A 56,657-nucleotide genomic window follows, 5' to 3' on the forward strand; every position below is an offset into this window, starting at 1 on the left:
ATACTGTTGTTTCATCACAACAGTATTAAATATAATAGAAAAAAGTGATTAAAAATACAGTTGAATCGTTTTCACTGCATCTTCCTGCATGATCACTTTTCCGTATTCTTTTAACCGGTGAATGGTTAATGTCGTCGGTGAACCGAACTCCGCTAAAATAGAAATGACCGTATCTGCAGACAGTTCTTCGAAATCATCTAGGCTGAGAAAATATTGACCTTCATAATGGTAAACTGTACCCCCTAAAAGTCCAATACGACTTAAACTATGGGACAGTTGAATCACATCTTCAAACGAGGCAAATTGATAAAGCACATGCTTGCTCTCGTCGAGCTTGACTTGCATCTCAATGTAATCTTCATCAAACTCATCATCAGCATCTTCCTGCTGACTCTTTGTCACAATGACGACCATCCCCTGCGCCTGAAGAGAAAATACTTCAACAGCAATCGGTCCATTCGCTTCAAAACCGAGCTCCTGATTCGCTTCGTTCATCATGTCTTTAAACAGCTGATGAACTTTGAACGAATCTTTCCAAAGGTCTTCTTTCGTAAGACCTCGGTCTGTCAGATCATCTAGTGTGAGAAAAATTTTGATTTTATTATAATTCAGACGCTCTAGCCGCATAACGTTCCCTCCTGCCTCTTCTAACACACATCATACTGTAGTATATGAGATGATGAGTCATAGGTTCTTAATTTTGTATTCAGTTTACACTGTGTCAAGACGGAAGACAAGCATGAAGCTATGCTTACGGTGACTTTTATGGAAAATATTGATGGGGCATCAACTTAGCGCGTTTTTAGCGGCATTAAATAGATCAGATGGGTTTCTGGTTCTGCTCCAAGACGCATCGGAATCTTTGTTGTTCCGTAACCATTACTAATCAGAAAGAAAGCACCTTTGACTTGGCCTGTTCTTCCTTTTTCATACGGACCAAATTTCCCAATACGAATTTGACCCCCATGGGTATGACCACTCAAAACAAGATCAATTCCCTCTTCTTCACTCATCAAGTGATGCACATCTGGGTTGTGTGATAAAAGGATATTCACATCTTCTTTGACAAACTCCGGCCGTATCGCTTCATAATCTGCTTTTTCAAGCCGGATATCATCGATTCCGCCTATTTTAATGGGCTGTCCTTCAAAATCCCACACAGCCGTCTCATTTTGCAATGTCGTCACCTGATAGGTATGGAGGATGTCTTTAAGTTTTTGCTGATGCAGCTCATGGTCATTATTCCCCCATACAAAATACACCGGGGCAATCCTTGCTAAACGTTTCACATTTTCTTCGACTCTTGCATAAGGGACTCCCTTTTCAGCTAAGTCCCCGCCGATCATAATGACATCAGGCTGCTGCTCTTCTACTTCTGTTAATAAAGTATCACTAATTAGACGGCGATGTGTATCAGAAATAAAGAAAATGACAGCAGGTCGATCTGACTGCAGTCCTTCTATTGTAAAGTAATGCTTTTTGATGTTGTTTTGTTTTGCCGTTTTCACCATTTTCGCTGTTACACACACACCTGTTGTCACAGCTGCTATGGCAGCAGTAAATCCGATGGCATATTTCATTATGAATGACTCCCTTGTATCAGCTTTCTTTTATAGGACGCTTGAATGAAAAAAGACGTTTCAACTGTTTAAACGTCTTTTGCTCATTTATTTACTTTCATAATAGAGGTTGATGTCATATTGCGTCTGCATGAAGTGAAAAACGGCCTCGCGCTCTTCCCACTGATTTGATTGAGGCCATAAATCTGTGCTTTTCTGTATAATTTCACATCTGAGCTTATGATATTCATCCTCAGCCTTTTCTTCTTTTTTCTTATAATAATACGATGCGTAAAAAGCAAACACTTCAGCCATGATCCAAAACAGAAACACTTCATGGCCAAGCAATGTGGCAATCATCGCTTCCGGCTGCAGGGAGCCCCCGCTATTAGCTGTTATCACAAAATAAAACAGAAGAATCGCAAGTGATAAAAGGGCTGTCCATTGCCACCTTTTGCATTGTTTTGCAAATCCCTCGTATTTGCGTTTCCTTTTGATCAATGTTTCAATCATTTTCTGTGTAGGCTGATCCATATAGCGGCTGATTGCGTGCAATGTCATCACATACACCCTTGTCCCTTTTTTCTACATATGTATGTGCTTTTCGATTCATTCATGTCAAATATTAATTTTCTAATGGGATATTCAATACTTGTCCGCTGTACACGCTATTTCCTTTTAAATGATTGTAAGCTCGAATTTTCTCTTCCCCTGATCGGTTTTGATAATACTTCATGGAAATTCGATACAAGTTTTCCTCTGGTCCAACAGTATGCTGCACGACACGAACAGGCTTTTCTTCCTGCTTCTTCTTCTCTTCTGCTTCTTTTCGCTTTTTCTCTTCTTGCTGTTTTTGAAGAGCGAGCTGCTGCTGCTCACGCTTTTTTGCAGCTTCGGCCTTTTCACGCTCAGCCTTCTCTTTAGCGGCTTGTTCTTTTTTCTTTTGCTCTGCTTTTTCTTTTGAACGCTGCTTTTCTTTATCAGCATCTTTCTTTTTCTTCTCGTCATCAGATGCATCCGCTTTGTCAGCGCTTGAATCATTTTTTGTTTCAACAAGTGCTGACGGGACTGGATCTGTGTCAGCACTCGATGTTTTATCAATATATACACCTTGATTGTTATTATCGTTAATTTCCTTTGATGTGTAATAAATCAACAGGAAGAAAACCGTGACGACAATAATAGGAAAGATAATAGCCAGTGTCGTAAACAATGGATTACGCACCTTTTTGGTTCGCTGCTTTTTATATTCATGAAAATCTTCTCGTGTAGGAAAGTGAGAGTCATCTGAAGGATGCACTTTTTCTTCTTCAAGATTTTCCTCTACATCATCATCATGGATGTTTGTCAGCTGCTGCTTTTTTCTCTTCATTCTCGACATTTCTTCCATGTTCATCCCTCCCCCAATATTTAAAACGAATTTGACATGCAAAGACTAAGTCAATGACAAAGTGTGTCATGACAGGAACGAATAAATTCCCTGTCCACTCGTATAAAAGTCCTAAAAAAATACTAATAGAAACCACAAGGATAAACAAGAGTATTTTTGACAAGTAGCGAAAGTGAAGAAGTGCAAACACAATGCTTGCAATCTCCAGTCCAAATTGCTGCTGAACGATCCCGCGAAATAAAATTTCTTCTGAAAAGGCAATGAGCAGCGTTAACCAAACAATATGCGGGATGCTGCGGTTTTTGAACATTTTTTCATTTAATCCGCCATCATCATACATATGAGCCGGAAACACCTTCATGACAATAGCGTCGACAATAATCACAAGCAAAGCGCCGCCAATTCCATAAGTCAGGATACGCATATCTCGGATCTGCCATAGGGCTGTAAAATCAGTCCAATGATCAAACATAAACATCCCTAGTAAAAAAGAGACAATCAGCATGAGCAGCTGTGTGAAATACAACTGTTCTACTACTTGTCGATCGGTTAATTTTTCAATAATACGGCGATGTTGTTCAATCAATGCTGCGCCTCTTTTGTCAGGTGAAACAGACGATCCAGCTCGGTCTTCCAGTGTTTCATTTCATTCAGCTCCAATGGTTGATCTTTTTTTTCGTAATCTGATAGGTCAAGTCCGCATGAAGAGCAGCAGTTCCCAAATGAAGCGTCCTCCGTTAGATCAAGCTGCTCATCAAAGTATGATAACAGAGATTGCCTAAAGCAGGGATGACCAGTGATATGCTCTTTAAACTGCCACACTTTTTTTAGCTTCTCTGTTTGTCTATCCTGCAGCTTTTCTTTCAGCTTCTTCATGAGCAAACGGGGCTGTTCAGTTTGGTACATCATGTAATAATGCGAGAGCATTCGCGCACGCGTCTCCTGAAGCCCTGCTTCCATCAATTGTTCACGTAATTTCTTTTCATCATTTATCGGCATTTGTGATACTCTGGCTAAGAAAAAATCAATTTCTGGATCATCAAAACCTTCTGCTTGAATCAAATGACTTTGAATATCCGCATCCTCTTCTGTATATAAAAGAACGCTCACACTATTTTTCCCGTCCCGTCCAGCTCTTCCAATTTCCTGCATAAATGCTTCAATTGACTGAGGCGGACTCATATGAATCACAAAGCGTATATTTGCTTTATCAATTCCCATTCCAAAAGCACTTGTACAGCAAATGAGATCAATTTGACCACTGATAAATTGCTGCTGGATCAGCATGCGGTCTCCTGACTCCATTCCGCCATGATAAAACTCTACACGTTGATGCGTTTTTTGTTTCACCAAACGTGAGATATCTTCTGTCATTTGCCGGGTCGGACAATAAATCAGCCCAGGCCCTTGAAGGGTTTCCACAAGCTCAAGTGCTCGTTTCTCTTTTGCTTCTTTCGTTTCATGCGCCTCTTTTAATAGTGCAATATTCGGCCGGTTGACTGAATGAATATGAACATCTGGATGCTCTAGCCGCAACGTTTGCACAGTATCTTTTAAGGTTTGTTTCGTCGCAGTTGCCGTTAGTGCTAAGGCGACAGGATTACCGAGCGCTTCCCTCCATTCCCCAAGCTTGGAATATTCCGGGCGGAAATCATGTCCCCATTCCGATATACAGTGAGCTTCATCTACAACGAATAGACCAACATGCATCGCTTTGAGCTGCTCTACCAATACCTCTGACATAAGCGCCTCAGGTGCGACAAATAAAAATTTATATGATGGCAAATGCCGAATAATATGTCTTCTTTCCTGAAAGGACAGTGTACTGTTAAGCGCAGCCACTCGCTTTTCACCGCGCATTTTCATGCGTTCTACTTGATCTTCCATGAGTGATAAAAGAGGTGAAATGATCAGCACTAACCCGTCTGTCAAATAGCCCGGAATTTGATAACAAAGTGACTTCCCGCCACCAGTAGGAAGCATGGCAACCGTATCTTTTTGTTGAAGTACACTTCGAATAATGTCCTCCTGACCTGTTTTGAAGGCATCATAACCAAAGTATCGCATCAGCGTCTGATGAAGCTTATCCACTTGCTTTCACCATCCTTGTCAATGCCAATCGTATTTGAAAATAAGTAAATGAATGCTCGAGACTTTCTTTGATCAGCTTCATCTTGTTGGTTTGGAGCTGACCGGCTACCTCATGTATCGCCTTTTGAGCTTCACTGCTGACATATGGTTCGATCGAGAAGCTCGGCTCATGTATCGAGAGCTCCACAATATGATCTTCAATTGTCGCTTTTTTTAATGAACGAATATGAGCAATCTGATCAATACTGAACCCTTTTTGTACAAGCTCAAGCGTTTTATGGGTAGAGGTGGTCAGCACACGTTTGAATTGAAGATCATCTATCATTCGCTGGATGATCGGTGCCTCACCTTTTTGCGCACATTGAATAAAATAATGGAGCACATTCCAAAAAAGCAAGTAAACATACCATACATCTTCTTTCATCCATTCCGCCATTTGCTGGTACGTCCGTCCGATTCTTTCATTGGAAGTCAATGAATAAACAAAAAGCAGTGCCTCTTGATCAGTTAAATGAGCCAGAAGTGTTTCAAGCTCATGATGGATATCTTCAGAAAGCTTTTTCTTCTGGTGATATTGCGAGAAAAAGGATTTCGTCCAGTTTTGAACCGATATATCTCTTTGAATCGGCACATAGTGTTGTGATCTCGCTGCATGATGTGAAAGGACCTGCACAAGTAAAGACAGCCTCATCCATAACACCTTTGCTTTATCATGATACTTGGCACCATCAAAATAAACTGGCATCGGTTTTTCAGCAAAACGCTGACTTAGCATACTTATTCCTTCATCTGTGGCAATGAATGTATCCTCTGTCTTTCTGCTGATTAAGTGCTGCTCTAGCAGCCTTTTTACAGAGCGGTTCAGCTGATCCCTCGTAAAAGCTGGATAGCAGCCGAAGTAGCTAGAGAGCTGAAACAAACTTGCATCCTGTATCGTTTGAGATGATTTTTTTCCTTTAAAAAGATGGTAGACAGCACTAATGGAGCGTTCGCCGTTCAATTTATGTACGCTGTCCATCAACATGACATCCAAGTAATGAATCGTCATTGACCAAAGCACCTGTCTTCCTGACAAAATTCGAATATTTTCTCCCTTTATTTTAACAGATTTCATTGAAGAAGAAATGTTTAAACTCAATTAATGGGGGAAAGTTATGAACAAACCCTTATGTGATAAGCATTCTCAATCACTTTACAGTTGAAATGTGAATTTAAAATCATTACAATAAGGTTTGAGGAAATTGGTTTTTTATCGGTGAAACTAAAAAGGTTAAACCATTTGTTCCATCGAACAATCTGGGAGGTATTTTTTTAACATGGCAAAATATACAATTGTAGACAAAGACACATGTATTGCTTGCGGCGCATGCGGTGCAGCTGCTCCAGACATTTATGATTATGATGATGAAGGCATTGCATTTGTCACGCTTGATGACAATCAGGGGACTGTAGAAGTTCCAGAAGTACTTGAAGAAGATATGCTTGATGCATTTGAAGGTTGCCCAACTGACTCAATCAAAGTTGCGGACGAAACTTTCGATGGTGATCCACTTAAGCATGAATAGGATAAAAGCCCCTTTTAAAGGGGCTTTTTTTATATTAACTATTTTGAAGTCGGCGTTTATTTTCAAACCACGGACGCATTTTGACAAAAATGAAACTAAAGACGATGGTGATGATGATTCCTTTAATAAAGTTAAAAGGTAAGATTCCTGCTGTAATGGTTGTTTTAAGCGCATGATCTGATAGTTCAGGTGCGTTTAAAAACCATGTGTACGCTGGAAGGAACAAGAAGTAATTTAAAATGCTCATCATGACGGTCATAAGCACTGTACCGATGACCATTGACCACGCCATTCCTCTTGCTGATTTGATTTTTTTAAACATAAAAGCGACTGGCAAAATGAATAATGTGCCTGCAATGAAATTGGCTACTTGCCCAACAGGAACACCGGACATACTGCCCTGAATGAGGTAATGTAGTACATTTTTTAAAGCCTCAACGGCAATCCCTGCACCTGGCCCATAAATCAAAATCGCAATAATCGCCGGAATATCGCTAAAATCAATTTTTAAATACGCTGGAAGTCCCGGAAAAGGGAAATCTAATAAAATTAATACAAACGAAATACTGCTAAGCATACTGGTAACAACTAAACGTTTTACTCTACTTTGATTCAATATTCTCTCTCCTTTTCGATCAAATCTTTCGAAAAGAGGATTGTTCAATTTTAGCCACAAAAAAACCGCTCTGAATACATACACAGGAGCGGGAAATTTAGGCTACACAAATAAACGTATAAACAGACATGTTTTCAACGTTTACGAACCTCCATCTTCTCCCATCCAGACTATACTGTCGGCTTCGGAATCACACCGAATCCTGCCAAAAAAGGCTCGCGGGCTTAGAGACTATGTCTCATCACCGCCGGTAGGGAATTACACCCTGCCCCGAAGATTGATCATTATTCAATTCGACATCATTATATATGATATATGAGCATTTGTACAGATAAAAATCCTGAGCAAATTCATCAGTTTTAAGAAATCGTAAAAAACCTAAAATTTATAATGACAAATGCGTAAAAATTGGTTATCTTTTGTTTAAAGGTGTCCATTCTTGATCAAGACACTAAAAAATGTTCGTGTTTTCTTTTTCGCTTTACTGCTTTAATTTGATTGACACAGTGAAAAGGAATATGGTAAATTATCAGATATTTATGACGTTTATTTTAGGAGGAAATCTTACGATGTTTCGAGTATTAGTCTCAGATAAGATGAGCAATGATGGTCTTTTACCACTATTAGAATCAGATTTTGTTGAAATTGTTCAAAAAAATGTAACAGAAGCAGAAGATGAATTACACACGTTTGATGCCTTACTTGTCAGAAGTGCCACAAAAGTAACAAAAGAACTTTATGAAAAAATGACTTCATTAAAAATTGTTGGCCGTGCCGGTGTGGGAGTCGACAACATTGACATTGATGAAGCAACAAAACACGGTGTGATTGTCATCAATGCACCAAATGGAAATACGATTTCAACGGCAGAGCATACGTTTGCGATGATCTCATCTCTCATGCGTCATATTCCTCAAGCGAATATTTCTGTTAAATCAAAAGAATGGAACAGAGGCGCATATGTCGGTGCTGAGCTTTACGGAAAATCTCTTGGGATTGTTGGCTTAGGCAGAATTGGAAGTGAAATCGCCCAGCGTGCAAGAGCATTTGGCATGACGGTCAACGTATTTGACCCTTTCCTCACAAAAGAACGTGCCGAAAAAATTGGTGTCAATGCAAAATCACTTGATGAAGTGCTTGAAGTATCAGATATTATTACGGTACATACACCTTTAACAAAAGAAACTAGAGGACTTCTCAATAAAGAAACAATCGCAAAAACGAAAAAAGGTGTTCGTCTAGTGAACTGTGCACGCGGCGGCATCATTGACGAACGAGACCTTCTTGAAGCACTTGAAAATGGTCATGTCGCAGGGGCTGCACTCGATGTATTTGAAGTAGAACCACCTACTGAGAATCCACTTGTGGATCATCCAAACGTCATTGCCACTCCGCATCTTGGTGCATCTACAAAAGAAGCACAATTAAATGTGGCGGCACAAGTCTCTGAAGAAGTTCTTCAATTTGCAAAAGGACTCCCGGTCATGTCATCTATTAATCTACCAGCGATGACAAAAGACGAGTTCAAAAAAATCCAGCCTTATCATCAATTTGCAGGAAAACTTGGACGTCTTGTTTCTCAATCGATGAGAGAACCTGTAAAAGAAGTCAGCATTTCATATGAAGGATCTATCGCAAAACTCGAAACATCATTTATTACAAAAAGTCTGCTTTCTGGCTTTTTGAAAGAGCGTGTCGATTCGACTGTAAATGAAGTCAATGCTGGTATGGTGGCAAAAGAACGCGGCATTAGCTTTAGCGAGAAAATTTCTTCAAGCGAATCTGGCTATGAGAACAGCATTTCCATTGAAGTCAAAGGTGACCTTTCCACCTTTACATTAAAAGCAACGTATATCCCGCATCTAGGTGAACGTGTCGTTTCTATTAATGGTTTCAATATTGACTTTTACCCAGATGGGCACCTTGTCTATATTCAGCATACTGACGCACCTGGTGTGATCGGTCAAGTTGGAAAGATTTTAGGCGACCACGATGTGAACATTGCGACAATGCAAGTAGGCCGTAAAGAAAAAGGCGGCGAAGCCATCATGATGCTTTCTTTTGACAAGCACCTTGAAGATGAAATTGTCCAAACGTTAACTAAAGTGAGCGATATTCTTTCTGTACGTCTGATTGACCTATAAAAAAATGGTAAACCTCATGCTTTTGCATGAGGTTTATTTTGTTGAAACGATTAAACGTTCACCTGTACGTATGAGATTCTTTGTCAGTGCATTGATTTTCTTCAATTGATCAACGGTCATTTGATGTGCTTTAGCAATGGACCAGAGCGTGTCCCCTCGTTGTATGACATATGTATGTTTCTCATATCCATCTACATGAAGGGCTGGCTCTTGGAAACGATCTCTTGCAATGATTGTGAGCGGATCTACTGCATCTTCTTTACTAACTGACCAATTCCCCCTGTGCACCTCAAAATGCAAATGAGTGCCCCTAGAAGCGCCTGTGTTGCCTATGATGCCGATCGGCTGCCCTGTTTGTACATGGTCACCATTCTTTACAAAACGCGCATTTAAATGCGCATAGACGGTTTCATATCCATTTGGATGCCGAATAAATACAACTTCTCCATAAGTAGCAGATACATAGGAACGAGTAACCACACCTTCGCTTGCAGCAAAAATGGATTCTCCTTCTGGTGCAGCAATGTCTAACCCCTTATGCGAACCACCTCTTGTCCCAAACAAATCAGTGACTTCACCTTTGATTGGTTCCACCCACTCGGTTGTTTTCTCTGCATGGGCAAACGGTGATAAGGTCAAGAACAAGAAACAGCTAGCACATATGTAGCAATACCTTTTCATCAGTGACTTCCCTTCTTTGAAGTTCTTTTCATGACAGCTTAGTATACCTCAAGGAAGCCCTTTTCTATACATGAAAAAAGAACGCAATAAGTTGCGTCCTTCAGCGTTCTTTGATAACAACTGGGTTTGGCAGTGCCGGTACCTCTAGCGGTTCTTTTAATTCATATGGGCCTACTTGATCTGTTCCTGCATTTTGTATCGTGACATCTGTAAAACCGAAATCTTTCGCTGTGAGCAGCAGTCCTTCAATAAGTAAAATATGATCGATTGAGTCCGTTAATTGTGCTGATGCTCCAAACGTGATGGTTGCATGTTTTCCTTTTGATGTCACCTTTTGAATAGGCTCTTCTTTAATGAGTGGATCGAGTCCTGCATCATTCGCCCGCTTCATCGCCTCTACCGCATCTTTATAAGAAGGATAATCATCTTTTGAGGGCACCAAAAATGTCCCGCTCTTATTTTCTAAAACGTAGTAAGCGTGCTTTGTTTGTTTATTAATTGAAATGGTACCTAGACGGCCATTCGTCCCTAATTGAAGGTGCGAGCCATTGACAGACTTGACCTGTACTTGTTTATATTGGCTCCATTTTAACGTTTCTTTTACCATGTCTTTAAAACGGTTGGCTTCTTTTAATGTATCAAGAGACAAATCATTTTTCAGCTGAAAAATCAGTGTATCCCCTTTTTCACTCACATCCACCATATCCATATAGGCTTGAAGAGGTTTTGTCATTTCAGGCAGCTCCAGTTTTTCATATGTATCAAGAAGCGCCTGCACATCGTCATGCTTATTTTCTTTTTGAATACTGATTGGGACAACTTGAGAAGTCGATTCATCTATGTATGAAATCGTCATATACTTTTCTTTGTCAGATGCATAAGCAACATATGAAGGATCATTTGTGTTTTTTACCGCCTCTAATGTAGCATTCACCTGTCCTTTTTCAGCACTCGAGTCCATTTTCACTTTCTTTATATCTTGAGCAGCCGGCTGAAATAAATGAGGAGAAATCAAAAACGCCATAAATAAGACCACAACGGTTGCGACCGCTGGACCGATCCATCTGGCACTTTTCTTTTTCTTCCCGCTTGCCATCAGCATTTGCTGGTAAATCTGCTTAGATGAACGGTTGTCCTCCACCTTTGGAAGCTGACTGAGTAATACTTTAATTCGTTCTTCGCTCCAATTGGACCTGTTCGTTTTCATTCACTAGCTCCTCCTTCAAAAGCTCCATATGTTTTCGGAGCACTTTCAGGCCTCGGTGCTGCGTTGTTTTGACTTTGCTTTCCGAGAACTTTAGCGCCTTGGCCGTCTCCATGATTGAGTAGCCTTGGATAAACCTTAAAATGATGACGGCTCGTTGATCAATGGTGCAATGATCAAGTGCGGCATAAATTTCTTTGATATTTTCATCCTGTACAGCCAATTCATCTGGGAGCAGGTCTGGATCTTTTACATCCTGTTTATCCCAATCAAACGTGCCGAGCACCCGTTGTCTGATGGTTTGCTGTTTGCGAAACCAGTCAATTGCCACATGCCTTGCAATTGAAAACAGCCATGTTTTCTCGCTGCTTCTTCCTTCAAAAGTTTTATATGAGTGAAGTACCCGAATGTAAACCTCCTGCACGAGATCCTCTGCCTGATTTTTATCTTTTACCATATAAAATAAAAATTGGTACAAATCTTGATGGTACGAATCATATATTTTTTGAAAGGTTTCATGCATAGGAAACCCCTCCGTTCACTTATTTTTGTCGAGTGACTCTCACAAAACGTTACATTACAACTTTATGACAAATATATTACAAGATCGACAATTTGGAAAGGGCTTTTTGTTTAACTTCTCCTTAAAAATATGAAAATAGAAAAAACACTTCGTTTTCTTTCGAAAAGAAGTGTTTCTCATGTAACAAGATTCTTCGTCAAGATTAGACGAGTTCCTGCTTTTTTTTCGGAATATAGAAAGTGAAGTGAGTACCTGTTCCAGCTTTACTATGTGCATGAATGGAGCCTTGATGCGCTTCTACGATGTTCTTCACAATCGCAAGGCCCAGCCCCGTACCGGAACGTCCTCTTGTTCTTGCTTTATCTGCTTTATAGAACCGTTCAAAAATAAATGGGAGATCCTCTTCAGGAATGCCGCTTCCCGAATCTTTCACATCCATCTTGAGCCCATTTTCCACCGATTGAACTGAGAAGTGAACTTCTCCGCCTTCAGGTGTATGACGAATGGCATTATCGATGAGATTTGTAAAAACCTGTTCTATTTTATCTGGATCAAATACAAAATACGGTTCTTCTACTTGAATTTCATACGTCAGGTTGATTTGTTTTTCTTTCGCAATTCCAAGGAATTTACGGTAGATTTTTTCAGTCAGCTCTTCTGTATCAGTTGATTCAAGATTCAGTGTAATATGACCAGCTTCCATACGCGCGAGATCGAGAAGATCATTCACAAGACGCCCCATTCGAAGTGATTCGTCATAGATAATTTGGGCAATCTCTTTCTTTTCCTCTTCTGATCCGGCAATGTCATCGACAATCGCTTCACTGTAGCCCTGCAGCATAGCAATAGGTGTGCGGAGTTCATGGCTGACATTTGCAATGAAGTCTTTTCTTAGCTTATCCAGTCTTCTCTCTTCTGTCATATCGCGAAGCACCGCAACCGCCCCTCTGACATCTTGCTGGTTATAAAGCGGAGACATAAGAAGAACCCAAGTACGCCCTTGCAGCGTGACTTCGATCATTTGCTCTTTTTCCGTACTGACGGCAGTATGAAACAATTCACGCGCTTCTGGCGGCAGTTCATCCCCATCTTTGATCTTCATATTTTGCTCGTAATACCAAGCCTGCAAGAATCTTTCTGCAGGAGGGTTTGTCATGAGGATCGTTCCATCAATATTGATCGTGATGACACCGTCTGCCATACTGCTGAGAATGTTGGACAAATGTTCTTTTTCTTGATTTAAAGCGGTTATATGAAATTTAAGCTGCTTGCCCATTTGATTAAAGGCGATCGCCAGTTCCCCAATTTCGTCTTGCGTTAAAATAGGAATCTTTGTATCAAATTTTCCTTTCGCCAAATCTTGTGCTCCCTCTCTCATCTTTCTGAGAGGATAGGTGACACGAGTGGATAAGAAGAAAGCGAAAATTGTTGTCAGCACAATCGCAATTCCGGCTGCGAGGAAGATATAACGCGTCGTATGTTTTGTTGTCTGCTCTACAGCAAGAAGGGATTGAGAAAGAAAAACCATCCCTTTCTTTCCGTTCGCCTCGTAAGGAACACCTACTACAATGCGTTCATCCTTCTGATTGCCTGTATCAGATTCAGCTCGTTTACTGATTTTTTTTCGTTGTGTCAGTGCTTTGTTCAAATCTTTGTCTGCTTCAATTTGTTCTTTTGTGATCGCAGGAAGCTTCCCGCCTTTTTCAGACGAATACCATTCTAGTCCATCCTCTTGAACAATCGCGATACTTGTCAATTTATCAGCTAGTTCTGATGTAATCGATCTTGCAAGTGATTGATCCTCATGGCTTTCTAAAATGACTGCTACTTTGTTGGCCATTTGTGTTAAATCAGACTTTGCTTCTTCCACATGGTAATTCTCAATGAACTCTAAAAGAAGCACAGTTAAAATCGATAAAACAATGAGCACGAGGAAAAGAATGGTTAACCATAGCTTTCCTACGACACTTTTCCACAGCTTCATTCAGCGCCGACCTCAAATTTGTACCCGACACCCCATACTGTCACGATTTTTTTCGCTGCTTCTGGTGACACTTTATTTAGTTTTTCGCGAAGCCTTTTGACGTGGGTATCCACTGTTCTCAGATCCCCAAAGAATTCATACTGCCACACTTCTTTGAGAAGCTTTTCCCTGTCATAGACCTTATCCGGCGTTTTTGCCAAGAAGTACAAAAGTTCGTATTCTTTTGGCGTGAGGCTGACTTCTTTTCCATCTGCTGTGACCCGGTGTGCATCATGATCAATAGATAGATGAGAAAACACGAGAACATCTTTTGTGGTTGTTCCAGTATTAAGGTATGACGTTTGAGACGATCTTCTTAACAGTGCTTTCACACGAAGAACCACTTCACGCGGGCTGAAAGGTTTGACGATATAATCATCCGTTCCTGCCTCAAAGCCTTGCACACGGTTAGCTTCCTCACCTTTTGCTGTCAGCATAATAATTGGTGTGGCTTTTTTATCTCGGATTTGATTACACACTTCAATCCCATCTGTCCCAGGCATCATTAAATCAAGCAAAATGAGGTCATAATCGGTTTGAAGTCCTTTTTGAATGGCTTCATCCCCATTTTCCGCTTCATCAATTTCATAATTTTCCCGTTCTAAATACATTTTTAAAAGGCGACGAATTCTTGCCTCATCATCGACGACTAATATTTTCGTTTGAGTTGTGTGTTCCATTAGACAATCCTCCTGCTTTCTCCGTTGTTACATACATTTTAACAAAAAGCCGAATTGAATCATAAAAGTTGGCCTTTTTCATGCGATTACGCGTAAGAATGAAGCCCCGCAATCACTAGGTTGACAAAGATGAGGTTAAACATAATGATCGCAAATCCGATTACAGCAAGCCAAGCGGACTTTTCACCATGCCAGCCCCTTGATAACCGAAGGTGGAGATAGGCGGCGTAAAATAAAAATGTAATTAAAGCCCACACTTCCTTCGGGTCCCATCCCCAGAATCTCGTCCATGCAATTTGCGCCCAAATCATCGCAAAAATAAGGCCGCCTAACGCAAATACAGGGAAACCAATGGAAACAGCCCTGTATCCAATTTCATCGACTAAATCGAGATTCACCTGTCTTACGAGCGGCTGAAGCAGCGCACTTAGTCGTTTGCGAATGATCAATCTTAGCAGTCCATAAATAATCAGCCCAACGCCAAATGACCACAGCACTGTATTCACCTTTCTACCTGAAAAAACAGGCGGCAGATCAACTACAGGCTCTAAACGATCTTTTGTGATAAGTTCTCCTTTATGAGGTCCTACTAAAGCAGGCAGCTCATAGACCATGACGCTCTCTTCTTTATTTTTATCTACCCAATTAAATTTCGCTTCATACCCTGTCATTCTAAAAATGGACGTGACAGCGATAAATGCAAGGGTGACCACAATCATAAACATGACCAGCTCTAAGCCAAAGGTTTTCTTCCCCGGTTTTGTTTGATCGACATGCTTCAAAAGAAAAATCACACCTGCCACAAAACTGATCGCCAAAATGGCTTGACCAAGCGCTGCTGTCGTGACGTGAATATATAGCCAATTACTTTGAAGTGAAGGAATCAGCGGTGAAATATCCGATGGAAACATGCTTGCATAAGCAATGATTAATAAAGCGATTGGAAGTGTGAATAAACCTAGCACAGACACTTGATAGACAAAATATAAAATAATAAATGCGAGCACCAGCATCATGCCAAAGGCTGTGGTGAATTCAAACAGATTACTGACTGGTGCGTGACCAGACGCGATCCACCTTGAAATAAAATAGCCAAATTGACTCAAAAAACCGATGATGGTGAGCGTTATGCCGATAAGTGCCGCCTTGTTTTTGCGCGGACCCTCTTCTTTCTTTTTTCCTTTAATGGCCCCTCCAAAAAAAGGAACTGCCGCTAAATACAATAGAAAAGCTGCAAATAACAGGTTTTCACTGACTGCCGCCATCTAATCCTTCCCCCTTGCTTTTGCTGATACTTGTTGTATCAGGCAGTTCTTTTTGATCCACTGGCTGTTTGATGCCACTGCCGTGCAGTAACACCTTGAGATCAGACTTTAAGCCGAACCAGTTTTTGTTTGTATGTCCTGCCACAAACACTTTTCCATCCTTTACCGACAGCCAGATTCTTCTATGCTGCCAGTACATCCCTTGTACGACACCAATCATAAAGATCATTCCACCAACAATAAGTACCCAGAGTGTTAAGTCTTTTCGAACCGTTAAACCTGTCACGTTTTTTGTTTCAACCCGGTCAAATTTCATTTTATAAAGATTGTTATCAGAACCCTCTACTGTCTCTTGAATCGCGACAAAACTTTTTTCACCTTTTGGTTTTTCAGGAGAGATCATTTCAAATACGAACGCAGGATTATTCGGATTCCTCGTTTTCGTACTAGGTGTGCCATCTTCGTCAAAATAAAAATCAGGCAAATAACTCATCACCTTGACTTTGTAACCGCTACCAAGATCATATTCTGACTTAGGCTCCAGCAGATTAATCTTCACTGTTCCGAAAGATTTCTCAGTATCTTTTCGAATCAGCTGAAAGACCATTTGATCGAGTTCATTTTGTTTAAAATCCACTTGATATAATGAGAAATTGTCAAACTTAAGCGGTTCATTCACTTTAATATCGTGTTCTGTTACCTGCTTCAGTTTTGGCTTTTCACCAAAAACAACTTCCCCTTCACGTTTATATAAAACGGCATCGGTTTTATAACTTTTGACGACTTGACCATCGCCAGCCTTTTCAATCGCATTTTCAAAGACTTCTTTTTCTTTTTCAGATTCATAGCGATCAATTGAAAACGCATTATTCTTTAAGAAGTATTGGCCTCCCGTCCCTGGGATTGGTGCCGTTTCGCCTTCTCTTACCCATAATGTTTCATCCACGTACATTCCCGGGACAAACCGAAGCATGGAGCCAATGAGAAATATAATTAATCCAATATGATTGACGTAAGGTCCCCAGCGGGAAAAGCGGCCTTTTTCAGCTAAAATATGTCCATCTTCTTCTCTTACGCGGTAACGCTTTTGTTTCATTTTACTAACGATGCCTTCATATGTATGTTGATCTAATGTTTGGTTTGTTTCGCTGAAAAGACGCTGCCTTCTCATAAAACCTTCTTTTTTGACAACCCCTTGATTTTTGAGTGCGCGATAAAGTGGAATCACTCGATCAAGGCTGCAAATCACAAGGGAAATTCCGATAGATGCGACAAGGGCTAAAAACCACCAAGAATTATAAAGATCATGGAATCCAAGGATGTAATATAACTTGCCAAACGACCCATATTGCTCCTCATAATAAGTGGAAGCTGATGCACCTGGCGGAATAAACCGCTCCTGCGGAAAAATAGTTCCTAGCGAAGAAGCTAACAGTGTGATGACAATGAGCCACACACCCACTTTTACGGAAGAAAAAAAGTTCCATACTTTATCAACAATCGTTTTGTTGTATGTTTGCGAGCGTCTTGCACTGCCGTCATATCTCATATCAAGCAGCTTTGATGAATTTTTCTCTTTTGCTGCAATGGGATTCCCGCATGATTCACATAGAACAGTACCGATTGGATTAATATGTCCACACTCGCACTTTACCTCTTTCATTCTATGACCCCTTTGGTTTAATCAAATTCATATATTCATAGACATTACGTTCTGTCATCGTCCCCTTTATGACTTTGATTACTTTGCCTTCAGGATTAATTAAAAATGTGGTTGGCAGCGGCGTAATATCATATGCCTCTGTCACTTGACGATCTTTGTCCATGGCAACAGGAAAATTCACGCCATAAGCATCCATAAAGTTCTTCACAGCAATATTGGATTCCCCCACATTTACGGCAACAATTTCGACACCGCGATCCTTGAACACTTCATACTGATTTGCCATATAAGGGAATTCCTGCTTACATGGACCGCACCATGTACCCCAAAAATTGAGAAAGACGCCTTTGCCTTTTAAGTCCTTTAGTTCAATCCGTTCCCCATCTACCGATTGAAGGACAAAGTTAGGCGCAATAGATCCTTCTTTGATTTGATCCTGTTTGGCAAATACTGAGTTATACATCGTATAACATAGTGCAGCAAGCATCACGAGGAGAATGCCCGTCCGTATGAAAAATCGTCTTTTCTTCATCTGAAGTACCCCTTCCCCATAGACATTCAGGTAAATTATAGCATTCTCCTTCTTTTGATGCTTCTTCATTTTTTGAAGTTTATGTGAAAATTAAAAAGCGCTTTTCCCATGATCCGCAATCGCTCTCAGACGTTTTACTTCATGCGGCGTCAATTCTCTGCGATCTCCTGGTCTCATGCCTTCAATATGAAGGAAAGCATATTGCTCTCTTTTGAGTTTTAAAACGTCGTGGCCGATTGCTTCAAACATGCGGCGAACCTGTCTGTTTCTGCCTTCATGAATGGTTAATTGCACAATACAAGTTTGCTTTCGTTTATCAATCGAGAGCATTTTGGCACGGGCAGGTGCTGTTTTTTTATGGTCTAACATGATTCCTTTTTCTAACTTTCTAAGCAATTCTTTTGAAGGGATGCCTTTTAGTTTCGCTGCATACGTTTTATCAATTTCATATTTCGGATGCATGAGCTTATGGGCAAATTCGCCATCATTTGTAATCAAAATTAAACCGCTCGTATCATAATCCAACCTGCCGATTGGATACAGACGCTGCGGAACATCATCAAAGAAGTCTGTCACGACTTTGCGTCCTTTATCATCCTCGGCAGCTGAAATGACGCCGCGCGGTTTATAAAGCATAAAGTAAACCGGTTCTTCTCTTTCAAGCTTTAAGCCATTGACTTCAATTTTATCTGAAGAGCCCACCTTTACTCCGAGCTCTGTCACTGTTTCACCATTAACGGTAACTCGTCCTTCTTTAATTAATTCTTCAGCCTTTCGTCTAGAAGCGACGCCGGCATGGGCAATTACTTTCTGTAAACGTTCCATTTGTCTTTCACCTCATGTACTATCTTACTTGCTTGGCTTGAAACAAACAAGCATTCGTGGAAAAATAAGCGTTTCATCTGTCTAATTTCAACAAAAAAGCTGTTTTCCATCCACGAAATAAAAAAAGCACCTGATTAGGCGCCGCTAAATAACAAACTGACGATAATAATCGATGCAATGATCCCAATCAGGTCTGCAAGCAGCCCCACTTTCAGTGCATCTCCCATTTTTTTAATACCAACTGCTCCAAAATAGACGGTTAAAATATAAAGGGTCGTATCCGTTGACCCTTGCATAACGGCGGCAAGCTTGCCGATAAAAGAATCTGGACCATAAGTCGCAATTAAGTCTGATGTCATACCAAGCGCCGCTGTTCCTGATATAGGACGAATAAGCGCAAGCGGCACCACTTCTGTAGGAACACCAATCGCTGTAAACACAGGTTTTAATAACTCCATGACAAAGTCAAGTGCCCCTGATGCACGGAAAATCGTAATGGCGACTAGCATACCGACTAAATATGGAATGATTGAAAAGGCAATTTGAATGCCTTCTTTCCCGCCTTCTACAAATGTTTCGTACGTCGGTACTTTTTTAATCGTCCCTGCAATCAATATTCCTGCGATGATCAGTGGAATCAAAGCAAGTGACAGCCAGTTAATAAATGCCACAAGATCACCCCCGCCTGCTTCTGCGATAGTGGAAATAGCGATCAATTATAATCGCACCGATACCTGAAATAAGTGTCGCCAAAATGGTTGGGCCTACAATATCTGTTGGCTGATCTGCGCCATAGGTCATACGAATGGCAATGACAGTCGTTGGCACAAGTGTGATAGAAGATGTATTGACTGCTAAAAAAGTGATCATAGACCGGCTCGCCTCATTTTTTCCGCCATTTAATGCTTTCATCTGCTCCATCGCCTTAATCCCAAGTGGAGTGGCAGCATTGCCAAGGCCAAAGAAATTTGCCATGAGATTGGACAGAATATACCCCATCGCTGGATGATTCGCAGGAATCTCAGGAAATAGTTTTGAGATAAAGGGCCGGCATAATTTACTAAAGAAATGTAACAACCCCGCTTCTTCTGCGATCTTCATCAATCCTAGCCAGAATACAAGAACACTAATCAGCCCTATTGAAATGGTGACCGCTTCTTTTGATCCTTTAAAGACCGCTTCATTCACTTCATGCATCGTTCCGTTAAACATTGCATAGACAAGACCGATGACCGTGAGGAATACCCAGATCAGATTGACCATGAAGATCCGCCTATCGATGTCTGAAAGACAGACTTAAACATTTCTTGAAAGCTTTTTTGAGGCATTCGGTTGCGTTTGTTTTCATAAAAAATGGGGACTTGCTCAATCACCTGACCATCCAGTAAGAACGTCATTTTCCCTACTATATCTGGGATCGCTTCTTTGTTTTTCTCCCATTTCTTTTCAGGCGTCAGCATTTCCGTTTCGATTTCCACTAGTTTTTTCTCATCTTCATTTAAAAAATAGTCCACATCCCGCTTAATAAACGCTTTTTTTTCGTAAAAAGTCCCTTTTAACGAAGCGAGCCTGCCTTTTTCAGCAAGCACATACGTTTTATAGTGATCAAATGCATACTCAAACATTGAGATGTGATCCTTCCAATCATCCGGTGCATTAATCGTCACAGCAATGAGCGCAGCATCTCCTTTTGCAGCTGTGGAGACAAGCGTGCGTTTTGCAAGTTTTGTATATCCTGTCTTCCCTCCAGTCGAATATTGATATAAACCAGTGAGCAGCTTGTTTTTGTTTTTCCAATAACCTTCGATTGTTTTTGCTTTATAAAAGGTGGTACCGGCAATTTTTTGATATTGCTGATGCTTCATGGCGTATTTCGTTAAGATTGCCATATCATAAGCTGATGAATAATGGTTTTTATGATCATCGAGTCCATGCGGATTTTGAAAATTCGTATTCTCCATGCCTAGTTCAGAGGCCTTTTGGTTCATCATAAAAATAAAGCCTTCTAAGCTGCCACCAACATGTTCTGCAATGGCAACAGCTGCATCATTTCCAGAGCGCAGCATGAGCCCGTATGTCAAGTCTTCTAAGCTCACCTTCTGTCCTTCCTTTAAATAAATCGAAGAACCTTCCGCTTGAATCGCACGTTTTGACACTTTGACCATGTCGTTCATTTTTCCTGATTCAATGGCTAATACAGCCGTCATAATTTTTGTGATACTGGCGATTCTTCTTTTTTCGTGCTCGTCCTTTCCAAATAGGACTCTGCCTGACTGTCCATCTATTAAAATGGCGCTTCTCGCACTCACCGATAATGAAATGTCTGCTTGAGCGTGTGAGGAAAAAGGCAGTAAGAGTGTCAATAGAAGAAGGACTGCTGTTCCAATTTTTAAATAGGGCATGTTCATTCACGTCCTTGTCCGTTTTGTACAAGTGTATGCGCGGCTGAAAAAGTTATGATGCCTCGTCCATAAAAAAAAGCAACTCTCATGTGAGAGTTGCCTTGTCTTCTTTATACCATTTTCATTTGCTGATGAGATGTTGTATATTCCAGCTCTTCTCTCATCGTTAAAAACTCTTTTTCTAATGAAGAAAACAAACATTTGACTTCAGCCGATACTTCATGATGGAAAACAATGCAGCTTTTTCCTGTGTAGGCTGAACGGCTATCTTCATACCATGTATCCTTTTTTGGTGTAAAAAATTCTTCAATACATTGATGATAAATACGATGAAGCGTCTGCTGTGCGGCTTGCTGCGGGAATGTCTGCTGCTGCCCGATTTTCCTGCAAACCGCCGCGGCATCCTCGCTATAAACTGCAAGCTTCCGCAATGTACTTAATATGTCACAATAATAGGCTTCCGCTTCCGGGTTTAATCGTTTCAAGCTTGATAAGGTAGCTTCGTTCAGAAAACCATTCACTTCAACTGCAACCTTTGATAAAAAAACGCCTGCTTGATCAACTTGAGCCTTTACATTCATATGTGCCATTTGTTTCGTGTTTACCTTCCCCTCATGGCTTTGTCACCATTTTATCTTTCAAACAAAGGTTTTAGACCTAAAATCTTTGTTATATTTTATCATACATTTTTCCTTATTTTGAACTATTTTATCTCTTCAAATGTTTGATTGAAGTTTTCAAAAAAGAGATCAGCCTCTTCTTGTACCCCATCTGCTTCCACATTCTCTGGAAGTGGCGGTAATTCATCTAAGGCTTTTAAACCAAATTGCTCTAAAAAGGTAGGTGTTGTCCCATAAAGGATCGCTCGTCCCGGTCCATCGGCACGTCCTACTTCACAGAGCAGTGCTTTGGCCACTAAACTATGCAGCACTCGTTCTGATTTAACGCCTCTGATCTCCTCGACTTCGCTGCGTGTAATCGGTTGTTTATACGAGACAATGGCGAGCACTTCTAGCGCTGCCTGTGACAAACCTTTCGATGGTGTCTCTACTAATTTTTTTAAATATACGCTGTATTCTTTTTTCGTCAGCAGCATATATGAATCTGCATATTCAATAAGCTCAATCCCTCGTTCTTGTTTTTGATATTCTTCCTTTACGGCAGACATAATATCAAGCAACGCTGCCTCATCAACTTCAAGAACAGACATGAGCTGTTTTCTTGTTAAGCCTTCGTCACCTGCTGCATATAGCAGCGCTTCTAAGATGGCTTTCCAATTCACGATATCAAGCGTCATGAATCGTTTCACTCCCTATGATATAAATATCTTCAAAGTTTCCTTCCTGCTCCAGCATGATTTGATGGCTTTTCATCAATTCGAGAACAGCAAGAAATGTCACGACAAGGTGTTCCTTTTGATCATGTTGAAACAAAGTCATGAAATTGGTCCGCTTTTTTGTTTTTCTTAAATGGTTCATAATCTCATTCATTTTGTCTTCAATCGGGATTTCTTGTCTTGTAATCTTTGATGGTGCTGGTTTTGTTATTTTTTTGCGGTTCAATACCTTTTGGAACGCACCTAACATATCATACACCGTGACGTGTAAGTTTGTGTCCTTCGCTTCTGCTTCTTTTGCAAATTCACTTAAATCACTTGGTGGTTTTGTGAAGGCGTTTTGCCGCTCTTCTTCACGTTCTTTCAGTTCTTGCGCTGCATTTTTATACTTGCGGTATTCAATTAATTTGCCAATCAGCTCATCACGAGGGTCCTCTTCTTCTTCCATCAGGTCTTCATCAAACAGCTCTTCCTCTTGTTTTGGGAGAAGCATTCTGCTTTTAATGCTCAGGAGGGTTGCAGCCATCACCAAATACTCACTTGCAACATCAAGTTCAAGCTCCCTCATCGTGTGGACATATAATAAATACTGCTCCGTAATTTTAGCGACGGGAATATCATAAATATCAATTTCCAAACGGTTAATTAAATGTAAAAGCAAGTCCAAAGGACCCTCAAACGAATCTATTTTCACCTGATATTCCAGCATTCTTTTCTCACCATTTCTACTGTCTTCTAAGTACCGTTTTCATCGGCTAACCTTTAGTATAAGACACCATAAAGCTCTCGTCCAATATAATTTCGACTATGAGGCAGCAGGCAAAAAAAGAAAAACAGTGGATTCGCCCATACCAATGAGGGCATTTATACATAGAATACCATTGTAATCAGAACTGATGAAAAAGGAGGCCGTAACATTATGGGAGATGGTTATTACTTCGGCGGAGGATTTGCGCTTATTGTTGTGCTGTTCATCTTGCTGATCATCGTTGGCGCGGCTTGGGTTTATTAAAGAAACAGAGCGTCCTTTCATAAAGGGGCGCTCTTTCTTCTTTTCTTTTCGGTATGTTAGACTGATAGTGGAAAAGGAGATGACCGCTGTGTATCCTAAAGCGTACGTGGCTTTTTTACATGAATTTCATACGACAAGAGATTATTTTGAGTGTCATGAAATTCTTGAAGAATTTTGGAAAGAAGATCCTCCTCATCAGCGCAAAAAGTACTGGGTGGGTCTCATTCAGCTTGCTGTTGCTTTGTATCATCAAAGACGAGGGAATGGAAAAGGAGCAAAACGGCTGATTTCAAACAGCCTTCATATATTAGATTCGGACCGGAACATACTAACAGAATTAGGTCTTGATGAAGAGGCATTTCTTTTACTGCTGAGAACACTGAAAAAGAAAATCGATGAAGACATGCCCTACGAAAGTGTGATGCTGCCAATCCGAGATGAAACGCTTCTTTCTTTATGCCAAGAGATGGCGGAAAAAGAAGGCTTAACCTTCGGACAGGAGAGCAACTTATCCCATACATTCTTAATTGAAAAACATAGACTGCGTGATCGGACGGACGTATTGCTTGAACGTGAAAAGCAGATGGAACGTAAAAAAAGCAGAGGCATATAACCTCTGCTTCAGCGTGTAGACAAACCCTCGCATTCGGTGTCAGTCCTGCGTGCCGGTGCTCACGAATATCGAATTCGCTCCGCTCCAGTACTCGTCCTTCCTAGACTGCAAAGGTTTTCTATCACGCTGAAAAGAAGACAAAGGGCTAAAATCAAGTTCATTTTAGCCCTTTGTCAACAATCTAAAGCAGAGGCATATAACCTCTGCTTTTACATGTGTGATATTTAGTTTGTTTCACTGTGACACTTATGAAAGAAGCCTTGCGTTAATTCATTTGGAATGAGTGTTTTCGTTTTGAATACTTCTTCCACGGCTAATACCATTTCCTTGCCGATGCCTTGGTCACGATGGGACGGATTGACACTAATATGTTCGATTTGTACTTGGTCGTCTGTTTTCAGCACACCAATCGCACCGACGATATCCTCACCATCTTTCCAAAGGAACAGCTGCCGATCTTCATCCATTTCATACGACTTTATCGTCTGCTGAAGCTGTTTGACGTCTTTCTCACCCGGCATAAAGGACAGGAGTCCCATGGCAATTTTTTCAAAAGACCTCTTGTAACGAATTAACATATATACCCCTCAATATTAAAATTATCCTATTTTCCAGCAAATGTCTTATGAATCACTTGCTCATCACACATTATAAACACTTTTAGGTTGTTTTTAAACTCTTTTTCATCAAATTAACGAAACGTTCGATTTAGGTTGGCCATTTCAATAGCAGCTGCAGCCGATTCACTGCCTTTATTTCCAGCCTTTGTACCGGCTCTTTCAATGGCTTGTTCAATAGATTCTGTTGTCAGTACACCAAAGATAATCGGCACCCCTGTTGAGATGGCACTTTGTGCGATTCCTTTAGCCGCTTCATTACAAACATAATCGTAATGTGATGTTGCCCCGCGAATCACGGTTCCAAGTGTAATGACTGCATCATATTTTTTTGTTTCTGCTAGTTTTTTTGCCATATACGGAATTTCAAAAGCCCCCGGCACCCACACGACATCAATATCGTCACCGTTTGCTCCGTGTCTAAGCAATGTATCTTCTGCTCCGTCTAGCAGTTTGCTTGTAATGAAATCATTAAATCTAGCGACGACGATTCCAAACTTTAATCCTTCTGCTACTACATTCCCTTGTATTGTATTCATATGTTCATCATCCTTTTTTGTGATTTTTATTTTGTTTTCATTGTCGTTGTTTGCTTGTTTATATATGCCTGCAATGCTTCAATCGTCAGCATCTTTAAATCGTGTTCTTTTTGAATTTTTTGTAGTTCGGGTACGCGGGCCATGGTGCCATCTGCATTCATAATTTCACATATGACACCCGCTGGCACTGAACCCGCAAGTTTAGCAAGATCAACAGCCGCTTCTGTATGACCTGGTCTTTCTACTACGCCTCCCTCTTTCGCAATAAGAGGGAAAACATGACCTGGGCGGGCAAAATCTTCTGGTTTTGACTCTTTATTTAACATGGCCAAAATGGTCGTTGAGCGCTCAAAAGCACTTATACCAGTTGTCGTTGACGTATGGTCGATGCTCACTGTAAATGCTGTATGATGTGCATCCGTATTTCGCTCGACCATGGGATGCAGATCCAAGTGTTTCGCAATCGAGGCATGAACTGGTGTGCAAATAAGACCTCTTCCATGTAAAGCCATGAAGTTAATGACTTCCGGCGTTGCATGCTCAGCAAGTGCCACAAAGTCTCCTTCATTTTCTCTGTCTTCATCATCTACTACGATAATGATTTCTCCTCGTTTCAGGGCATTTACTGCCTCATCAACTGAATGATACATACAATCGCCTCCTAGAATCCGTGCTCTTTTAAAAATGATGGGGTTAATCGTGACGGCTGCTTTTCGTTTTGCTCTTTTGTTAAAAAGCGATAAATGTATTTACCGATCATGTCACATTCAATATTTACTACATCCCCCATAGATTTAGTCGGGAAAATAGTTCCTTCAAGCGTATGTGGAATGATAGAAACTGTCACATGAGCATCTCGCAAATCGAAAATAGTCAAGCTGACGCCGTCTATTGCGATCGATCCCTTTTTTGTGAGCATATCTGTGAGGGTCTTGTCCATTTTCAAATCATAGTAAATGGCATTACTCTTCTTTTCTACACGGGTAATCACAGCCGTTCCATCGACATGGCCTGAAACAAAATGACCGCCGAATCGTCCATTTGATGACATCGCTCGCTCTAAATTCACTTGGCTACCTGGCGCAAGCTGATCAAGTGATGTCGCTTTGACCGTCTCAGGCATCACATCTGCCGCAAACTGTTCTTTTGTGAAGCTTGTGACAGTGAGACAAACGCCATTGATGGCGATACTATCGCCTAGGTGAACATCTTCTAGTACACGACTGCACTTGATGATGATTTCCATGGCATCTGCGGATCTTTTGCTCAATGACTGGACTGTACCCACTTCTTCAATAATCCCCGTAAACATGTGATCCTCCCTTTCTCTTTCTTTTGTATTTCTCACTTTATGAAAAAGCGATGTTTGGGACATGTGATCGATTGAACACCTTCGTCGCTTTTTATGGTCCATACAAGATGAGGGATCACCTAATAAACACTGCATGTGATGACTATATTGACATACAGAAAGCCCCGGAAAAATTCCGGGGCTGTGGTTTTTTTGCATTAGAAATAAAACTATGATCAACACATATTTTTTGTTCATACATAGCTCTCGTTATCCTTCTCCCATCCAGACTTTCACTGTCGGCTTCAGCTTCTCACTGAATCAACCGTTAATAAATTAACGGGTCACGGGCTGTAAAGCATTTGCTTTATTACCGTCGGTCGGGATTTTCACCCTGCCCCGAAGGATACAATCGATATTTAGCTGTCCTTAGGGGCTATTATAGCGATCCTTGTGGTCAAATGCAACAATCAAGATTTATTCACTTATTCATAAAAAAAGCCTCCCTATAGGAAAGGAGACTTGTTAATTGACGACTTTTACTACTTTTATAAGACCGTCTATTCTTTTTTCATTACTAAAGTATGCTTTAATACGATCGCCTTTTTTCAGATCGGCCACATCATCTTCAAATTTCTTCCCGTTAAAAATGATTTTCGTGCCATTTTTGGCTTGACCGTAATACTCATCACCATCAATTTTTGTAATGGTATATTCATAGATTGTGTAATCTTTATCATTATTCGTTAAACTTTCGCCAATGGCTGTTGGCACATCTTCAATTTTCATGCCATTCATGTATAAATAACCTGCGCCTAAACAAAGCAGTAAAACAAATAAGATTGCGATTTTCAATTTGATTTTCCCCATATTTAGAACCTCCATCATCTGCACTTCGCCTATTTGTATGTTCTATTCCTTCTTTTGATGAAATAAAACCAAAAAAGCTGATTTTCATTAATGGTTACTTATATAACGATTCAAATGGACTTTTGGTTCCACCTTTTCATCATTACATATGATACGAATATGCGTTCTTTATTAAGGGGGTCTTTTTTCCTCTTTATCTGTTAGCAGGATGAATAAGATAGACGAGCTTTTTGATTATATTCTTTTCTCTAGTGCGAATAGATCTTCCTCTAACAATTGAGATCTTTGAACAGCGATATTTCGGCTGTCACGAACCCCTTGATTATAATAGTAGCTTCCAAGATATTTTGTGATAAATTCTAATAGATTGATGGCTGCTAATTCACCAATCTCCTCTTCTCGTTCTTCGGCAAAGTAACGCTGAATGGCAATCATCATCTGGTTTTTTTCTTCTTTTGTTAATGGTTTCAAAGTATCTCCTGCTTTCTTTCAGCATGATCACACGCTTTTTAGATGTGCACTTCCACTTATTTTTAGAGCTACATATGGTGACACTCACGAATACGAATGTTTGTTCTCTTATCATATCACAAAAACGTGTCCATCACACCCTAAAAGAAAAAGCGTGTTTTAATCAATGGATCAAAATACGCTTTCTTTATATAGACTATTTATTTCAATATGGATAGTATCGTCGCTACAGAATGATCTACAAATGAACGCTCTGGGCGAGATTTCATGAGAACTGTAAGTCCAATAAAAGAAACAACCAGCGCCTGTGCTAAGGCTTTGGCATTCAGACTGCTTTCGAGCTCACCCGAGCGAATACCTTGTACAATTTTTTCTTCAAAAATGACCGAAAGATACATCTGATGCTCTCTTGTGAGGATTTCAAATTTCTCTTCGTGTGGGGCAAGCTCGACTATTGTATTGATGCAGAAGCACCCTTTACTCGGCCCATGTCCATATTCCTCTTCTACTAATTCAGCAAATAATGTATGAAATGCTTCCTTTACAGATAGATTGTTTTGAAGTTTGGTTCGAATGTAGGCAGCATGCTGAGTTGTATATTTGCGTAATGCTGCTTCAAACAATTCCTCTTTATCACCGAACGCTGAGTATAAGCTTGGCCGTTGTATTCCCATTTTTGCAGTTAAGTCGCTTAATGTAGTCGCTCTGTACCCCTTCTCCCAAAAAAGCAACAAGGCCTCATCTAACGCTTTTTCCTCATCAAATTCCCGTTGTCGAACCATTATCAACCCTCATTTCTATCATAAAAATCTCTTCACTAAATCAATCATCTATTTCTTATAACGTTTTTTACTCATCGGTATATTATCATTTTATTTTATTGACATATCATTGTCAAATTGACTAGATCTTCACTACATCATCTTGACTTTAAAACGTTTCTCTGGTTATCCTTAACAGGAATCATTTTATACCAATCAGTATATTATACTTTTCAGTACAAAAGGAGCTGCTGACATGCATGAAAAAAGAAAAAATGAATGCCGTTGAACATTCTGATTTGGAAACAACTCATTTACAAATAAATACCCGATCAACGATGACTCGTAATATGGCTCTACTGTTTTCGACAGCCTCAGGGATGGCAGTTGCAAACATATACTTTGCACAGCCATTATTAGACTCCCTCGCAGCCGAGTTTGGTATCAGCTATTCAGCCATTGGTATGGTCATTATGATTACTCAGCTTTGTTATGCGCTAGGACTGCTACTGATCGTACCACTTGGTGATCTGTTCAACCAACGGCGGCTCATTGTAGCTCAAATGCTAGTATCCGTGTTATCTCTCGTTCTAGTCGGTATCGCCCCTACCGCCACCGTCCTGTTCATAGGACTAGCTGCGGTGGGACTGCTTGCTGTAGTCACTCAGGTACTCGTAGCATTCGCAGCGACATGGGCCGCTCCTGAAGAACGTGGCCGCATAGTGGGCTTGGTTCAAAGTGGAATTGTGATTGGTATTCTTCTCGCACGAACGTTTGCTGGTGTACTAACCGATCTCGCCGGCTGGAGATCAGTCTATCTCGTTTCCGGCGTGATGATGCTGATCATTACTGGCGTGTTGTACCGGTATCTTCCGCGTGCTGACAGCAAGAGAGTCTCCATATCCTATGTGAACTTGCTCGCTTCAATGTTTATATTGTTCAGACAAGAACGGATTCTACGTATTCGTGGCGTACTGGGTTTTCTGATCTTTGTTGTGTTTGGCACGCTATGGACTTCACTTGTGCTGCCTCTCAGCACTACGCCATACAATCTGTCACATACGGCGATTGGTGCATTTGGCCTTGCTGGAGTTGCCGGAGCATTAGGTGCCGCTCGAGCTGGAAGCCTTGCTGATCGAGGCTTAGGACAGTTAACAACGTGCATCGCCCTTGTCCTATTACTCTTTTCATGGTGTTTTATTTTTTTCACTGAATATTCCCTTATTTTGTTAATCGTTGGTATCGTCATTCTTGACCTATCTGTGCAGGCCGTTCACGTGACCAATCAAAGTATGATTTTCATGGTCCGGCCTGAGGCGAGAAGCCGGCTGACTGCTGCTTATATGATTTTTTATTCCCTCGGCAGTGCGCTCGGTTCTATTGTATCAACTAACATATACGCAAACGCTGGCTGGAATGGGGTATGTCTATTTGGAGCCTCTATCAGCGCCTTAGCCCTTTTATATTGGATGATCACCTACCGCTTCACGGCACAGATCACAGGAACATCAGATTTAAAATAAAAAAACACCGCAATTAAGCGGTGTTTTGGATTAAGCATCGATCACTTCGACTTTTTCCATGCCTTGTCCTTGTTCCATATCAAGAACAGCCTCGATACCAGATGTTACTTTACCAAAAACAGTGTGAACACCGTTTAAGTGCGGCTGTGGGTCATGTACGATAAAGAATTGGCTGCCGCCAGTGTCTTTACCAGCGTGTGCCATTGATAATGAACCTCTCTCGTGCTGATGAGGGTTTCCTTCTGTTTCACATTTAATTGTGTAACCAGGTCCTCCAGTTCCATTACCGTTCGGATCGCCGCCTTGGCTTACGAACCCTGGGATCACGCGGTGGAATTTCAATCCGTCGTAGAAACCTTCATTCGCTAATTTTTCAAAGTTTGCTACTGTACCTGGAGCAGCCTCTGGGTAAAGTTCAAACTCAATTTTCTTTCCATTCGTTAATTGTATGTATCCTTTTTTCGCCATTTTTCACATTCTCCTTTCAGGTTAAACAACGCTCATTATAGCACATTTTCGGTGATGTTAAACATCCCCTGCTTACCTAATGTGATTTACCTCTTTTGCCATCATTGATAAAATAAAAGAGCTTGATCCTTTTCTCCTAAGGAAATGATCACAGACTGAGCAAATCACTTCATCATCTTGGAGGTTTCAAACATCTTTAAAAGAAAATTGAAACGTCAGACTGATTTGTTACGTCTATATGATGGAGTACGATTCAAATCATGTACTCAAAAGATGAGTTTCTCACCATCGAGAAACGCTTTCGACTTGAAGGAGGTCAACATGTTTAAAAAAACAATGCTTGGTATGATGGCAGCGCTCCTTTTACTGATTGGTGCGCCAAAAGTCAGCTTAGCGGATGCAGCTGTCGGCGATGTCATCGTCACACTCGGGCAAGACTTAACACCGGCTGATCGCCAGAAGGTGCTTGACGAGTTGAATCCACCTGAAAATGCGACAAAAATTGAAGTAACCAATAAAGAAGAGCACGAATATTTAGGAAAGTATATCCCTCGTTCTCAAATCGGGACTCGAGCATTATCATCTTCATCCATCACCATTGAAAAATCAGGTGCGGGTCTGACCGTGGATACACATAACATTAAGACCATTACAGATGAGATGTATTTAAATGCTTTAATGACCGCAGGCGTGAAAGATGCAAAGGTTGTCGTGACGGCGCCGTTTGAAGTATCTGGCACAGCAGCACTGACAGGTTTATTAAAAGCCTATGAAGTGTCAAGCGACAAAGCCATTCCCGAAGATGTGAAACAGGTGGCTAACGAAGAGCTTGTAACAACATCTAAATTGGGTGACTCTATTGGAAAAGACAATGCTTCTGCCCTGATTGCAAAAATCAAAGATGACATTGCCAAAAATGGAGTTCCTAAAACAACAAAAGAAGTGGAAGAAAAAGTAGATCAAGCCGCTTCTGATTTGAACTTAAATCTAACGCAAGACCAAAAAGATCAACTTGTCTCTCTCTTCGATAAAATGAAAAATATCAATATCGATTGGAAACAAGTCGGATCTCAAATTGATAAAGCAAAAGACAAGATTACAAAATTCATAGAATCAGATGAAGGGAAAAACCTTCTACAGAAGATTTGGGATTTCTTTGTCTCCATTTGGAATGCGATCGTCTCTGTATTTACTGGTGGAAAATAAATGTCATAGAAAAAGCTGCCTGATGATCAGGCAGCTTTTTTTAAGTCGATGATTTCACTTTTGATTGATAAGGTAAATCCAATTTGACAATGTCCTCATATGTCTCACGCTCAACGACAAGCTGCGCTTCCCCGTCTTCTACAAATACTACAGCCGGGCGCGGGATGCGGTTATAGTTGTTTGACATGCTGTAGCCATAAGCTCCTGTGCAAAAGACAGCTAACAAGTCTCCCTGTGATAACTCTGGTAGATCAATATCCCAAATGAGCATATCTCCACTCTCGCAGCATTTCCCTGCAATGGACACCGTTTGATTATGCGTTTGGTTCATTTTATTGGCGCTCGCAGCTTCATATTTTGCTTGATATAAAGCAGGTCGAATGTTATCACTCATTCCGCCGTCAATGGCTACATAATCGCGAATGCCAGGTACATGTTTGGATGAGCCGATCGTATAAAGAGTGGTTCCCGCATCTCCAACAAGGGAGCGGCCTGGCTCAATCCAGATTTCAGGCATCTCAAATTCATAGCGGGCTACATTTTCTTTCACCGCTTGAATAATTTTCTCCACATATTCAGTCGCAGGCAGTGGCTCATCCTCTTCTGTATAACGGATGCCAAAGCCGCCGCCTAAGTTCAGCACTGTGGAAATAAATCCAAATGATTCTCTCCATTCATCTAGCTTCAAGAAAATTTTATCTGCTGCAAGGACAAAACCAGCCGTATCAAAAATTTGTGAGCCGATATGACAATGAACACCTAAGAGCTCGATCACTTCTGATTTAAGCACTTGTTTGACTGCTTCGTCTGCTTGTCCATTATGAAGATCAAAACCGAATTTTGAATCTTCTTGACCTGTTGTAATATAGTCATGCGTATGCGCTTCAACACCCGGCGTGATGCGGAGGAGTACTTTCACCTGTTTTGACAGCTCTTGACCAAGCTGTTCAATGAGGTTGATTTCATAAAAATTATCAACTACAATACAGCCGATTCCATGCGCTAATGCCATCTTTAATTCTTCTCTGCTTTTGTTGTTACCATGGAAATGAATTTTTTCTACTGGAAACCCGGCACAAATAGCTGTGTGCAGCTCCCCGCCTGAAACGACATCAAGTGATAAGCCTTCTTCTTTTGCCAGCTGGAACATGGCAATAGAAGAAAACGCCTTACTCGCATATGCCACCTGAGCCTTTAGTTCTTCTTCAATAAATGCTTTCTGAAAGCTTTTTGCACGCTCCCGTATTAAAGCCACATCATATACATAAAGTGGTGTCCCATACGTTTCAGCTAAAGAAACGGCATCAACACCACCAATTTCTAAATGTCCGAGTTCATTTTGTCTGCAAGTGCCGTGTAAATACAATGTCATTCCCTCTTTCTCCGCCTCGGCTGAAAAAAGACAGCTGCACAAGCTGCCTTTTGCCGTTTCTCAAAGTTAAAAATACAATATCACAATCTTCAGCCACTTTCAACGAGCGTTAAGAATTTGGCGGAATTTTTGATCTGTTCTGAGGGTGAACGATGCTTGGCCTTACTTTTGAGCCAGGTACAGACGTCCGAATGAGCACTTGCCATAAAGCCTTTCCATTAAAAGGAATAAACGGCCACATATAAGGCGTCTGTAAGGAACGAATGGATGTTAAATAAATAAGTAACAGCGTAAAACCGATGATCAATCCATTCAGCTTAAAGATCGCTACTAGTGCTAATATGATCAGTCGGATGATTTTATTAGCGACACTCAGTTCATAACTTGGAGTGGTGAATGTGCCGATGGCTGCTAGCGAGACGTATAATATGACCTCTGGTGTAAATAAACCGACATCAATTGCAATTTGTCCAATTAAAACGGCCGCAATCAAGCCCATGGCAGTCGACAAGGCGGTCGGCGTATGGATCGCCGCCATTCGTAAAAATTCCACCCCAAAATCAGCAAGGAATACTTGGAGAATGACAGGGATATGAGAAGGTTTGTTAAATCCAATATAGCTTAGATTGTCTGGCAGAAGATTCGGTTCTAGAATAAAAAGAAACCAGATCGGCAAAAGAAAAGTAGAACATAAGATGCCTAAAAAACGCACCCATCTTAAAAAAGTCCCAACTGCTGGCGCCTGGCGGTATTCTTCAGCATGTTGAACGTGATGAAAAATAGTGGTTGGTGTAATGATGACACTAGGAGATGTATCCGTAATGATGATGACATGCCCTTCTAATATATGGTTAGCGGCTACATCTGGGCGCTCGGTGTATCGCACAAGCGGGAAGGGATTATATCCTTGCTTAATGATAAATTCTTCTATTGTTTTATCAGACATCGTCAGTCCGTCAACTTTAATCCCAGACACTTCCTTTTCGATAATATCAACAAGATCAGGATCAGCAATGTCTTCAATATAACAAACACAGACGTCTGCTTTAGAGCGCTCGCCTACTTTAAGCATTTTGTATCGCAGTTTTTCATCCCGCACTCTTCTGCGAATGAGTGCTGTGTTCACAATGATGTTTTCAACAAAGCCGTCTCTTGCACCTCTGACAACCTTTTCTGTATCCGGTTCCTCCGGCATTCTGCCAGGGTAGCTCCTGACATCAATAATAAATGCGTAATTTTCACCTTCGACAACGACTGCCACAAGTCCAGACAGCACTTGATCCACTGCCTCATCAAGCGTTTCAACTTTTGAGACTTGCTGATTGACAAGACGGTTTTCTACCACACGTGCAAGATCATCTGATTCAGGTTCGTTGTCATTGATTTCAATCAGTTCTTTTAATAAATAGATCACATATTGTGTATCACATAATCCATTTACATAGTAAAGCTGGATTTCCTGATCATGGACATAAATTTTCCGAACGCCAAGGTCAAAGCTAAGACCCATCCCGACATTGTCTTTGAAAAAATCTTCATTTTTCTTCGGATCTCGGTACACGTGCACCTTGTCTTTCTTCATGGAAACCGCTCCTTTCTAAAATTAATTCGACTGCCTTCATTGTGATGGGGGACCCTTTGCTTAGATCATCTTTCCGTCCCATCTTGCCAATATCTCCAATGCCGACAACAATCGGAAGCTGTAGTGAATCGAGACAATACACTGTATCTCCACTCATTTTGTGTGGTTCCATTTCTGGAAGTCCATGTTTGTCAACGCCGTATTCTGTCAGTTCACCTTCCCGGTCAATGGAGACATGTACCTTTGTCCATTCCGCTTGATGGGTTTTAGATGCCACTGCAATGGCGCCAATCACTTCAATTTCAGGGTGACGTGCTACGTGCTTCATCGCCGTCTCCCCTGTTCCTTCACCTGTTAAGCCAGAATCATCAAACATGACAAACACTGGGTCATACGGCGTTTTCAAAATCATCTGGACCAGTTCTGGTCCTGTTCGTTTGCTCGGATTCCCTTTTGAGCTGGAAATACATCTTCCGCCGACTTTCTTTGCGACAAGCTCAATCGTTTTGGCAGCATATATATCTCCGTCTGTCACTAAAATGACTTTGCGTCTTTGCCCCATATTAGGTTATCCTTTCGGTTTAAAGATAAGTGCAATGATAAATGAAAATAAAATCGCAGCTGATATTCCAGCAGAGGTTAACTCAAAAATCCCAATTCCGATTCCAATAAATCCGTGGACATCAGCCTGATGCATCGCCCCATGAAGCAAGCTATGACCAAAGCTTACGATAGGGACGGTAGCACCCGCTCCTGCAAATTCAATAAATTTATCATAAATACCAAACCCGTCTAAAATCGTCCCCGCCACAACAAAGGTGGTCATGACATGTGCCGGTGTGAGTTTCAGTACATCAAGTAAAAGCTGGCCGATCACGCAAATCAGTCCGCCTGCAACAAAAGCAATCAAATAATCCATTAGCTTTCTCCTCCTGCACGCTCAAATACAACTCCATGCGCAATGGTTGGAATGGTCTCTTTTTGCTGAACCATCATTGGGCTGAGAAGCGCCCCGGTTGCTACAACCAATACTCTTTGTAAATTCCCTGCTTTCATTTCTTGAAAGATGTGACTGAATGTCACGACAGCTGAGCAGGCACAGCCGCTGCCTCCAGCGAATACATTTTGATCAGGTGTGTATATGATTAATCCGCAATCATCATGCTTTCGTCCAAGCTGAATGCCATCTTCTTTCAGAAGATCCTTTAAAATAGGCGATCCAATTCCAGATAGATCTCCTGTTAGGATGAGATCATAATCATCTACTGTTCTTCCTAAGTCTTCTAAATGTTGTTTGATTGTGTCTGCCGCTGCAGGCGCCATAGCCGAACCCATATCAAATGGATCTGTAATCCCAAGATCCATCACCCGTCCGACGGTGGCACTTGTAATTTGAATTTGGGAAGGTTCTTGGCTGATGACGACAGCACCGCTCCCTGTCACTGTACTTGTGGCTGTATCGGGTTTTTGCCCGCCATATTCTGTTGGATTACGAAATTGCCGCTCTGCCGTCGCATTGTGACTGCTTGTCGCAGCAAGTGCTCTATTGGCAAAGCCACCATCTACTAGCGCTGAGGCAATGGCAACTGATTCCATAGATGTGGAGCAGGCACCAAATAAACAAAGAAACGGGATTTTGAGTTCTCTTGCCACATAGTTGGCTGTCACGTTTTGGTTCAGTAAATCTCCTGCCAGCAGAAGGTCAATATCACTTTTTTGCAAATTGGCTTTTGATAAGGCCATTGATATGGCATCATCCATGAGCTGCCTTTCAGCCATTTCCCAGTTCTTTTGATAACAGTGCATTTCATCATAGGTTTTATCAATGAGATGACCGATTGGGCCTTCTTTTTCTTTCGGTCCTGCAGCTGTTCCTTCCGCATTCACATAAAGCTTGTGTTCAAATACCCAAGATTGCTTACCTGTTAGTTTCACGTTTTATTCCTCCTACGAAAACATCTTTTCCAAGACGTATCGAATAATCCCTACGACATATGCCGAGACGACGCCAAACACAATGACGTTCCCAGCCAGTTTAAACATGTTGGTCGCTACACCTAACACAAGCCCTTCACTTTTATGCTCAAGAGCCGCACTTGTCATGCTATTTGCAAATCCTGTCACCGGGACAGCTGATCCCGCTCCAGCAAACTGGCCGATTTTATCGTAAATACCAATACCAGTTAAAATAGAAGAAATTAAAATAAGGGTCGCCACCGTTGGATTCCCTGCTGTCTTCTCATTAAAATCAAAAAAAGTAATATAGAAATTTTGCAATCCCTCGCCTATCGCACAAATCAAACCGCCGACAAGAAAAGCCTTGATGCAGTTCAGTACATAAGGAGGTTTCGGCTGATACGTTTTCACTTTAGATGGATAGTTCTCTTTTAAACTTGACACGTGTTGTTCCCTCCACATTTTTAAATATAAATAAGCCAATGAAATAGCGAGCCAAACACCTTTCCTAAGACGATGGCCATGAGCAACAGCACAATTTTCCCGTCCATTCCAATTCTTTTCGTTAAGATAGGAAGTACATTTAACACTTCAGTGAGTGCGGCTGCAAGCATGCCGACAAAAATGCCAGATAAAAGACCGATCGGAAGCGCTAGCCATTTGGATAAATGCAAATGGACTTGACTTAAAGTAGCCCAGCCGCCAACGACCGCTCCACTTATCACGGCAGCCTCATATCCTTGAATGAAACGCTGCGTTTTCGTTAATTGCATTAATCGAGGGATAATACCAAGCACTGTGAGAAACGCCACAAATCCTGCCCCTACCGTTAAACCGCCGCCGAGCCCAACAAGCACCACAAAAAGCCATTTACCGATCATGGATATCTTTCAATGTTTCTTTGTTTTCATTGAGTGCGACATAATGATCAAGATCGAGCTGATATTTAAACATTTCCACTTCAAGCGGACTTGGCTCTTCGTTTAAACGCTTTTTAAACACATGATTGAAAAATAAAATCATGCCCAAACCGAGTCCAAAGCTATATGGAATTTGTAATAAATACGGATGCTCAACCGTGTTTCCAGTAATCATCTCGTAAAGGCGGATATGAACAAGCCGCATACTAACATCCTCATGGAAATTCATGATGGCAAGGGCCGCTCCGACAAATAAGAGGAGCCATACAAACACGAATAATACGGGGGACAGCTGACGTTTGCCTGTGTCTATTTCAACAATGACTTCTGAGCCTCCGACTGTTTGAATGTCGATGTCAGGCCACGCTTTTTTGATCGTTTTGACCACATGCATGATATCTAACACAACGATGTGACGATCCTTTTTGCTGACATGGTATATTGGCATTTTGCTCAGCTTTTGCACAGCACTGTCATCTCCAGTGATTTGGGCAATATCCTCTAAATAGATAAGCTGATCATTACCAGTCTTAATCCGATGGCGCAGCCGAATAAAGATTTGTCCGTCCATCCAAGTCACTTCCTATACGATGGGTTAAAAATAGTATGTGGTGAAAAATGGTTCTCATACTGAAAGAACTTGATTTACCGGTAATTACCACACAAAAAAAGCCAGCCGAATTGGCTAGCTGTCTTTTTGATCCATTTGCATTTGGATTTGTTTTAAAATTTTCTTTTCAAGCCGTGAGACTTGCACTTGGGAAATTCCGAGTCTTTCTGCTACTTCTGATTGTGTTTGGTCTTTATAATACCTTAAATAGACAATCAGTTTCTCACGCTCTTCTAATTCTTTAATCGCCTCTTTTAGCGCAATTTTATCAAACCATCTTTCTTCTGAATGATCGGCAATTTGATCGAGCAACGTAATCGGATCGCCGTCATTTTCATACACGGTTTCATGAATAGATGATGGTGAGCGGACCGCTTCTTGAGCGAGGACAACATCCTCAGGTGTGATGTCCAGATATTCAGCGATTTCCTGAACAGTCGGCATTCGTCCATGAGATTTAGACAATTCGTCCCTTGCCCGCCTAATTTTATTTCCAAGTTCCTTTAAGGACCTGCTGACTTTGACGGTTCCATCATCACGAATGAAACGCTGAATTTCACCAATGATCATTGGAACGGCATAGGTCGAAAACTTCACATCATAAGACAAATCAAATTTATCAACAGATTTCAGCAGGCCAATACAGCCTATTTGGAACAGATCATCTGGTTCATATCCTCTATTTAAAAAGCGCTGAACAACGGACCAAACAAGACGCATGTTTTTTTCTACGAGGAGGTCTCTTGCTTGTTGATCTCCGTCTTGGCTTTTTTTGATGAGCTGTTTCACTTCATCATTAGACAGCTGTGCTTTTTTTGCTTGCTTTTTTACCTCCACATCCATATGAGCAGCTCCTTAATTACAAAGCGCTTTGCTTTTTGATAGATGCTTTGTTAAGCGGATTGTTGTGCCCATTTCTGGAGATGAGTCCACCATGACATCATCCATAAAGTTCTCCATGATCGTAAAACCCATCCCGGAACGCTCTAAGTCTGGTTTCGTCGTAAAAAGCGGCTGCCTTGCTTCCTCAAGATCTGAAATGCCCATGCCTTCGTCTCGAATCGTCAGATACACAATATGGTCATCCAGTGTGACGCTAATGTGCACCTTGCCGTCTGGATTCCCGTCATACCCGTGAATGATCGAGTTCGTGACCGCCTCTGATACGACGGTTTTGATTTCTGTTAGCTCATCTAATGTTGGATCGAGCTGAGCGATGAATGCTGCCACCGTTACTCTCGCAAAGGATTCGTTTTGACTTAAAGCAGAAAAAGTCAGATTCATTTCATTTGTCATGATGCCACCCCCAATGTTTGCAGCGCAGTTTGCTCTGAAGGCTCCATACGAATAATTTTAAACAAGCCGGACATATCAAATAAACGGTTCACTGCTGGCGAGATCGCACAGACGACCATTTCACCGCCAAGCTGTTTAATTTCTTTGTATCTTCCTAAAATCACTCCGAGCCCAGAGCTGTCCATAAACGATAAATCAGCTAAATTCAGCACGATGTGGCGAATGTCCTCTGTTTCCAAATAATTCGTCACCTTTTGTCTCAATGTCTCTGCGGAGTGATGATCAAGCTCCCCTGTCAACCGAATGCAAAGTACGCTCTCTTTTATTTGAAAATCAATACCAAGGCTCATCTTTTCTTCCTCCTTGCTCTATTTTCGGATAAAGAATGTTTCTCTTTCTTCACATGCAAATCCTTCACCATGACAAAACTAGTGATCATTCGTCACATTTAGATGTTCTTTTCGTTCATAGCAAAAAAGACTGCCAGTTGCAGCAGTCTTTCACCTTTTACTTCCATTTAACAAATTCGGCCATCGCCCGTTTGAAGAACGTCCAAACACCGGCTTTTTCCATATCTTCTTTCGCTTCAACAGGACTTTCATGAAGCACTTTTCCATCTTTTTTCAAGATGATGGTGCCAAGTTTCGTTCCTTTTGAAAATGGGGCTGTGACATCTTGAGTTAATTTAATTTCTTTTTTGATCTGATCGACATTTTCGCCTTTTTTCGTTAAAAGAGAAATCGGTTCAGACGTGACAAGCTGAATTTTTTTCTTTTTCCCTTTGCTCACTTTGATCTCTGCTACATCTTGACCACGCTTGTACAGAGGGTGCGTTGTATATTGACTAAAGGCGTAATCCAGCATTTTGACGACTTGGGCATTTCTGTCTTTTGGCGTGCTTGCGCCGAATACAACAGCAATGACGCGCATGTTCCCTTTTTTAGCGGAAGCCGTTAGACAGTATTTCGCCTCGCCTGTAAACCCTGTTTTCACCCCATCCACACCTGGATAAAATTTAATGAGACGGTTTGTATTCACAAGCCAGAATTTTTTATCCGTGTTCTGACGAAGATAGTCTTCGTATACACCTGTGAACTTGGTGATCTCTTCATATTTCAACAGCTCTTTCGCCATTTTTGCCATATCATGAGCCGTGCTGTAATGATCTTTTTCAGGAAGTCCTGTTGGATTTTGAAAGACCGTTGAGGTGAGCCCAAGCTCTTTTGCCTTTTTGTTCATTTGCTCAACAAACTGTTCTTCAGATCCAGCAATATGTTCTGCCATGGCAACCGAAGCATCGTTTCCTGACGCAATCGCAATGCCTTTTAGCATGTCTTTAACCGTCATTTCTTCTCCCGGTTCAAGGAAAATTTGTGAGCCTCCCATAGATGCTGCATGATCGCTCGTTCTTACTTTATCAGTCATTTTTAATTTCCCTTGATCCATCGCTTCCATGATGAGAAGCATCGTCATGATTTTGGTCATACTTGCAGGGGCAAGCTTTTCATCACTGTTTTTGTTGTAAAGCACTTTTCCCGTGTCACGTTCCATTAAAATCGCTGATTTGGCTTCATGCGCCAATTCTGATGTTTGTTTTTCTCCTGGCTTTTCAATCTTTTCTTTTGCCATCGCTGATGGTGAAACCATTGAGATAAGGATCATTAAAGTAAACAATGCACATATATGACGTTTCAAGTGGCAGACCTCCATTATCGTAATCCTTTCTATTTTTTCCTCATAAAGGCTGTTTTATTCAGAGATCGTTTGATTGCCATAAAAAAAAGCCCTCTGTTTCATGAACAGAAGGCTTTTTCACGCGATCTATGAGAGTTGTTTGACAACTTCTTTCACTAAATCAAGGAAACTTGCTTTCACTTTTTCCGTCACTTCGATCACTTCATCATGAGAAAGCGGCTGATCTAAAATACCTGAAGCCGCATTAGAGATGCATGAAATACCAAGTACTTTTATGCCTGCATGACGTGCCACAATCACTTCTGGCACAGTCGACATACCGACTGCATCAGCGCCTAGCGTTCTGAGGAAACGAACCTCTGCCGGTGTTTCATATGAAGGGCCTGTCATTCCTGCATAAACCCCTTGCTGCACAGATATGCCTAAATGTTTAGCCGTTTTCTCTGCAAGTGCCAGCAAATCTTTATCATACGGTGCAGACATATCAGGGAAACGAACCCCTTGACTGTCGTTTGGTCCAATTAACGGATTGGTTCCCATCATATTGATATGATCTGTAATCAGCATGAGATCGCCAGGATGGAAGGACGTATTCACACCGCCCGCTGCATTTGTCACAATACATGTCTCAATGCCGATTTCTTTCATCACACGGACAGGAAATGTCACCTGCTTCATATCATACCCTTCATAGTAATGGAAACGTCCTTGCATGGCACAAACGACCGTGCCTTTCAGCGTTCCAATGACGAGCTGCCCTGCATGCCCTTCTACTGTTGAAACAGGGAATCCAGGAATATCTTCATATTTCAATTTGATTGGATTTTCAATCTCATCGGCTAAAATGCCAAGACCTGAACCTAAAATCAATCCAACTGTTGGTACATATGTCGATGCTTGTTTAATATATGCCGCCGCTTCTGAAAACTGTGCTCCCACGTGATTTCCCCCTATTTGAGTTTAGATAAAAAGCTTGTGCCGTATTTTGGCAGCGTTGATTTAAAATTATCTGCTACCGTTGCCCCAAGATCAGCAAATGTTTTCGCTGTTGGTAGCTCATTCGCTTCTTGATGCTTTTTGCTGTAAGCAATAAGCGGAACGTATTCTCTTGTATGATCTGTTCCGTGATGAACCGGGTCATTTCCGTGATCTGCCGTGATCACAAGCAGATCATCCTCTTTTAATAGATCAAACACTTCAGGTAGACGTGCGTCAAATTCCTCTAGTGCCTTACCGTAGCCTTCTGGATCTCTTCTATGTCCATAAAGCGCATCAAAGTCGACAAGATTTAAGAAGCTCAGCCCAGTAAAGTCTGTTTTCAGCGTCTCCACTAGCTTGTCCATTCCATCCATGTTGGATTTCGTTCTGAGTGAAGAGGTGATTCCTTCACCATCATAAATATCAGAGATTTTTCCGATCGCAATGACATCAAGTCCATTATCTTTCAATTCATTCATGACGGTACGGTCGAATGGTTTTAATGCATAGTCATGACGATTTGGTGTTCTAACAAATGCCCCCGGCTCCCCGACAAATGGACGAGCGATGATGCGCCCTACCATATATTTTTCATCTAAAGTCAGTTCACGTGCGATTTCGCAAATGCGGTAAAGTTCGTCTAATGGCACAACTTCTTCGTGTGCAGCAATTTGCAGCACAGAATCTGCTGAAGTATAAACGATTAAATCGCCTGTTTTCATGTGCTCTTCGCCAAGCTCATCCAGAATTTCTGTACCAGACGCTGGTTTATTTCCAATGATGCCGCGCCCTGTTTTTTCTTTTAATTCATTTAACAGTTCATCTGGAAAGCCGTCTGGAAAGACTTTAAATGGTGTGTCGATGTAAAGACCCATGATTTCCCAATGTCCTGTCATTGTGTCTTTCCCATTGGATGCTTCTTGCATTTTTCCATAATACGCAAGCGGTTTTTCGTCCGCTGGAATTCCTTTAATTTCTTTAATATGACTTAGCCCAAGCTTCGCCATATTCGGCATATGAAGCCCGTTCATTTTTTCAGCAATATGTCCAAGTGTATCTGCACCTACATCATTAAAATCAGCAGCATCAGGTGCTTCCCCGATTCCTACTGAATCCATCACAATGAGGAAAATACGTTTATACTGATAATCAGGCATAAAAAAGCGCCTCCTTCAATATTCTTGTCCTTTCACCTTTCACAACTGGAGAGGTCAGACATCTCAAGTATAAACCGTTTTCAAGTCAATTGACAACCATAAACGGTCCAAACATAAAAAAGCATGATACACGTTCACCGTGCCATGCTTTACTTATGCCCTTGGATGGAATTTGTGATACACGTCTTTTAATCTTGTTTTTGTGACATGTGTGTAAATTTGTGTAGTAGAAATATCGGCATGTCCGAGCATTTCCTGTACGGCTCTAAGATCCGCACCGTTTTCAAGCAAATGTGTCGCAAATGAATGTCTGAGCGTATGAGGCGTCAATTCTTTTTGAATACCTGCTTCTATGGCTCGTTTCTTTAAGTTCTTCCAAAAGCCCTGCCGCGACATTTTTTTTCCGTGATGGTTCAGAAACAAAGCATCGGCCGGCTGTTTTTTGAGCAGCTTGTTTCTGCCTTTTTCTATATACACTTCAATCGCACTTGCAGCAGCTTCACCAATAGGCACGATCCGCTCTTTTCTTCCTTTTCCAAAACAGCGGATAAACCCCATGGTCAGATGCACATCTGCAAGAGTCAGATCAAGCATTTCACTTACGCGAATACCTGTTGCATATAAAAGTTCGAGCATGGCTTTGTCACGGTAGTCAAATGGTGTTTGCTGCTTAGGTGTATCGAGCAGTTTTTCTACCTCATCTAATGATAGAACTTTCGGTAATTTCCGCTCTGTTTTTTGTGATTCAATGTTCCATGACGGGTCATCTGTTGTCACTTTTTCACGGAGCAAAAATTGATGAAAGGAGCGTATCGATGATAGATGACGGACGGACGTTTTACTCGATTTCCCCTCGTCTTTTAACTGTTTTAAATAATGAATAATATGAAGGCGTGTGACGTCTTTTACATCTGTCAATTGTTCATGCGTCATTAAAAAAGACAAATAGTTCTGTAAATCTCTTTTATAAGAGACAATGGTATTTTCAGAGAGCCCTCTCTCTACTGTCATAAAATGAATAAAGTCGGATAATTGATCCTTCAATGGTTTCTACTCCCCGTTTTGATAAAAATAAATCAATCGATCCTGCCAGCTGTCTTGTTTCGGCTGATCCATTTCCATCACTTTTATCGCTGCACCTTCTGGTTTATCATAACGATGATAGCTTTCATATTCTGAATTTATCCATATCATAGCATAATAGAACAGGACGGTAAAACCAGTGAACAAGATAAATACTTTCATTACTTCCCCTGTTGTTTTGAGCCATTTTCGCATGTTCTTCATGTCCTTTCTCGTGTTCTCATTACTTCAGCATATGCCAGGTGGGACAAGGAATATACAGCGAACATGCAAAAAACCTTTTCATCTTGAATGAAAAGGTTCCAATTCGGATTATTTGCCGGATTCATCATCATGACACCGGTGGCAAATACCATGGAATGTCAATCTATGATCCTTAATTTTAAATTTCCAGTCGCGTTCAATAATCTCTTCAACATCTTCTAATAAATCATCTTCTATCTCATCGACTGTCCCGCATTCCATGCAGACAAGATGGTGATGGAAGTGAGCGGCTCCTTCTTTGCGAAGATCATATCGCGAAACGCCGTCTCCAAAGTTAATTTTATCAACAACTTTCAGTTCAGTAAGCAATTCTAACGTCCGATAAACAGTAGCAAGACCAATTTCAGGAGACTTCTCTTTTACGAGGAGGTATACATCTTCTGCACTTAAATGGTCTTCTTCATTCTCAAGCAGTACTCTTACTGTTGCTTCACGCTGTGGCGTGAGCTTATAGCTGGAAGAATGAAGCTGTTTCTTAATTCGATCAATCCGATTTTCCATTGACTTTCCCTCCTACGCCACATTACTTGATCATTATATCAAATGATGTGCAGAGAGCCAACTATAATCATTTTAAATTGATAAATAAATTGATTATTATTTAATAACGATTATAAAATCATCAAAACAGAACACCTGCCAGCTTTTTCATCAGCATGAATGATAAGTATGATTCAAAAAAGGACGAAAGAGCAGCGAGGGTTAAAATCATCAGTAGAACAGAAGCATACCGGCCAAACCAATGGATTGGCGCTTGACTGATGGTTTTTTTCATAAAAAGCTGACCAATTAAACGAATGGAGAACGCAATCGCACAAGTTCCGATCACTAAATACGCAGGAATGAGCAAGATATTTTGAGGAAGCACCGAGACAAAAGATAGAAAAAAACCGCTAAGCCCCATTTGATTGACCAAAAAACCAACAGTAAACCCAACTACAATCCCTTTTAAAAAAATCATCAGAAAAATAAGTGGCAGGCCAATGATGGAAATTCCGAGTATCCACATGAGGCCCAAATATTTCATATGATGCAAAAAGCTTTGCAAAAACATGTCTTTTGATTCTGCTGCTTTCTCATTCGTCAGTTGACCAAAAAATTGATTTAAATAGTAGAATAAATCCTCTTTCTGACTCATTGTCATACTATTGACGATAATGGCTCCAAAAATGACGCCCATTAAAAATAGTACAGAAACAAACAAATAAATCGATACATGATCTTTCACGTGCTGAAGAAGATGTTCTTTCCAAGACTTTTTCCGCATGCGCCTTCCTCCCAAATAGTAAAGGTTACTAGATTCTATGAGAGAGCAGACGAAACATGACAGTTTTATAAAAAGAAAAACGAGAAAGCAGCTGTACACCGCTCTCTCGTTTCCTTTATCGTGCAGCTTTTTGTACGTTCACAAGCCCAGCGCCATAATAAAAAGGTTCGCCAAGTTTTGTTGCCGTTTTTGTCAGCCTTTCACGCAATTCATCATTTGTCAGATTCGGATGTTTTGATAGAATGACTGCCGCAGCACCAGCTACATGAGGTGATGCCATAGACGTTCCACTCTTATATCCATATTCGTTATGAGGAATGGTACTTAATGTTGAAACACCTGGTGCTGATACTTCCACTTCTTCCCCAACAGAGGAATCAAAGGCTCTTTGCTTTCGTTGATCCACAGATGCGACTGCCATGACAGAGCTGTATTTGGCCGGGTAATCTATCGTATTAAGTGACCCGTAGCTCCCAGCATTTCCTGCAGATGCGACAATGAGAATCCCGTTGTCATAAGCTCGATCTACCGCTTCTTTCAGCGCCTCCGATTCACTTGCTCCCCCCATACTAATATTGATAACATCCATCTCATTCTCAATCGCCCATTCAATGCCTTTAATGATCCAGCTATAGTAGCCGTCACCATTTTCATCTGCCACTTTCACCGCATAGATCGAAGCTTTTGGTGCCACACCAACGACGCCTACTTTATTATCTAATGCTGCGATCGTGCCTGCAACGTGAGTTCCGTGTTCATGCGGGTCAACGAGCGGATCGGACTCTGTTGGAACAAAGCTGACACCACCAGTTACATGTAAATCTTCATGCTTGCCGTCGATTCCACTGTCAAGAACAGCTACTTTGACATTCTGTCCGGCATATCCTCGTTTATGTACCTTTTGTGCTTTGATGCTTTTGATGCCATAAGGAACGCTTTGACCGCTTGTTTTTGCTTTTTGGTCTTCCTCAATAAAAGTAACTTCTTTTGCTTGATGTAGTTTTTCTTTTGATGCTTCGTTCAACGAAACTTTCATCATATCTATTTTCTCTATTGATTCTTTCACATGACCGCCGGCTTTTTCAACAAGCTGTTTTTGTGTTTTGTCTTGAACGGAAGAAGAAAAACCGATCATATACTCTTTTTTTGCTTGATCCTTTGCAGATACATCTGATGCGCCGAATGTCATCGATGCCAGTAGCATACTTGCCATACAAAGCCCTGCTCCAAATGATTTGACCTTCACGATACCCACTCTCCCTTTCATTTCTTTTTGTCATTTAACTACATTTTTAGACAAAAAGAAACGACCGTTTGTCCTATTTTTTAAAATTTTTCCAATTATTTGATCTACTTGTCACAAAAAAGCAAAATAAAAATGCTTATGATCCTGTTCATAGCGATCATAAGCATTTTTACCTTTATGTTTTTTCATCATATGCTGCAAGGCTTCTTGTTTTGTTTTTGTCTTTCTTTCGTGTGTACTAAAATGCGGCATATTTCCTCTCGATTGTTCTGGATTTCGGCTGTGCTGCCTTTGAAGGTGTTCTCTCTTTTTCTTTGCTTTGCTTTTTCCCATTTCGCAAAACCCCTTTCGTTGTTGTTATGATACATGAAAGCATCTAAAAAAGATAGACGTATACACGCCTATCTCAAATTGTTGACAAAAGGCTAAAATGTACTTGATTTTAGCCTTTTGTCTTCTTTTCAGCGTGATAGAAAACCTTTGAAGTCTAGGAAGGACGAGCACCGGAGCAGAGCGAATTTGACATTCGTGAGCACCGGAGCGCAGGACTGACAAAGAATGCGAGGGTTTGTCTACACGCTGAGATAGACGTATACACGCCTATCTTTCTTTTCTCACCATATCAAGATGCGGAATTCCATCCTCATCATAACAATCTGAGACAGCTTCAAAGCCAAACGATTCGTAGAACGATTTCAAATAAGCCTGTGCTTGGATTTTAATCTTTGTTTCGCCTAATTCACTGAGCTTTTTTATCGCCTGATCGAGCAGGATCTTCCCGTAACCTTTTTTCCGGCCGGTCTTCGTCACAAGGACACGGCCAATGGATGCCTCTTTGTACATGATCCCGCTTTGGAAAATGCGGCAATAAGCGACAATCGTGCCGTTCTCTTTGGCGATGACATGCAGCGCCTCTTGATCACGATGATCAATTTCAGGATAAGGACATGTTTGTTCTACAACAAACACATTTACCCTTTCCATTAAAATCAGGTAAAGGTCCTCTTTAGACAGTTGTTCAAATGTGTGACATGTCCATTTAAGTTGATTCATGATTGATATCCACCTTACCGTAGACTCCGCCTCCGCCAGCGATCAGTCCAACTTCACCTCTTCTTGCTTTGATGATGTAATCGGCTGTTTTCTCAGGCAGGACCGCTTTTAATTCTTGTTCTGTTGCTTGATGAAGAATATTCATCTCTGTATGAAAGACAGCTTTTAACTTTTCTAACGTTTTGGCTCCAACACCAGGAATAAAATGAAGGGGAAGCTGGTGAACATAAGGAGGCCTTATTCCTTTGTCACTTTCTTGGTCAGCAAGCTCCTTTAACCGCTCACTCACCCCTTTTGTCATTCGGGTATGGCCGCATGCTTGGCACTTTTCTTGATCCTGACTGTCAGGTCTTACCCCGCATTTCTCACAGGTCGTATGATAATACTTTCCGAGCCGCGGAGCGAGCCCATAATTTCCAGTGATATTTCTGCCATCTTTACCTTGAAGCGCTAGCTCAAATTCAGCAAAGGAGGCATGATCCATTCGGATCTTCGTATATTCCCGCGCAATTTTCCCTAAAGAATGGGCATCTGAATTTGTTAAAAAAGGATAACGGTTTAGCTCACTTAGCTGGGAGGCCATAGACGTATCACAGCTAAGGCCAAGCTCAACAGCATCAATGAGTTCTGGATCGAATACTTCGGTTAAAGAAGTATTAACCCCTTTGCCGTATAAACTTTTATGCGGCGTAAAAATATGGGCAGGAATAAATAATCCCCCTAGTTCCTTCACCTTATGCTGAAGCGTTCTTCCATCCACATATAAACGCTGTGAACTCAAATGCACATTTTTCATATGAAGAGAAAGCCATGCGGAAAACTCAGACATTTTACGAAGCGTGGGCATAAAGGCAAGCACATGAATCGGACCTTTTGATTGGTCATCATTGATTTCTAGCTCACTGCCTAAAAGCAAAACGGTCTTTCCAAATGATAAACCGCCATCGCTTAGTTCCGTGTATATGCCTTCCTCTACACCTTCTATCAATTCTTCTAGGACTTCAGGAGATTGCGCATCAATCACACCAATCATCCCCATCCCTTTACTTTGAGACGCTTCAATGAGAATCTGGTCAATGGTCAGTGACCTTGCACCTGTAATTTTGACAGCCCTGCCTGTTCTTGTTCGACCAATATGAATATGGATATCTGCAAAGAATTCCCTCATTTTGTAGACTTAAGTACCTCTTGCAATTGTAAGTATTGAATGGCATAGGCTGTTTTCGCATCATAAATATGTTGTTTTTCGATGAGGTGCAGTGCTTCTTCTAGTGAAACTTCCATCACTTCGACAAATTCATCCTCATCCAGCTCTCGTTTCTCTTCAAGTGGGACGAGCTGATCGGCAAGGTAGATATGAACAATTTCATCCGCAAACCCTGGTGATGTATAAAAGGCGGTCAGCTTTTGGAGCGCCTGAGTTGTATAACCTGTTTCTTCTTCTAATTCTCTCAGTGCTGTATGTGCCGGCTCTTCTCCTTTTTCTAATTTTCCAGCCGGAATCTCAACGATGGCTCTCTCCAGTGCTTTACGGTATTGCTTGACCAAAATGATTTTATTTTCGTCTGTACGTGCAATGACTGCTACTGCACCTGGATGTTTAATGATTTCGCGTTTGCCTGGTTTTCCGTTCGGCAATTCTACATCTTCAAGAACCAAGTCAATGATTTTTCCGTTATATAATGTTTTTGACGATAATGTTTTTTCTTCAAAGTCCTTCAATTTTGTCAGCTCCTCGTTCTACTTTCACTTTTTACTTCATTCATTTTAACATAGATGTTTTAGGAGAAGCCAAAATGCGGATGCCTGCTTCAATGCGCCTTTTGAAATCACCTAGCTTGAATTCCAGAATTGTTTCACTTAATGTGAAAGGATAGGAGTGTGATTGAATTGAAAAAAAGACGAATTGGCACCTCTGATCTCTTGGTTAGTGAGGCGGCACTAGGATGTATGTCCCTTGGGACTGAAAAAGAAAAAGCGCTCTCTTTATTAGATGAAGCCATTGATCTTGGGATTAACTATTTGGATACAGCTGATTTATATGATTTTGGAACAAATGAGGAAATCGTCGGGGAAGCCATTAAGAACAGACGCCAAGATCTGATTTTGGCCACAAAAGGTGGCAACCGCTTTGAAAATGGCAAACCTGGCTGGGAATGGGATCCTTCAAAAGCATATATAAAAGAGGCAGTGAAACAAAGCCTGAAACGACTTCAAACAGATTATATTGATTTATATCAATTGCATGGCGGCACAATTGACGATCCAATTGACGAAACAATCGAGGCATTTGAAGAATTGGTTGAAGAAGGTGTCATTCGCTATTACGGCATATCGTCGATCCGTCCAAATGTCATTAAAGAATACGCCAAAAAATCAAACATCGTGAGTGTGATGATGCAATATAGTTTACTCGACCGCCGCCCAGAAGAATGGTTCTCTCTTCTTGAAGAACAAAGCATTAGTGTCGTGGCAAGAGGTCCTTTAGCAAAAGGATTATTAACAGAAAAACCCCTTTCGCAAGCAAGTGCGGCGATTCAAAAGAACGGGTATCTTGACTATTCATTTGAAGAGCTCCAGCAAATCATCCCTTCGTTAAAGAAAGTCGCTTATGACCTATCACTGACAGAGCTGTCCATTCAATACTTGCTCAAGCATTCTGCAGTCAGCTCTGTTGTTTTTGGCGCAAGCTCGGTGAAACAGTTAAAAGAAAATGTGGCAGCGGCAAATGCACGTTCATTAAGCGACCAAGAAGTAAAAGCTTTGTCATATTTCACAAAACAGTCTGTGTATGAGACGCATCGTTTGAATCAATAGAAGACAAATGGAAGAACAGCTTGCCACTTATGTTTTGTTTTAAAGTACAACCCTATTGGTGGTGCGATTCTGAAATGAAGTGATACGAGGGAGTCAGACGTGTTTTCAGGCTCATGTAGTATGTTTTCATCTCAATGATATAACATAAAAAAGGGAGCATCGCAGCTCCCTTTTTTAACTTTTATACTTTCTCCAGTCTAAATGACTTTCATCTAGCAGCTCTGAGAAGCTTTTATTTTTTTCTTTTTCTTTCTGTTGCCGAAGGAGGTCTTGTCGTTTTTGTTCTTCTCTTTTTTCTGTCTCAGCGGCCAGGTTCTGCTTCATTTGAAGGAGCTGCTGTTTCACATCATCCTTTATGCCGTCCTTTAGCTTTGCTTGATCTTGATTGGTCTTTTTCACTTTGCCTCTCTCCTTTTGTTTTAGTGTATCATCCGTTTTATTTGCTCAGCAAGAGTCACGTCAAACTCCCAACATGTGGTATGATCTTCATAGAAACCCTTCGGAAAGGAAGAATCAGCTTGAAGAAGAAATGGCTCGCTATACTCGCCTTGGTATTATTTCCACTCGCTGCAATCGGCATTTTTTTTACCAATAAAATGATGTATATACGAAAATTAACGGATGAAGAGCTCATCAAACGAGAATCAGATGAAGGGCACTATCATCACGAGGAGTTTCAACAGCTGCAAAAAGAGAAAGTTTGTATTCCTTCAGTTTTTGGTTACGATCTTCATGGCTATTTTGTACCGCTCCCTCATACAACACGCACCATCGTTCTTTGTCACGGGGTTACCGTCAGTTTGATCAATTCCGTGAAGTATATGAAATTATTCCAAAAGCTTGGATGGAATGTGCTGCTTTATGATCATAGAAGACATGGGATGAGCGGCGGAAAAACAACGAGCTATGGATATTATGAAAAAGAAGATTTGGCTCAAGTCGTCAAGTGGCTGAGAAAAAGACTTGGGGAAAAAGCAATCATTGGGATACACGGAGAATCGATGGGCGCAGTCACAACTTTATTATATGCTGCAAAACCGGATGCAAACGCCAATTTTTACATCGCTGATTGTCCTTTTGCTTCTTTTGAGGATCAGCTTCTGTATCGATTAAAAACAGATTTTCGTCTTTCAGGACAGTGGATTCTTCCACTAAGTGATCAAGTGTTGAAATGGCGGGACGGATACAGCATTCGGCAAGTTTCTCCACTTGATGTAATCGATCAGGTGAAAGAACCTATCCTTTTTATTCATAGTCTCCACGATGACTATATCCCTTGTGAGCAAAGCGAGCAGTTATACGCACGCAAAAAGGGTGATAAACGGCTATTTATTGCGCCACATGGTGCGCATGCGATGTCTTATAGTGACAATAAGGAAGTCTATGAACAAGAGGTCGAAGCATTTCTGGAAGCATTTCAATTCAATCAAAATGAAAGAGGAGAATGAACAGCCGTTCGTCTCCTCTTTTTGCTAACTTATACGATAGTCACCACTGTTGTATGGTGTCTGCCCGCCAGCTCCATATGGCTCTCTTCCGATTGCTGCTGACTCATGACCGATAACCCTGCAGTTGCTGCCAATAAAAGAACTATCAAACTCATTTTCATATAAATGACCTCCATTTTGAATTTTTGATATGGCTTGAATTTTCCTTTCGTAATACCGGGTAGAAACTTCAAATAATCCAAGCTCATTATAATAATGAGCCGCATCAAGTGCCAGTTCCTCAATATCTGGGTATAAACGCTTGTCCTCCAACAAATCTAATGTATCGTCTATGATTTTTATTTCTGCATCAACGTATAATGCTTTTAAAAACTGAAACTTGCAGATGTAAATTTCATCTTCTAATTCACAGGCTTTCATAATACCTTGTTGATAGAGGGTTAACGACTCTTCTATTTGTTTTTGTTTAAACAGGATTTGGGTCAGCATAAATAGTGGGTCTAGAGAGCGATTCAGATGGGTTAAATTCTCCTTTTCAAACACTTCAAGAGAGTCTTTGAGATAGCGACTTGCTGTAGCAAGATCGTTCATTTGGTAATAGCAGTTACCTAAGTTGAAAAGGGCCGAACCTATGACTCGGGGGTTTCCAATTGAGCGTGCTCGCTTTAGAGCATTTTTAAAGTAGGGCAATGCATGTTCATAGCATTTCAAATCATCATAGTTTGCACCGATGACAAATTCACAGTGGATGATTCTCAGCGTGTACGTTCTGTAGGCAGAGTACGTATCTAACGCTTGCAAAGCATAGTGCATCGAAAAGTGGGTTTGTTTCATGTGGTAGTATATTTCTGCTAATTTAAAATAAAATTCTGCTCTTTCTATATCATCTGATATGAGATTGAGCTTTTTTTCTGCGGAACGGTAATAAGCAATGGCGCTCAAATAGTTTCTCTGTTCAAATTCAAACATTCCTGTAAAAAAATGAACATAGTATTCAAGCATATCCGTTAATTTTGTCTGCGAATGTTCAATTGTTTCTAGAAGCTTCTTAATCTCCTCATCATTCGAGGCTTTTTTTGCCGGTTCAAAATATTCAAGCATGACCTTATGTCGAAAATCCATCAGCTGGTAAAAAAGCAGCAAGTTCTGATCTTGCTCCATCTCAAGGATTTCCTGCTCGATCTCGGCCTTTAGCTTCTCTGCTTTCATGACATGAAATCCGCAAATCTGCCTATACCATTCGTTTATTTTGATTCCAACCTGAGGCGATGACAGCTTGAGCTTCAATTCACCTTAGCACCTCCCTCCTCATGTACGATACATGTTGTATTCTATCATATTTCCTCGAATGGAAGAAATATGAAATGTCGTTTTTCGTAAAGTTTTCGGTATCCCGCAATAACCGCTTCCATTGCCGATTTTTCGGCATTTACAGTCTCTATTTTTCTCTTTCTACTTTTCTCATTTTGTCGAAATGTTTGTTAAAAATGAATTTTTATCGTTGAAAAATCTCATTTTTCAAATTAGACAGTTCTCCTGTTTGATGAGATGATGATGGCACAAAAAAAGCCCTCTTCAGCAAAGGGCTTATAACACATCTGTTACGTGTTCCATATTCTCTTTTATCCAACTGACTGCTAATTCAAGCGTTGGAAATTCTTCCGTTTCAAATGTGACTTCATCTTGGAGAAGCCAGACGTCCTTTTTTACTGAATCCATTCCACCGATTGACCAGTGCAAAAGGCTATATGGATGATTATTATTTAAAAACGACACCCACGTTTTATTTTGTGCCGTATTTTGTATCACTTTCAGCTTTTGATCCACTACGTTTCCACCTTACTTTACAAGTATACCCATTCTCGGGCTGAGTATTTGTTGAGGACTTTTCAACATAAGTGTATTGGCTTTTTCATTAAAATCAATCGTCATTTCCTCGTCAAAAAACACCTTTTGTGCTGTGTGTATATATAGTTTTAAATGTTGGCTATTTTTAAGTGGTTCCCATTCACCTGTTCTTTCACTTGTTAACCAAAGCATTGGTACGCCACTCACTGCACAGCCACAACCTTCTGAATCGTAGCGAAGCAGTAACTCCTTCGTCTCGTTTCCTGTTTGCTGTTTTTCTATATACGTTTTAGCCAGTTCTGTGATGTGAATATACATGGCGAACATCCTTTTTAAATTGATGCTTACATTGTAACACATAAAACACCATAAAACATGACACACGACTAAATCCGAAAGTCACACTCTTTGAAATACACCCTCTTCTCACTATGATTATATCTATCTATTGGCTCTTTCTGCATCCTGTTTTTTAGAATTATACTGATGACGCTATCCATTTTAAAAGAAGAAACAGGAGGTTTTAGATCGTGAATAAAAGATTATCTCTCTGCTTTATCGGGGCGCTGATATTGATGTTGAGTTTCACTATGCCAAACATGAAAGCGGCATCTATCCTTGATGAAGTACGAGAAAGCTATGCGACTTATACGGGATCTGGTTACTCAGGGGGCGCCGCTTTATTAGATCCTATTCCATCTGACATGAAAATTACGGCTTTAAATCCCCATGACTATAACTATAAAGGGGTAAATGCGGCACTTGCAGGGGCTTACCTTGAAGTAACGGGGCCAAAAGGAAAAACCGTTGTGTATGTAACCGATAAATATCCAGAAGGAGCAAAAGGAGCTCTTGATCTTTCTCCTAATGCCTTTACCAAAATCGGAAATATGGCAGATGGGAAAATCCCAATTAGTTGGAAAATTATAAAAGCACCGATTAGCGGAAATGTAGCTTACAGAATAAAAGAAGGTAGCAGTGAGTGGTGGGCTGCGATTCAAGTACGCAATCATAAATATCCGATTATGAAAATGGAATATTACAAAGATGGAAAATGGGTGAACATGGAAAAGACAGACTACAACCATTTCCTTGGCTTTCATATGGGGTCTACATCTCTTCCTGTTCGAATCACAGATATCCGCGGGGTCATAGTAAAGGATCAATTACCCGCTCTTCCGTCTACTGCTGCTTCACAGGCCTATATTGTAAAAGGCAATGTTCAGCTTCCTAATTAACGAGGAGAAGAGGCAGCTTATTTAAGAGCTTCCTCTCTTCCTTCTCTATCCCAGCGATATGCCTCATTTTCTATTTCTTTTATGATTTCATTCTTTCCTGCCATATAGCTTTGTATATCTTCCGGATACTGATTTGCTAATTGTTCCTTGACAGACGCATACGCTACAGCTCGTTCTGGGTGGACTCTTAAGTAATCTCGAAACAATAAATGTCTTTTCACATCAGGATGATTTCTTTCATAAACATGGACATGATGCGTACGATTCAAGCCACCCTTTTGAAAAAAACGTCTCCCTTTTATACCATTTTCACCGAGCGCTTCGTATCCAAGGTGTTCAAATCTCTCTTTTTCTCTATCAATCTCTTCTATATCGCTTACTTCTATTAATATATCTATAATTGGTTTGGCAACAAGTCCTGTAACTGACGTGCTGCCAATATGGTATCCTTCTATCCAGCTCTTTTGAATGATTTGCTTGAGTCGCTGCTTTTCTTGACGGAATTCTTCATGCCATTCTTTTTTGAATTCGACAACCTCAACCTTGCGTCGCGGTGTCCATTTCATTTTTGATAGGGTGAGCTCTTTTGCCACATGAATCACATTTGTTTCAAAAAACCCCAATTTTTCATATAGCCTTTTTGCAGGGGTGTTTTCTTGCCCTGTGGTCAGTTCTATCGGGACATTCTTCTCTATGATTGTGGACATAAGTCTTGTTCCAATACCCTGCTTTAGCGCTTTTGGATGCACAGCCAATCGACTAATGATCAAACAATCTTCCAGCTCTTCATAAGAGGCTACACCTAATAAGATATCATCTTGCTGAAAACCAATAAATTGCTCTTTTGCTCTCATGACATCTTGAACGGTCTCTTTTAATGGCGGAAGATCAGCATAGCCAATTTGTTCAGCTTCTTGTTGGTATGCAGCTAGTTGAATATGTAAGATCTGCTTTGCT

The 56,657-nt window shown here is 40.9% G+C and carries 68 protein-coding genes and 2 riboswitches (1 of these 70 running past the window's edge); of the genes, 9 read left to right on the plus strand and 59 right to left on the minus strand.

Annotated features, from left to right (window positions below; translation table 11 throughout):
* Positions 1-48: 48 nt before the first annotated feature.
* The 7 genes from MHB38_RS10950 to MHB38_RS10980 all read right to left on the minus strand — a co-directional run bounded on the left by MHB38_RS10950 (position 49) and on the right by MHB38_RS10980 (position 6,088).
* Positions 49-627 carry a genetic competence negative regulator gene (locus MHB38_RS10950; protein WP_007500984.1) on the minus strand — a complete coding sequence of 193 codons (579 nt, stop codon included), beginning with the start codon at positions 625-627 and terminating at the stop codon, positions 49-51.
* A 164-nt stretch (positions 628-791) separates the two neighbouring features.
* On the minus strand, positions 792-1,580 hold the full coding sequence (locus tag MHB38_RS10955) for a metallophosphoesterase (RefSeq protein WP_019744025.1): 789 nt from the start codon (positions 1,578-1,580) through the stop codon (positions 792-794).
* Positions 1,581-1,667: 87 nt separating this feature from the next.
* A complete protein-coding gene (locus tag MHB38_RS10960; RefSeq protein WP_050827356.1) occupies positions 1,668-2,120 on the minus strand; it encodes a DUF2663 family protein in 453 nt (150 codons plus the stop codon).
* A gap of 64 nt (positions 2,121-2,184) precedes the next feature.
* Positions 2,185-2,949 carry a LysM peptidoglycan-binding domain-containing protein gene (locus MHB38_RS10965; protein WP_019744027.1) on the minus strand — a complete coding sequence of 255 codons (765 nt, stop codon included), beginning with the start codon at positions 2,947-2,949 and terminating at the stop codon, positions 2,185-2,187.
* Positions 2,894-3,535 (minus strand): CPBP family intramembrane glutamic endopeptidase, encoded by a 642-nt coding sequence (locus MHB38_RS10970; RefSeq protein WP_008344498.1) that lies wholly within the window; start codon positions 3,533-3,535, stop codon positions 2,894-2,896. The genes MHB38_RS10965 and MHB38_RS10970 overlap by 56 nt, the downstream gene beginning before the upstream one ends.
* The gene (locus tag MHB38_RS10975; protein ID WP_008344495.1) at positions 3,532-5,040 is read right to left on the minus strand and encodes a RecQ family ATP-dependent DNA helicase; all 1,509 of its coding nucleotides are present in this window, start codon (positions 5,038-5,040) and stop codon (positions 3,532-3,534) included. The genes MHB38_RS10970 and MHB38_RS10975 overlap by 4 nt, the downstream gene beginning before the upstream one ends.
* Positions 5,033-6,088: a helix-turn-helix domain-containing protein gene (locus tag MHB38_RS10980; protein WP_017359772.1), complete on the minus strand. Its 1,056-nt coding sequence runs from the start codon at positions 6,086-6,088 to the stop codon at positions 5,033-5,035. Before MHB38_RS10980 ends, MHB38_RS10975 begins: the two co-directional genes overlap by 8 nt.
* 268 nt (positions 6,089-6,356) lie before the next feature.
* Here MHB38_RS10980 and MHB38_RS10985 point away from each other — a divergent pair, with 268 nt between their 5' ends.
* Entirely contained in the window at positions 6,357-6,605 is a 249-nt protein-coding gene (locus tag MHB38_RS10985; protein WP_008344492.1) for a ferredoxin, read from the plus strand.
* A gap of 34 nt (positions 6,606-6,639) precedes the next feature.
* Here the strand turns inward: MHB38_RS10985 and MHB38_RS10990 are convergent, their stop codons facing one another.
* The gene (locus MHB38_RS10990) at positions 6,640-7,221 is read right to left on the minus strand and encodes an ECF transporter S component (protein ID WP_019744031.1); all 582 of its coding nucleotides are present in this window, start codon (positions 7,219-7,221) and stop codon (positions 6,640-6,642) included.
* Between the two features lie 149 nt (positions 7,222-7,370).
* A riboswitch (FMN riboswitch) is annotated at positions 7,371-7,503 on the minus strand.
* 287 nt (positions 7,504-7,790) lie between these two features.
* On the opposite strand from MHB38_RS10990, the gene serA reads away from it, so the two are divergent.
* Positions 7,791-9,365, plus strand: a complete 1,575-nt coding sequence (gene serA, locus MHB38_RS10995) for a phosphoglycerate dehydrogenase (RefSeq protein ID WP_008344488.1) — start codon at positions 7,791-7,793, stop codon at positions 9,363-9,365.
* A 33-nt stretch (positions 9,366-9,398) separates the two neighbouring features.
* On the opposite strand, the gene MHB38_RS11000 is transcribed toward serA, so the two are convergent.
* The 15 genes from MHB38_RS11000 to MHB38_RS11070 all read right to left on the minus strand — a co-directional run bounded on the left by MHB38_RS11000 (position 9,399) and on the right by MHB38_RS11070 (position 23,208).
* On the minus strand, positions 9,399-10,046 hold the full coding sequence (locus MHB38_RS11000) for a M23 family metallopeptidase (RefSeq protein ID WP_008344486.1): 648 nt from the start codon (positions 10,044-10,046) through the stop codon (positions 9,399-9,401).
* Positions 10,047-10,146: 100 nt separating this feature from the next.
* A complete protein-coding gene (locus tag MHB38_RS11005) occupies positions 10,147-11,253 on the minus strand; it encodes a hypothetical protein (protein WP_050827362.1) in 1,107 nt (368 codons plus the stop codon).
* The gene (gene sigX, locus MHB38_RS11010; protein WP_007501006.1) at positions 11,213-11,773 is read right to left on the minus strand and encodes an RNA polymerase sigma factor SigX; all 561 of its coding nucleotides are present in this window, start codon (positions 11,771-11,773) and stop codon (positions 11,213-11,215) included. Before sigX ends, MHB38_RS11005 begins: the two co-directional genes overlap by 41 nt.
* A gap of 202 nt (positions 11,774-11,975) precedes the next feature.
* Positions 11,976-13,757 (minus strand): ATP-binding protein, encoded by a 1,782-nt coding sequence (locus MHB38_RS11015; protein WP_008344481.1) that lies wholly within the window; start codon positions 13,755-13,757, stop codon positions 11,976-11,978.
* Positions 13,754-14,476, minus strand: coding sequence for a response regulator transcription factor (locus tag MHB38_RS11020; protein WP_003215596.1), 723 nt, complete (start codon positions 14,474-14,476; stop codon positions 13,754-13,756). The genes MHB38_RS11015 and MHB38_RS11020 overlap by 4 nt, the downstream gene beginning before the upstream one ends.
* A gap of 86 nt (positions 14,477-14,562) precedes the next feature.
* Positions 14,563-15,741 (minus strand): c-type cytochrome biogenesis protein CcsB, encoded by a 1,179-nt coding sequence (gene ccsB, locus MHB38_RS11025; RefSeq protein ID WP_017359778.1) that lies wholly within the window; start codon positions 15,739-15,741, stop codon positions 14,563-14,565.
* Complete coding sequence (gene resB, locus MHB38_RS11030; protein ID WP_100325358.1) at positions 15,725-17,404, minus strand: cytochrome c biogenesis protein ResB; 1,680 nt, start codon at positions 17,402-17,404, stop codon at positions 15,725-15,727. Before resB ends, ccsB begins: the two co-directional genes overlap by 17 nt.
* 1 nt (position 17,405) lies before the next feature.
* Positions 17,406-17,936, minus strand: a complete 531-nt coding sequence (gene resA, locus MHB38_RS11035; RefSeq protein ID WP_017359780.1) for a thiol-disulfide oxidoreductase ResA — start codon at positions 17,934-17,936, stop codon at positions 17,406-17,408.
* A gap of 90 nt (positions 17,937-18,026) precedes the next feature.
* Positions 18,027-18,761 carry a 23S rRNA pseudouridine(2605) synthase RluB gene (rluB, locus tag MHB38_RS11040; protein WP_007501012.1) on the minus strand — a complete coding sequence of 245 codons (735 nt, stop codon included), beginning with the start codon at positions 18,759-18,761 and terminating at the stop codon, positions 18,027-18,029.
* 134 nt (positions 18,762-18,895) lie between these two features.
* Positions 18,896-19,432, minus strand: coding sequence for a spore maturation protein (locus MHB38_RS11045; RefSeq protein WP_017359781.1), 537 nt, complete (start codon positions 19,430-19,432; stop codon positions 18,896-18,898).
* Positions 19,433-19,436: 4 nt separating this feature from the next.
* The gene (locus MHB38_RS11050; protein ID WP_341003406.1) at positions 19,437-20,024 is read right to left on the minus strand and encodes a nucleoside recognition domain-containing protein; all 588 of its coding nucleotides are present in this window, start codon (positions 20,022-20,024) and stop codon (positions 19,437-19,439) included.
* Positions 20,012-21,163, minus strand: coding sequence for a D-alanyl-D-alanine carboxypeptidase family protein (locus tag MHB38_RS11055; RefSeq protein ID WP_099496582.1), 1,152 nt, complete (start codon positions 21,161-21,163; stop codon positions 20,012-20,014). The genes MHB38_RS11050 and MHB38_RS11055 overlap by 13 nt, the downstream gene beginning before the upstream one ends.
* A gap of 110 nt (positions 21,164-21,273) precedes the next feature.
* Entirely contained in the window at positions 21,274-21,753 is a 480-nt protein-coding gene (locus tag MHB38_RS11060; protein WP_099496583.1) for a YpuI family protein, read from the minus strand.
* Positions 21,754-21,866: 113 nt separating this feature from the next.
* Complete coding sequence (scpB, locus tag MHB38_RS11065; protein WP_008344462.1) at positions 21,867-22,460, minus strand: SMC-Scp complex subunit ScpB; 594 nt, start codon at positions 22,458-22,460, stop codon at positions 21,867-21,869.
* Positions 22,450-23,208: a segregation/condensation protein A gene (locus MHB38_RS11070; protein ID WP_007501021.1), complete on the minus strand. Its 759-nt coding sequence runs from the start codon at positions 23,206-23,208 to the stop codon at positions 22,450-22,452. The genes scpB and MHB38_RS11070 overlap by 11 nt, the downstream gene beginning before the upstream one ends.
* Before the next feature lie 210 nt (positions 23,209-23,418).
* Between MHB38_RS11070 and MHB38_RS11075 the strand changes: the two genes are divergently transcribed.
* Both MHB38_RS11075 and MHB38_RS11080 read left to right on the plus strand, forming a co-directional pair.
* On the plus strand, positions 23,419-23,511 hold the full coding sequence (locus MHB38_RS11075) for a YjcZ family sporulation protein (protein ID WP_008359694.1): 93 nt from the start codon (positions 23,419-23,421) through the stop codon (positions 23,509-23,511).
* Positions 23,512-23,599: 88 nt separating this feature from the next.
* Positions 23,600-24,124: a DUF309 domain-containing protein gene (locus tag MHB38_RS11080; protein WP_019743088.1), complete on the plus strand. Its 525-nt coding sequence runs from the start codon at positions 23,600-23,602 to the stop codon at positions 24,122-24,124.
* A gap of 224 nt (positions 24,125-24,348) precedes the next feature.
* Here the strand turns inward: MHB38_RS11080 and MHB38_RS11085 are convergent, their stop codons facing one another.
* The 7 genes from MHB38_RS11085 to MHB38_RS11115 all read right to left on the minus strand — a co-directional run bounded on the left by MHB38_RS11085 (position 24,349) and on the right by MHB38_RS11115 (position 28,694).
* Positions 24,349-24,702, minus strand: a complete 354-nt coding sequence (locus MHB38_RS11085) for a GNAT family N-acetyltransferase (protein ID WP_008344455.1) — start codon at positions 24,700-24,702, stop codon at positions 24,349-24,351.
* A 113-nt stretch (positions 24,703-24,815) separates the two neighbouring features.
* On the minus strand, positions 24,816-25,280 hold the full coding sequence (gene ribH / locus MHB38_RS11090; protein ID WP_007501031.1) for a 6,7-dimethyl-8-ribityllumazine synthase: 465 nt from the start codon (positions 25,278-25,280) through the stop codon (positions 24,816-24,818).
* A gap of 26 nt (positions 25,281-25,306) precedes the next feature.
* The gene (ribB, locus tag MHB38_RS11095) at positions 25,307-25,930 is read right to left on the minus strand and encodes a 3,4-dihydroxy-2-butanone-4-phosphate synthase (protein WP_017359786.1); all 624 of its coding nucleotides are present in this window, start codon (positions 25,928-25,930) and stop codon (positions 25,307-25,309) included.
* A gap of 11 nt (positions 25,931-25,941) precedes the next feature.
* The gene (gene ribE / locus MHB38_RS11100) at positions 25,942-26,592 is read right to left on the minus strand and encodes a riboflavin synthase (protein WP_026050106.1); all 651 of its coding nucleotides are present in this window, start codon (positions 26,590-26,592) and stop codon (positions 25,942-25,944) included.
* A gap of 248 nt (positions 26,593-26,840) precedes the next feature.
* A riboswitch (FMN riboswitch) is annotated at positions 26,841-26,982 on the minus strand.
* Between the two features lie 114 nt (positions 26,983-27,096).
* Positions 27,097-27,441 (minus strand): hypothetical protein, encoded by a 345-nt coding sequence (locus tag MHB38_RS11105; protein WP_008344451.1) that lies wholly within the window; start codon positions 27,439-27,441, stop codon positions 27,097-27,099.
* 234 nt (positions 27,442-27,675) lie between these two features.
* The gene (locus MHB38_RS11110) at positions 27,676-27,912 is read right to left on the minus strand and encodes a DUF2164 domain-containing protein (protein ID WP_048003380.1); all 237 of its coding nucleotides are present in this window, start codon (positions 27,910-27,912) and stop codon (positions 27,676-27,678) included.
* A gap of 200 nt (positions 27,913-28,112) precedes the next feature.
* The gene (locus MHB38_RS11115; protein WP_048003381.1) at positions 28,113-28,694 is read right to left on the minus strand and encodes a TetR/AcrR family transcriptional regulator; all 582 of its coding nucleotides are present in this window, start codon (positions 28,692-28,694) and stop codon (positions 28,113-28,115) included.
* Between the two features lie 239 nt (positions 28,695-28,933).
* Between MHB38_RS11115 and MHB38_RS11120 the strand changes: the two genes are divergently transcribed.
* The gene (locus MHB38_RS11120) at positions 28,934-30,196 is read left to right on the plus strand and encodes an MFS transporter (RefSeq protein WP_048003382.1); all 1,263 of its coding nucleotides are present in this window, start codon (positions 28,934-28,936) and stop codon (positions 30,194-30,196) included.
* Between the two features lie 30 nt (positions 30,197-30,226).
* Here MHB38_RS11120 and MHB38_RS11125 read toward each other — a convergent pair whose 3' ends face one another.
* The gene (locus MHB38_RS11125) at positions 30,227-30,664 is read right to left on the minus strand and encodes a peptidylprolyl isomerase (protein ID WP_007501040.1); all 438 of its coding nucleotides are present in this window, start codon (positions 30,662-30,664) and stop codon (positions 30,227-30,229) included.
* A 321-nt stretch (positions 30,665-30,985) separates the two neighbouring features.
* Between MHB38_RS11125 and MHB38_RS11130 the strand changes: the two genes are divergently transcribed.
* Positions 30,986-31,870 (plus strand): DUF1002 domain-containing protein, encoded by an 885-nt coding sequence (locus MHB38_RS11130; RefSeq protein WP_060781162.1) that lies wholly within the window; start codon positions 30,986-30,988, stop codon positions 31,868-31,870.
* 40 nt (positions 31,871-31,910) lie between these two features.
* Here MHB38_RS11130 and lysA read toward each other — a convergent pair whose 3' ends face one another.
* From lysA to MHB38_RS11245, 23 genes are all read right to left on the minus strand, one after another.
* Positions 31,911-33,236 (minus strand): diaminopimelate decarboxylase, encoded by a 1,326-nt coding sequence (gene lysA, locus MHB38_RS11135; RefSeq protein ID WP_099496584.1) that lies wholly within the window; start codon positions 33,234-33,236, stop codon positions 31,911-31,913.
* A gap of 115 nt (positions 33,237-33,351) precedes the next feature.
* Positions 33,352-34,824, minus strand: a complete 1,473-nt coding sequence (locus MHB38_RS11140) for a spore germination protein (protein WP_007501043.1) — start codon at positions 34,822-34,824, stop codon at positions 33,352-33,354.
* Complete coding sequence (locus tag MHB38_RS11145; protein ID WP_007501044.1) at positions 34,778-35,386, minus strand: stage V sporulation protein AE; 609 nt, start codon at positions 35,384-35,386, stop codon at positions 34,778-34,780. The genes MHB38_RS11140 and MHB38_RS11145 overlap by 47 nt, the downstream gene beginning before the upstream one ends.
* Before the next feature lie 6 nt (positions 35,387-35,392).
* Positions 35,393-35,743 carry a stage V sporulation protein AE gene (gene spoVAE / locus MHB38_RS11150; RefSeq protein WP_007501045.1) on the minus strand — a complete coding sequence of 117 codons (351 nt, stop codon included), beginning with the start codon at positions 35,741-35,743 and terminating at the stop codon, positions 35,393-35,395.
* Positions 35,743-36,759, minus strand: coding sequence for a stage V sporulation protein AD (spoVAD, locus tag MHB38_RS11155; RefSeq protein ID WP_008344437.1), 1,017 nt, complete (start codon positions 36,757-36,759; stop codon positions 35,743-35,745). Before spoVAD ends, spoVAE begins: the two co-directional genes overlap by 1 nt.
* Before the next feature lie 12 nt (positions 36,760-36,771).
* Positions 36,772-37,224 carry a stage V sporulation protein AC gene (gene spoVAC / locus MHB38_RS11160; protein WP_024718929.1) on the minus strand — a complete coding sequence of 151 codons (453 nt, stop codon included), beginning with the start codon at positions 37,222-37,224 and terminating at the stop codon, positions 36,772-36,774.
* 20 nt (positions 37,225-37,244) lie between these two features.
* Positions 37,245-37,661, minus strand: a complete 417-nt coding sequence (locus tag MHB38_RS11165; protein ID WP_007501049.1) for a stage V sporulation protein AB — start codon at positions 37,659-37,661, stop codon at positions 37,245-37,247.
* Positions 37,651-38,271 (minus strand): stage V sporulation protein AA, encoded by a 621-nt coding sequence (locus MHB38_RS11170; protein ID WP_081114606.1) that lies wholly within the window; start codon positions 38,269-38,271, stop codon positions 37,651-37,653. The genes MHB38_RS11165 and MHB38_RS11170 overlap by 11 nt, the downstream gene beginning before the upstream one ends.
* 114 nt (positions 38,272-38,385) lie before the next feature.
* Positions 38,386-39,153, minus strand: a complete 768-nt coding sequence (sigF, locus tag MHB38_RS11175) for an RNA polymerase sporulation sigma factor SigF (protein ID WP_007501051.1) — start codon at positions 39,151-39,153, stop codon at positions 38,386-38,388.
* A gap of 12 nt (positions 39,154-39,165) precedes the next feature.
* Positions 39,166-39,606, minus strand: coding sequence for an anti-sigma F factor (spoIIAB, locus tag MHB38_RS11180; RefSeq protein WP_007501052.1), 441 nt, complete (start codon positions 39,604-39,606; stop codon positions 39,166-39,168).
* Entirely contained in the window at positions 39,603-39,956 is a 354-nt protein-coding gene (gene spoIIAA / locus MHB38_RS11185) for an anti-sigma F factor antagonist (protein ID WP_008344431.1), read from the minus strand. The genes spoIIAB and spoIIAA overlap by 4 nt, the downstream gene beginning before the upstream one ends.
* A 157-nt stretch (positions 39,957-40,113) precedes the next feature.
* Positions 40,114-41,268, minus strand: a complete 1,155-nt coding sequence (locus MHB38_RS11190) for a D-alanyl-D-alanine carboxypeptidase family protein (RefSeq protein ID WP_201297801.1) — start codon at positions 41,266-41,268, stop codon at positions 40,114-40,116.
* A gap of 159 nt (positions 41,269-41,427) precedes the next feature.
* A complete protein-coding gene (locus tag MHB38_RS11195; RefSeq protein WP_019743098.1) occupies positions 41,428-42,240 on the minus strand; it encodes a purine-nucleoside phosphorylase in 813 nt (270 codons plus the stop codon).
* A gap of 11 nt (positions 42,241-42,251) precedes the next feature.
* Positions 42,252-43,436, minus strand: a complete 1,185-nt coding sequence (gene deoB, locus MHB38_RS11200; RefSeq protein ID WP_058214176.1) for a phosphopentomutase — start codon at positions 43,434-43,436, stop codon at positions 42,252-42,254.
* Positions 43,437-43,589: 153 nt separating this feature from the next.
* Positions 43,590-44,480, minus strand: a complete 891-nt coding sequence (gene xerD, locus MHB38_RS11205; protein WP_007501057.1) for a site-specific tyrosine recombinase XerD — start codon at positions 44,478-44,480, stop codon at positions 43,590-43,592.
* Positions 44,481-44,486: 6 nt separating this feature from the next.
* On the minus strand, positions 44,487-44,714 hold the full coding sequence (locus MHB38_RS11210; RefSeq protein ID WP_008344420.1) for a YqzK family protein: 228 nt from the start codon (positions 44,712-44,714) through the stop codon (positions 44,487-44,489).
* 117 nt (positions 44,715-44,831) lie between these two features.
* Positions 44,832-45,284: a ferric iron uptake transcriptional regulator gene (gene fur / locus MHB38_RS11215; protein ID WP_003215577.1), complete on the minus strand. Its 453-nt coding sequence runs from the start codon at positions 45,282-45,284 to the stop codon at positions 44,832-44,834.
* 121 nt (positions 45,285-45,405) lie between these two features.
* Positions 45,406-46,050, minus strand: a complete 645-nt coding sequence (gene spoIIM / locus MHB38_RS11220; RefSeq protein ID WP_046343901.1) for a stage II sporulation protein M — start codon at positions 46,048-46,050, stop codon at positions 45,406-45,408.
* Positions 46,051-46,165: 115 nt separating this feature from the next.
* Positions 46,166-47,296 (minus strand): S8 family peptidase, encoded by a 1,131-nt coding sequence (locus tag MHB38_RS11225; protein ID WP_008344415.1) that lies wholly within the window; start codon positions 47,294-47,296, stop codon positions 46,166-46,168.
* 111 nt (positions 47,297-47,407) lie between these two features.
* On the minus strand, positions 47,408-47,629 hold the full coding sequence (locus MHB38_RS11230; protein WP_341003413.1) for a hypothetical protein: 222 nt from the start codon (positions 47,627-47,629) through the stop codon (positions 47,408-47,410).
* A 267-nt stretch (positions 47,630-47,896) separates the two neighbouring features.
* Positions 47,897-48,349, minus strand: coding sequence for a GNAT family N-acetyltransferase (locus MHB38_RS11235; protein WP_008343848.1), 453 nt, complete (start codon positions 48,347-48,349; stop codon positions 47,897-47,899).
* Positions 48,336-49,517 carry a TIGR00375 family protein gene (locus tag MHB38_RS11240; RefSeq protein ID WP_050827375.1) on the minus strand — a complete coding sequence of 394 codons (1,182 nt, stop codon included), beginning with the start codon at positions 49,515-49,517 and terminating at the stop codon, positions 48,336-48,338. The genes MHB38_RS11235 and MHB38_RS11240 overlap by 14 nt, the downstream gene beginning before the upstream one ends.
* A complete protein-coding gene (locus MHB38_RS11245) occupies positions 49,514-50,071 on the minus strand; it encodes an NUDIX hydrolase (protein ID WP_024718940.1) in 558 nt (185 codons plus the stop codon). The genes MHB38_RS11240 and MHB38_RS11245 overlap by 4 nt, the downstream gene beginning before the upstream one ends.
* A gap of 168 nt (positions 50,072-50,239) precedes the next feature.
* Here MHB38_RS11245 and MHB38_RS11250 point away from each other — a divergent pair, with 168 nt between their 5' ends.
* Entirely contained in the window at positions 50,240-51,166 is a 927-nt protein-coding gene (locus tag MHB38_RS11250; RefSeq protein ID WP_035702855.1) for an aldo/keto reductase, read from the plus strand.
* A gap of 174 nt (positions 51,167-51,340) precedes the next feature.
* On the opposite strand, the gene MHB38_RS11255 is transcribed toward MHB38_RS11250, so the two are convergent.
* Positions 51,341-51,565 (minus strand): YqkE family protein, encoded by a 225-nt coding sequence (locus MHB38_RS11255; protein ID WP_008343840.1) that lies wholly within the window; start codon positions 51,563-51,565, stop codon positions 51,341-51,343.
* A gap of 119 nt (positions 51,566-51,684) precedes the next feature.
* Here MHB38_RS11255 and MHB38_RS11260 point away from each other — a divergent pair, with 119 nt between their 5' ends.
* On the plus strand, positions 51,685-52,614 hold the full coding sequence (locus MHB38_RS11260; protein WP_341003415.1) for an alpha/beta hydrolase: 930 nt from the start codon (positions 51,685-51,687) through the stop codon (positions 52,612-52,614).
* Positions 52,615-52,638: 24 nt separating this feature from the next.
* Here the strand turns inward: MHB38_RS11260 and MHB38_RS11265 are convergent, their stop codons facing one another.
* The 3 genes from MHB38_RS11265 to MHB38_RS11275 all read right to left on the minus strand — a co-directional run bounded on the left by MHB38_RS11265 (position 52,639) and on the right by MHB38_RS11275 (position 54,780).
* Positions 52,639-53,901 (minus strand): response regulator aspartate phosphatase, encoded by a 1,263-nt coding sequence (locus tag MHB38_RS11265; protein WP_024718943.1) that lies wholly within the window; start codon positions 53,899-53,901, stop codon positions 52,639-52,641.
* Between the two features lie 300 nt (positions 53,902-54,201).
* The gene (locus MHB38_RS11270; protein WP_008343836.1) at positions 54,202-54,441 is read right to left on the minus strand and encodes a YqkC family protein; all 240 of its coding nucleotides are present in this window, start codon (positions 54,439-54,441) and stop codon (positions 54,202-54,204) included.
* 12 nt (positions 54,442-54,453) lie between these two features.
* Positions 54,454-54,780: an iron-sulfur cluster biosynthesis family protein gene (locus tag MHB38_RS11275; protein WP_024718944.1), complete on the minus strand. Its 327-nt coding sequence runs from the start codon at positions 54,778-54,780 to the stop codon at positions 54,454-54,456.
* 212 nt (positions 54,781-54,992) lie between these two features.
* Here MHB38_RS11275 and MHB38_RS11280 point away from each other — a divergent pair, with 212 nt between their 5' ends.
* A complete protein-coding gene (locus tag MHB38_RS11280) occupies positions 54,993-55,700 on the plus strand; it encodes an expansin EXLX1 family cellulose-binding protein (protein WP_341003419.1) in 708 nt (235 codons plus the stop codon).
* Positions 55,701-55,717: 17 nt separating this feature from the next.
* Here the strand turns inward: MHB38_RS11280 and MHB38_RS11285 are convergent, their stop codons facing one another.
* Positions 55,718-56,657, minus strand: partial view of a GNAT family N-acetyltransferase gene (locus MHB38_RS11285; RefSeq protein WP_017357930.1) — the 3' portion only. The gene runs 35 nt beyond the window's last position; only the last 940 of its 975 coding nucleotides appear in the window; its start codon lies beyond the right edge, outside the window — the gene reads right to left on this strand; it ends in the stop codon at positions 55,718-55,720.

The organism is Bacillus sp. FSL K6-3176 (genome assembly GCF_038003325.1).
Classification (GTDB): domain Bacteria; phylum Bacillota; class Bacilli; order Bacillales; family Bacillaceae; genus Bacillus; species Bacillus altitudinis.

Coding starts and splice junctions, on each gene's coding strand:
- deoB (WP_058214176.1), bottom strand. CDS start 43,436: ATGCCTGATTATCAGTATAAACGTATTTTCCTCATTGTGATGGATTCA.
- MHB38_RS11125 (WP_007501040.1), bottom strand. CDS start 30,664: ATGGCGAAAAAAGGATACATACAATTAACGAATGGAAAGAAAATTGAG.
- MHB38_RS10980 (WP_017359772.1), bottom strand. CDS start 6,088: ATGACGATTCATTACTTGGATGTCATGTTGATGGACAGCGTACATAAA.
- ccsB (WP_017359778.1), bottom strand. CDS start 15,741: ATGGCGGCAGTCAGTGAAAACCTGTTATTTGCAGCTTTTCTATTGTAT.
- MHB38_RS11075 (WP_008359694.1), top strand. CDS start 23,419: ATGGGAGATGGTTATTACTTCGGCGGAGGATTTGCGCTTATTGTTGTG.
- resA (WP_017359780.1), bottom strand. CDS start 17,936: ATGAAGAAAAGACGATTTTTCATACGGACGGGCATTCTCCTCGTGATG.
- MHB38_RS11085 (WP_008344455.1), bottom strand. CDS start 24,702: ATGTTAATTCGTTACAAGAGGTCTTTTGAAAAAATTGCCATGGGACTC.
- MHB38_RS11190 (WP_201297801.1), bottom strand. CDS start 41,268: ATGATCCTTATCTCAATGGTTTCACCATCAGCGATGGCAAAAGAAAAG.
- MHB38_RS10960 (WP_050827356.1), bottom strand. CDS start 2,120: ATGACATTGCACGCAATCAGCCGCTATATGGATCAGCCTACACAGAAA.
- rluB (WP_007501012.1), bottom strand. CDS start 18,761: ATGGAACGTTTACAGAAAGTAATTGCCCATGCCGGCGTCGCTTCTAGA.
- sigF (WP_007501051.1), bottom strand. CDS start 39,153: ATGGATGTGGAGGTAAAAAAGCAAGCAAAAAAAGCACAGCTGTCTAAT.
- MHB38_RS11170 (WP_081114606.1), bottom strand. CDS start 38,271: ATGGACGGACAAATCTTTATTCGGCTGCGCCATCGGATTAAGACTGGT.
- MHB38_RS11120 (WP_048003382.1), top strand. CDS start 28,934: ATGAAAAAAGAAAAAATGAATGCCGTTGAACATTCTGATTTGGAAACA.
- resB (WP_100325358.1), bottom strand. CDS start 17,404: ATGAAAGAGGTAAAGTGCGAGTGTGGACATATTAATCCAATCGGTACT.
- scpB (WP_008344462.1), bottom strand. CDS start 22,460: ATGACGCTTGATATCGTGAATTGGAAAGCCATCTTAGAAGCGCTGCTA.
- MHB38_RS11235 (WP_008343848.1), bottom strand. CDS start 48,349: ATGAATCAACTTAAATGGACATGTCACACATTTGAACAACTGTCTAAA.
- MHB38_RS11050 (WP_341003406.1), bottom strand. CDS start 20,024: ATGGTCAATCTGATCTGGGTATTCCTCACGGTCATCGGTCTTGTCTAT.
- MHB38_RS10965 (WP_019744027.1), bottom strand. CDS start 2,949: ATGGAAGAAATGTCGAGAATGAAGAGAAAAAAGCAGCAGCTGACAAAC.
- MHB38_RS10955 (WP_019744025.1), bottom strand. CDS start 1,580: ATGAAATATGCCATCGGATTTACTGCTGCCATAGCAGCTGTGACAACA.
- spoIIAB (WP_007501052.1), bottom strand. CDS start 39,606: ATGACAAATGAAATGAATCTGACTTTTTCTGCTTTAAGTCAAAACGAA.
- MHB38_RS11060 (WP_099496583.1), bottom strand. CDS start 21,753: ATGGCACATATGAATGTAAAGGCTCAAGTTGATCAAGCAGGCGTTTTT.
- MHB38_RS11105 (WP_008344451.1), bottom strand. CDS start 27,441: ATGGGGAAAATCAAATTGAAAATCGCAATCTTATTTGTTTTACTGCTT.
- MHB38_RS11005 (WP_050827362.1), bottom strand. CDS start 11,253: ATGAAAACGAACAGGTCCAATTGGAGCGAAGAACGAATTAAAGTATTA.
- MHB38_RS11055 (WP_099496582.1), bottom strand. CDS start 21,163: ATGCCCTATTTAAAAATTGGAACAGCAGTCCTTCTTCTATTGACACTC.
- sigX (WP_007501006.1), bottom strand. CDS start 11,773: ATGCATGAAACCTTTCAAAAAATATATGATTCGTACCATCAAGATTTG.
- spoIIM (WP_046343901.1), bottom strand. CDS start 46,050: ATGCGGAAAAAGTCTTGGAAAGAACATCTTCTTCAGCACGTGAAAGAT.
- serA (WP_008344488.1), top strand. CDS start 7,791: ATGTTTCGAGTATTAGTCTCAGATAAGATGAGCAATGATGGTCTTTTA.
- MHB38_RS11070 (WP_007501021.1), bottom strand. CDS start 23,208: ATGCTGGAATATCAGGTGAAAATAGATTCGTTTGAGGGTCCTTTGGAC.
- spoVAE (WP_007501045.1), bottom strand. CDS start 35,743: ATGGATTATTTGATTGCTTTTGTTGCAGGCGGACTGATTTGCGTGATC.
- MHB38_RS11000 (WP_008344486.1), bottom strand. CDS start 10,046: ATGAAAAGGTATTGCTACATATGTGCTAGCTGTTTCTTGTTCTTGACC.
- MHB38_RS11115 (WP_048003381.1), bottom strand. CDS start 28,694: ATGGTTCGACAACGGGAATTTGATGAGGAAAAAGCGTTAGATGAGGCC.
- MHB38_RS11165 (WP_007501049.1), bottom strand. CDS start 37,661: ATGATCGGTAAATGGCTTTTTGTGGTGCTTGTTGGGCTCGGCGGCGGT.
- spoIIAA (WP_008344431.1), bottom strand. CDS start 39,956: ATGAGCCTTGGTATTGATTTTCAAATAAAAGAGAGCGTACTTTGCATT.
- MHB38_RS11140 (WP_007501043.1), bottom strand. CDS start 34,824: ATGAAGAAAGACAAGGTGCACGTGTACCGAGATCCGAAGAAAAATGAA.
- MHB38_RS11240 (WP_050827375.1), bottom strand. CDS start 49,517: ATGAGGGAATTCTTTGCAGATATCCATATTCATATTGGTCGAACAAGA.
- MHB38_RS11230 (WP_341003413.1), bottom strand. CDS start 47,629: ATGGGAAAAAGCAAAGCAAAGAAAAAGAGAGAACACCTTCAAAGGCAG.
- MHB38_RS11145 (WP_007501044.1), bottom strand. CDS start 35,386: ATGGGGCAAAGACGCAAAGTCATTTTAGTGACAGACGGAGATATATAT.
- MHB38_RS11015 (WP_008344481.1), bottom strand. CDS start 13,757: ATGAAGCTGTGGAAAAGTGTCGTAGGAAAGCTATGGTTAACCATTCTT.
- MHB38_RS11020 (WP_003215596.1), bottom strand. CDS start 14,476: ATGGAACACACAACTCAAACGAAAATATTAGTCGTCGATGATGAGGCA.
- ribE (WP_026050106.1), bottom strand. CDS start 26,592: ATGTTTACGGGGATTATTGAAGAAGTGGGTACAGTCCAGTCATTGAGC.
- MHB38_RS11275 (WP_024718944.1), bottom strand. CDS start 54,780: ATGTATATTCACATCACAGAACTGGCTAAAACGTATATAGAAAAACAG.
- ribH (WP_007501031.1), bottom strand. CDS start 25,280: ATGAATACAATACAAGGGAATGTAGTAGCAGAAGGATTAAAGTTTGGA.
- MHB38_RS11130 (WP_060781162.1), top strand. CDS start 30,986: ATGTTTAAAAAAACAATGCTTGGTATGATGGCAGCGCTCCTTTTACTG.
- fur (WP_003215577.1), bottom strand. CDS start 45,284: ATGGAAAATCGGATTGATCGAATTAAGAAACAGCTTCATTCTTCCAGC.
- MHB38_RS10950 (WP_007500984.1), bottom strand. CDS start 627: ATGCGGCTAGAGCGTCTGAATTATAATAAAATCAAAATTTTTCTCACA.
- MHB38_RS11210 (WP_008344420.1), bottom strand. CDS start 44,714: ATGCGAAAATGGCTCAAAACAACAGGGGAAGTAATGAAAGTATTTATC.
- ribB (WP_017359786.1), bottom strand. CDS start 25,930: ATGTATCATTCAGTTGATGAGGCAGTAAATGCCCTGAAACGAGGAGAA.
- MHB38_RS10985 (WP_008344492.1), top strand. CDS start 6,357: ATGGCAAAATATACAATTGTAGACAAAGACACATGTATTGCTTGCGGC.